The following is a 55,000-nucleotide window of genomic DNA, read 5'->3' as shown; positions in this document are numbered from 1 at the left end:
ACGACTTCACCCCAATCATCTGTCCCACCTTAGGCGGCTGGCTCCAAAAGGTTACCCCACCGACTTCGGGTGTTACAAACTCTCGTGGTGTGACGGGCGGTGTGTACAAGGCCCGGGAACGTATTCACCGCGGCATGCTGATCCGCGATTACTAGCGATTCCAGCTTCATGCAGGCGAGTTGCAGCCTGCAATCCGAACTGAGAATGGTTTTATGGGATTCGCTTAACCTCGCGGTCTCGCAGCCCTTTGTACCATCCATTGTAGCACGTGTGTAGCCCAGGTCATAAGGGGCATGATGATTTGACGTCATCCCCACCTTCCTCCGGTTTGTCACCGGCAGTCACCTTAGAGTGCCCAACTGAATGCTGGCAACTAAGATCAAGGGTTGCGCTCGTTGCGGGACTTAACCCAACATCTCACGACACGAGCTGACGACAACCATGCACCACCTGTCATCCTGTCCCCCGAAGGGGAACGCCCTATCTCTAGGGTTGTCAGGAGATGTCAAGACCTGGTAAGGTTCTTCGCGTTGCTTCGAATTAAACCACATGCTCCACCGCTTGTGCGGGCCCCCGTCAATTCCTTTGAGTTTCAGCCTTGCGGCCGTACTCCCCAGGCGGAGTGCTTAATGCGTTAGCTGCAGCACTAAAGGGCGGAAACCCTCTAACACTTAGCACTCATCGTTTACGGCGTGGACTACCAGGGTATCTAATCCTGTTTGCTCCCCACGCTTTCGCGCCTCAGCGTCAGTTACAGACCAGAAAGTCGCCTTCGCCACTGGTGTTCCTCCACATCTCTACGCATTTCACCGCTACACGTGGAATTCCACTTTCCTCTTCTGCACTCAAGTCCCCCAGTTTCCAATGACCCTCCACGGTTGAGCCGTGGGCTTTCACATCAGACTTAAGAGACCGCCTGCGCGCGCTTTACGCCCAATAATTCCGGACAACGCTTGCCACCTACGTATTACCGCGGCTGCTGGCACGTAGTTAGCCGTGGCTTTCTGGTCAGGTACCGTCAAGGTGCCGGCAGTTACTCCGGCACTTGTTCTTCCCTGACAACAGAGTTTTACGATCCGAAAACCTTCATCACTCACGCGGCGTTGCTCCGTCAGACTTTCGTCCATTGCGGAAGATTCCCTACTGCTGCCTCCCGTAGGAGTCTGGGCCGTGTCTCAGTCCCAGTGTGGCCGATCACCCTCTCAGGTCGGCTACGCATCGTTGCCTTGGTGAGCCGTTACCTCACCAACTAGCTAATGCGCCGCGGGCCCATCTGTAAGTGATAGCCGAAACCATCTTTCAGCATATCCCCATGAGGGGAAATGCATTATCCGGTATTAGCTCCGGTTTCCCGAAGTTATCCCAGTCTTACAGGCAGGTTGCCCACGTGTTACTCACCCGTCCGCCGCTGACTTCAGGGAGCAAGCTCCCATCCGTCCGCTCGACTTGCATGTATTAGGCACGCCGCCAGCGTTCGTCCTGAGCCAGGATCAAACTCTCCATATAAGAGTAAGATTTAGCTCTGATAAAAAAATTAAGATTAACGTTGACGTTTTTGTTCGTTCAGTTTTCAAAGGACGATCTCAGTCACTCTCTCGGAGCAACTATATTAGAATAACATTTCCCACAGCCCTCGTCAACAACTTTTTTAAAACAACTAAGGTTGAAAGCTTTTGCCGAAAACGACTGCTCACCTATATTAACACCGAACCTGCATATGAGTCAACACCGTAATCTATGTTTTTATTCATAGATTTTACTCATTAAAAAAAAGGCCGGCCGCTGTCTGCGGCCGGACCTACAATACCTTTATATATAGAAGATTATTTCTTAATTGTAATAATATCTTCTTCTTTTATATCTACACTGCCGGTTTTATTAATAACAACCGTTTCACCTTCAGCCAAATTAGTAAATACAATCGGCGTCATGATAGATGGTGCATTTTCTTTTACAAAGTTCAGGTCGACCTTTAAGAGAGGCTGCCCTTTTTCCACTCTGTCATTTTCTTTGACAAGTGTTTCAAAGCCTTTGCCTTTCAAGTTGACTGTATCAATGCCGACATGGATCAGTATTTCGCGGCCGGAATCTGACAGGAGACCCAGGGCGTGTTTTGTCGGGAACAAATTGACTATCTTGCCGTCAACCGGAGAAACGATCGTACCTTCACTTGGAACGATTGCGAAACCATCGCCCATCATTTTTCCGGAGAACACTGCATCTGGAACATCTGTAATAGGCTTGATTTCTCCTTTTATAGGAGAAACAAAAATATCTTCTCCTTTATGCTCTGTCTGCAGCGCTTCTGGATTTACTTCCTCGATTTGCTGCTCAACACCCTTTTCAGGAGCTTTTTCCACCGGACGCGGTTTTTTGCCGGTCATAATATCCTTCATTTGGCCTTTAATCGTTTCAGATCTAGGGCCGAAGATTGCTTGAATATTGTTGCCTACTTCAAGGACACCGGAGGCCCCCAGCTTCTTCAAACGGTTTTTATCTACATCTTTAATATCATTTACAGACACACGAAGGCGTGTGATACATGCATCAAGATGAGAGATGTTTCCTTGTCCGCCCATTGCTTCAAGGATTTGGTACGGAAGATCTCCGCCTTTATTTTCACCTTCAGTAACGTCTTCTTCTTCTACATCTTCGCGTCCAGGTGTCTTAAGGTTGAACTTGCGGATCGCAAAGCGGAAGCCGAAGTAGTAGATAACCGCAAAGACAATACCTACCGGGATGACAATCCATGCGTTTGTCTGAGGGTTAATCAGACCGAACAGGATATAATCAATCAAACCGCCAGAGAAGGTCATACCGATTTTTACATTCAAAAGATGCATTGTCATAAAGGACAATCCGGCGAAAATGGCATGGATACCGAAAAGTACAGGAGCTACGAACAGGAATGAGAATTCCAGCGGCTCAGTAATACCAGTCAGGAATGAAGTCAAAGCCGCAGAAGCCATCAGGCCTCCGACAATTGCTTTTCGTTCCGGACGGGCTTCATGATAGATCGCCAGAGCAGCTGCCGGAAGACCGAACATCATGAACGGGAATTTACCAGTCATGAAAGTACCAGCTGTTAGATCCTGGACACGATCCTTGATTTCAGCCATGAAGATCCTTTGGTCACCGCGCACCAATTCGCCTGCATTTGTTGTATATTGTCCAAACTCATACCAGAATGGCGAGTAGAAGATATGGTGCAGGCCAAAAGGAATAAGCGAGCGTTCAATGACACCAAACACAAATGCGGATAATGTCAGGTTGGCATGGACCATGTTTTGAGAAAAAGCGTTAAGTGCAGACTGGATCGGAGGCCAGATGATAATCATCAAAAGCCCAAGGACCACTGCACTCGCTGCTGTCGCAATCGGTACAAAACGCTTTCCTGCAAAGAATCCTAAATAGGAAGGAAGCTCAATTTCAAAGAATTTATTATACATGGATGCAGCGAGAATACCTACAATAATACCGCCGAATACACCCGTCTGGAGAGTCGGTATTCCCAGGACATTGGCATATTCCATACTTCCTTCAAGGTCTTTTGCTTCAATGCCCAATACAGTGCCCATCGTTACATTCATAATCAAGTAACCGATGATGGCAGCAAGGGCAGCTACACCTTCCCCGCCTGCAAGGCCGACTGCAACACCGACCGCAAACAAGAGGGCAAGGTTGCTGAATACAATATTACCGGCGTTTTCCATAACGGAAGCGACCATTTCCACTCCGCCATTTTCCAGGAATGGAGCTAATTCCAGCAGCGCAGGGTTCTGCAGGGCATTACCAAAGGCAAGCAGGATACCTGCAGCCGGAAGGAGCGCTACCGGAAGCATCAATGCCTTGCCGACTTTTTGCAAGACACCAAAAGCTTTTTTAAACATGTGAATTCCTCCTTTTTTTATAAGCTCATAAAGCGTTTCCAATACTGAGCACAATTAAGCAGAAAGCAAAAAAGGCATGAGGAAAAAATAACCGAAAAAAGCTGTACAGGTGTATATTACCCATAAAACTTGTTTTCAATTATCTAATCACTCATGCCTGATCGTATCAGTAACACGTAATTATGATATTTATTTGATTTTCTTTTGAAGCCTCTGCAGGTGCATCGTCAGATACACTGCTTCTGCATCAAAAACTTTTTTTCGCAGCGCTTGCTGCATCACTTTAATGAGCTTCCAGGAAAGATTGTAACACACAGGATACTCTGACTTCAAGAGGTCTGCAATTTTTTCCGGCTCTTCCACTTGTTCGCCGGTATGTACCCTCTCGATTGTAAACCTCAGATGCCGGACAAGCCTCATATAATCTATGCTTTCTTTATCGATTTTTATATCAAGCTGCTCTTCAATCATATTTACCAGATGGGTCACAAGCTGCGAGTGCTGATTGACCTCGGAAAGATTCCGGTTCATGACGGCACTGTGGATATGGAGGGCAATAAATCCAACTTCCCCTTCAGGCAGGTGCACTCCCGCCCTTTCTCCAATCAGCTGGACAACATCCTTGGCTACTTCATACTCGAAAGGATACAGCGCTTTCGTTTCAATCAGGAAGGGATTTCGCATTTCCATGCCAATGGACAGCCTGCTGACAGCGAACATCAAATGGTCGGTCAGCGCCACATGGATATGCTCATTCAATTCCGAGTTAGTCCGCTGCTTGATCAGTTCAAGAGAGGAAATGATAACATCGAGCAGTTCATTGTCCACATGCGGGAGAAGCTTGATATAGTTTTCCTGCTCTTTTTCATTCTTCAGGATAAAGAGCTTTTCTACAGAAGCTTCATCAATGAAATCACCTTTCTTATGGCTGAAGCCAATCCCCTTCCCAATGAGGACAACCTCGCCGTGTTCCTGGTGTTGGCCGATCAGTACATTATTATTTAGTGCCTTTTTCACTTCAAGCGTTTTCATATCCTCTTTCCTCTTTTCAGTCTCCATCAAGTAGTTACATGTTATAAAAGACAAAATCGGAAGTCAATAAAAAGAAAAGCGGAGGCGACTGTTCAGGTGCGACAAGCATAAGACAAGCAGGACGGAAGGTTGTTCTTTAACCTTCTGGCCTGATTGGCTTATGACTCGAGCACCTAGGAGCCGCAGCTGGACAGATAGAAAAGCGGAAGCGGCTTGCCCAGAGCCGACAAGCATAAGACGCGGCAGAATAAAAGGCGTTCTTTGCCTTATTCTGCCGTGGCTTATGACTCGAGGCTCTAGCCGCTGGAGCTGGACAAATAGAAAAGCGGAGGGCGCTTGCCCAGCCCCGACAAGCATAAGACGAACAGAGCGAAAGGTTTGCTCTTTAACCTTTTGATCTGTTTGGCTTAAGACTCGAGGGGCTAGCGCCCGGAGCTGGACAATCGAAATGCGGAAGCGGCTTGCCCAGAGCCGACAACCTATGCGAAAAGAGCCTCTACAAAAGAAAGAGAGCCTCCATAAAAGAGGCTCCCACAAAATTATTTTAAGAAAACAAAGTAAAGGACAAACACTGCAAACAGGAAGTACATGATCGGGTGAATCTCTTTGACTTTTCCTTTTACTATCATGGTGATTGGATAAAAGATAAAGCCGATTGCAATCCCGGTAGCAATGCTGTATGTGAGCGGCATGGCTATGATTGTCAGGAAGGCTGGAACGGCGATTTCGAATCTCTTCCAGTCAATCTGCCCAAGCGATGAAACCATCAGGACACCTACAATGATCAGGGCCGGAGCTGTAACCGGCGCTGTGATTACATCAAGCAGCGGGAAGAAGAACAGTGAAAGCAGGAAGAACGCAGCTGTCACAATTGCTGCGAATCCTGTCCTGGCTCCGGCAGCCACCCCAGCAGATGATTCAATATAAGATGTTGTTGTTGAAGTTCCAAGTATGGCTCCCGCCACAGTGGCACAAGAGTCAGCAAGCAGCCCTTTGCCTGCGCGCGGCAGGATGTTCCCCTTCATAAGACCTGCCTGGTTAGCGACTGCGACGAGTGTTCCTGCTGTATCAAAGAAGTCAACGAACAGGAACGTCAGAACAACGACAAGCATCTCTGTCGTAAAGAATGAACTGTCGCCAAATGCCGTAAAGGCAGCTCCGAACGTAGGTTCGAGGCTTGGTACAGCGCCTACGATATTTTCAGGAGCATTAATCAGTCCAAAAATCATACCGGCTAGTGCAGTCACTGCCATCCCGATGAAGATACCGCCTTTGACGCCTTTAGTCATAAGGATGACCGTAATAACAATGCCGAAGATGGCCAAAAGGACGTTTCCATTTGAAAGATCGCCAAGTCCGAGCAGTACGGCATCATCATTGACAATGATCCCGGCGTTCTGGAACCCGATAAAGGCGATGAACAGCCCGATTCCCGCTCCTACTGCAAACTTCAGTTCAGCAGGAATGGCATTGATTATTTTTTCCCTGATGCCTGAAAGCGTGAGTAGTATGAAAATCAGACCGGAAATGAGCACCCCGCCGAGTGCATGCTGCCAGGAGATCCCCATTGTCAATATGACTGTATAGGCGAAAAAGGCATTCAAGCCCATCCCCGGCGCAAGCCCGATCGGATATTTAGCAATCAGGCCCATTAAAATGGACCCGATGGCAGCAGCAAGGGCTGTCGCCACAAAGACTGCACCCTGATCCATCCTCATGCTGTCCGGAAGGTCTGGAACAGACTGCAATGATAATGTGAGCGGGTTAACGGCCAGGATATAGGCCATTGATAAAAACGTAGTTAATCCGCCAATGATTTCGCGGCGGTAATTCGTGCCAAGCTCTTCAAACTGGAAATACTTTTTCATTACTTTCCCCCCTAGTGTATAAAACCAAATAAAAAACGCCCGCCGGTTTCCGGGAGCGTGACAACAGGTTCCTGCCTATAGGGGGAAATGGAAAATAAGTTCAGTAAATATCCCTATAAACATTTACCTCGTAGTCAAGCTATTTACGGCAGCTCGGTAGAAACTTTCAGGCCATATCCCTGATATTATACGACGTAATACGACATATTCAGTTCTTCTTCATTTTAGCAGGAGCACTATTTTCAGTCAATAAAAAAACGAACATTTTTCAATGTTCGTTTTTAATCGTTCGTATTTATTCCCACTCAATCGTTGCAGGCGGCTTGCTTGTGATATCATAAACAACGCGGTTAATATGATCCACTTCATTGACGATCCTGGTGGATATAAGCTCCAGTACATCCCAAGGGACCCTTGCCCAGTCTGAAGTCATTCCATCAATGGAAGTTACTGCACGGATCCCGATCGTATAATCATAGGTACGGGCATCTCCCATGACCCCTACACTGCGGATATCCGGAAGAACCGTGAAGTACTGCCAGATATCGCGGTCAAGACCTGCCTTTTTGATTTCGTCCCGCAAAATGGCGTCTGATTCACGGACAATTTCCAGCTTTTCGTCTGAAATTTCTCCAAGTACACGGATGCCGAGCCCCGGGCCAGGGAATGGCTGCCTCCAGACGACTTCATCCGGGATGCCAAGCTCAGTGCCCAGCGCCCTGACTTCATCCTTGAATAAAGTATTCAAAGGCTCAATCAGCTTGAACTGCATATCTTCAGGAAGCCCGCCGACATTATGGTGGGACTTGATTGTCTGCGCAGTTGCTGTACCACTTTCAATAATATCGGTATACAGAGTGCCCTGGGCAAGGAACTCAATTCCTTCAAGCTTAGTGGCTTCATCATCAAACACATAAATGAATTCGTTACCGATGATTTTCCTTTTCTGTTCCGGATCGCTGACACCCTTCAGCTTGTTAAGGAAGCGGTCTTTTGCGTCAACTTTAATAACATTCATGTGGAAGCCTTCAGAAAAGGTCTTCATCACACTTTCCGCTTCACCTTTCCGGAGAAGTCCGTGATCGACAAAAATACATGTCAGCTGATCGCCGATCGCTTTATGGATGAGGACAGCGACAACAGAGGAATCTACCCCTCCGCTCAGCGCGCATAAAACCTTCTTGTTGCCGACAGCCTGGCGGATCTTTTCTATCTCTATTTCAATAAAGTTCTCCATTGACCATTCGCCCTTACATCCGCAGACGCCAAAGACAAAGTTCTTCAGTATATCATTTCCATATACAGAGTGACGGACTTCCGGGTGGAATTGAACCGCATAAAGCCCGCGCTCTTCATTGCTCATAGCAGCGATTGGGCAGGAAGGATTGATTCCATCAACAATAAAACCTTCAGGCGCTTCTGTAACAAGGTCGCCGTGACTCATCCAGACTGTCTGTTCATTCGGAAGTCCGGCAAAAAGCTTGGACTCATGTTCAAGTGTCAGGACAGCTTTTCCATACTCTCGGTGCTTTGCGCGCTCAACTTTGCCTCCGAAGTGCATGGTCATCAGCTGCATTCCGTAGCAGATGCCGAAAATAGGCAGGCCCAGCTCAAAAATCCTCTCATCGCAGCGGAAGGCATTTTCGCCGTATACACTGTTCGGGCCGCCAGAGAAGATGATGCCGCTTGGATTCATTTCCTTGATTTCTTCTGCCGTGATGGTATGGGGATGAAGCTCACTGTATACCCCAAACTCGCGGATCCTTCTAGTTATCAGCTGATTGTACTGGCTGCCAAAGTCTAGCACGACAATCATTTCCTGGTTTTGCAGTTCTGTTTTCCCCGTCAAATCTGTCCACCTCGGTTATGTTATTTTTTCTTATCCTGCTCTCCCGGACCTTACTTTAACCAGAATCCGGAACAGCTTTACTTCTCTCAGCTTCATATACCCGGTTATCTTCGGCAGCAGGCTTAAAGGCCGCATGCCTGTCCAGCAATCGCCAAACAACACAAAAAACCGGAACTCTCCTCCGCAAATACGCTGAAGGCAGAATTCCGGTTTTTAAGCATAAATGCCCTAAAACGCTATATAGAATGACCTGCCTTCATAGTCAAGTCATTTAAGGTGACCTGGTAGAGACTTTCGAACCGTATTATCGAGGATATATGAAGGTGCATATTAAATTATGATTCTCGTGAACATTGTATCAACAGGTCATTTTTTTGGTCAAGCTATTGTCTTTTTAATTAAATTTTCCCACAATTCCCTGATCTCTTCCCAGCGCCCTTCTTCAAGGCTGCCTCTGTACAGAACCCTCTCATACTGGGCAGTGATCCTACTCATTTCCTGTGTAGAGAAGAAATGATCGATATAAGCAGCATATTCCCTCAGCGTCTGGTCCTGTTTCCTCTTCAGGCCGTATCGTTCAAGCTGTTTGAGCAGCGTCAGATACGCTGAAGCAAAGCGGTCATCCTTCTTTTTCATCCGTCTGAACTTCCAGATAAAATATGATGGAAGCCATTTGGATCTTTTCAGGTAAGCAGCCGCAACGGCCGCAGCAAGAAGCAGTAAGATCAGAGCCAGCAGCTTCCATGAGCCAGCGAAGAATTCCTTTATTTTCAAACCAAAGTCAGCCAGCGTAAAGGAAGAGGACGTATCGCTGTTTCCCTCTGGTGATTCAGGAGCAGCAGGCTCCTCTTTCGGTTCGGCTGCCGTTTCTTCTGTATCTGTTTCAGGAGTGTCTGTTGTCTGGCTGTCATAGGAATACTGCACATTATTTGAAAAACCTTGTGTCGGCTCAAATGGAACCCAGCCAATTTCAGGGAAGTAAACCTCCACCCATGAATGGGCATTGTTATTCGTCACTTCAAAGACCCTGCTTGTTCCACTTTCCCTTGCCTGATATTCTCCTTCTGTATAGCCTTTCACCCATCTTGCAGGAATGCCGAGGCTCCGCACAAGAACAGCCATTGAGGAAGAGAAATTATCGCAATAGCCTCTTTTTGTATCAAATAAGAATTGATCCACATAGTCATCGCGGGCACCGGGAACGGCCACATCCATCTGATCATAGGAAAAGCCGGACATCCGGAAATAGCGTTCAACCGCTCTTGCTTTATCGAACCAGCTTGATTCATTAACCGTTATCTCCTCTGCCAGCTCTTTAACCCTTGCCGGGAGATTATCAGGCAGCTGAGTATACCTCTCCAGGAAACTGCCGTCCAGATTCTGGCCATCGCCGGTCTCCTGGAGTGCAGTAACACTATATTTCGGCACGTCATAGCTCACACTATATTCCTTCAGGGGCATCGGCTGGACAGCATAAACTTTTTCAATCGCCGGATCAAGCTCAAAGCTCACATCCCCTTTGGGCTGAATGCCCTCAACACCAAGCGGGTATACAATATGCGGAGATGATTGATACAAATATACTGAACTAGTTTCCGGATTGGTTGTCATCCCCTCTCCTGAAAAAGAGGAAATCGGCACTTCATCTTCCTCAGTGAACGGAATGCGCTCTTCCCCTTCTTCGGAAGCAAGCCATCCTTTGCCTGTGTACTCATCCTTCGTTTCAACCTTCCAGTAGTGGCGAGATTTCACTTCAGTCCGGAAAACAACCTGGTTGTCTCCGATGAAGGGCCCGCCAAGCCTGGAATCATCGACTCCATAGCCTACCCGCGCGACTGAACCGCCTGGTCCGTCTCCGCTGTTCTGGCCATATGATTTTATATACGGAACAGGGTCGGGCCAAATAGGCGCTGCCTTGGGGGCAGCAAGGCCGACCGCCACACTCAGGGCAATCATCACGGCAAGCGGTGCCATCCATTTTCTCGAGAAAGTCCTCTTTTTCCTGATTGTCTCGCGCTCCATAAGCCTGTGGAATGTCAGGATCCCCATCACACCGAAACCGGCGATAACAGTACGGACAATGGCGCCGTCTGCCTGGTATGGAGTAAAGGTATCCAGCACCGTAATATAGGTCAGTGTCATAAAAAAGAAAATAAAGATCTGCCTTCTATTAATCAGCCAATATTGAAGCAGGTAAGTCATCAGCCAAATCAGCACAAAGAACAGAAGGCTCCTGAACAAGTCTGTGAGCTCCGGCCAATCGGCTGCCGAAACAAAGCCCAGATTCTCTTTGATTTCCATGAAAAACGGCAGCACCCATACCGGTGAAAAAAAAGCTCCCTCATAATAAAGATAATGCAGGGAATACAGGACATACAGGCACTTAACAAAGCCGCTGACCACCATATTCACGTTAAAATAATACATCACAAGGCTAAGAATAATGAACACAATAAACACAAGGATGTTAGAAGTATCTGTCAGCTGCTCAAGCGGGCGCATCCACTCCCACAGAAGCAGGAATCCGAACATATATAATATGACAGAAGTCATGGTGCGTCTGTTCTCATCTGCCCTCATCTTCTATTCACCTCCGAAAAAGCCTCCGAAAATTGGCCTTCATGGACAAGAACGACTCTGACCCCGCGCGCATTGGCAGAAGCCCTGAGTGCGATTTCCTCCTTGGCTGCAGACTCACGTTCATTTTTCAGCAGAAAAATGGTGACGGCATTTTTGTGGGAAGCATAGAAACTTGCCTTTTCCACCAGCCGCTTCGTCAGCTGGGCCGTGATCAGCATAAGCGAGACATTCTGCTGGGCGAGGAAGTTCTCCGTTTCCAGCACCCGGTCAAAGGAAACCGGGCAGTCATCCTTCACTTTAGCGAGGTGGTAAAAAAGGTGCTGCTGCTGTCCTTCTCCGCCCCTGACAGGGAAAGCCGCCCTTTCCGTGCCCATCGTGATCAGGCCGGTCTGGGCTCCCTTGCGGAGGATGCCTCTGATGACAGAGGCTGTAAAGGATACAACCCCCTCAAACCTGCTGTCAGGTGCGCAATCCATCATAATATATACATCATGCGATTTCCGCTGTTCAAATTCCTTTGTCATGATATCATTCCGCCTGGCGGTCGCTTTCCAGTTGATCCAGGAAAAACGGTCTCCGGGCTGGTATTCCCGGATCCCGACAGCCATGGAAGTATCCCTCTGGACCCGTTCCTTCGACGCAGTCATCCCCTGGTCATAATGGTTGTCGGCCGGCTTATAAATAAGCTCCTCATAAGCGGGGTACACCATGATCCGGCCCTCCAGCTCCACAAGCTTCTCTTTTTCAACCAAACCGATCGGATCGCCCGTTTTCAGGCGGATATTCTCGAAGATATGCTCACCGCGCGGCAGTCCATCCACTTCATACTCAAAAGAAACCTCCCGCTTGAACCAGGGAAATACAAAGGATTTTGCCTTATTTCCTTTTGAGGAAAAAGACAGCGCCTCATTGAGGCAGTCCTCGGCAATGAGAAAAAACAGCGGGAAAGAGTTGTCCCGCTTCAAAGTCACTTTTACCTTAAGCTTTTCTCCAGCATTATAATCCGTCTTTGCAAGGTCCCTGTCAGCCCGGAAGCTGCCGACTGAGTAAAAGGACAAAGCAAGGCCGTACAAGGCAAAAGGAAGGAAGCTGTAAAAAAGGAACCAGCTCACAAACCCGCCCTGGAACATCGCATAAGAAAATGTGATCAGAATGAGGAGAAATAATACAATCAGCTTCCAGACATTTTTGCCCAGATGTATCAGCCGCTTCATCTTACTTCACTAGCCTTTGGACAGGGACCGGCACTCTTGCAATCACACGGTCCACAACTTCCTCGGCTGAAATGCCTTCAAACTTGGCTTCGCTCTTCAGGATGATGCGGTGGGCCAGCACAGCCGGGGCCAGATATTGGATATCATCAGGCAGTACATAATCCCGGCCGTACATGAAAGCGAAGGCCTGGGCCGATTTCATTAGCGCAATCGATCCGCGCGGGCTCGCCCCCAGATACACACTGCTGTGGGTCCTTGTCCTGTTGGCGATATCAACAATATATCTCTTGATGGTTTCATTCACATGCACTTCTTTAATCTGCTGCTGCAGCTCCCTCAGTTCTTCAAGGTCAATGACAGGTTCCAGCTCATCGATCGGCGGCACCTTCTGTGCGCGGTTCAGCACTTCCATTTCTTCGGCCACTTCCGGATAGCCCATTTTCATCTTCAGCAGAAAACGGTCCAGCTGGGCTTCAGGAAGAGGATAGGTCCCTTCATACTCAATCGGGTTCTGGGTTGCCATGACAAAGAAAGGCTTCTCAAGCCTGTGCGTCACGCCGTCAATGGTCACACTGCTCTCTTCCATCCCCTCAAGCAATGCAGACTGGGTTTTAGGCGAGGTCCGGTTGATTTCATCAGCAAGGATGATATGCCCCATGATCGGCCCGGGACGGAACTGAAATTCCATCTCTTTTGGATTATATATAGAAACGCCTGTTACATCTGACGGAAGCAGATCGGGAGTAAACTGGATCCGGCGGAAGTTGGCGCCCACCGATTTTGCCAGCGCCCTTACCATCATTGTTTTACCAACGCCCGGGACATCCTCAAGCAGAACATGCCCTCCTGCCAGAAGTGCCACAAGGCTCAGTTCAGCCACATTGCGCTTTCCAATCATAACCTTCTCGATATTATGCAAAATCCTTTCAGCCGCGGGATTCATTTGATCGCGCATCTATATCCCTCCTGTTTTATATCTATTAAGCAGGCCAAAAGGCGCAGCTTAAATTGAATTTCTTTTGAATTATGATTCTTATAACTTATATTCGACAGATTCTGTTAAAAACCTGTAAAAAATACGGACCTGGTAAAATATTAACGTAAGGCCAGCATATCTATTGTAGGTAATTTTCAAAAATATGTAAAATGGAAAGATTTCCGGACATGGCGGAGACTGTTTCAGGATGAGTGAGGAGTTAAAAGAAATCTGCTCCTTTTAGAGGCTTTTCAACTATCCAGCATGTTCCCGCTCAAGTGAAATCACTAACTTGATAATGTTTGATTTAAACAATTAAATAAAAGCATGCCCGCATAGGCAGGGCATGCTTTCACGCACAATTAATCAAACGTTTGATTAACGGTTTTCCCTTAACTTTTCCATCCGTTCAGCCCAGTCATTGATCTTTTGATCGATCCTGTCTACTTCATCGTCAATTTCCTGATGCTTGCTGTTAATGATCTCTTCCTGCAGTCCTTCCAACACCTTCTCATGCTCTTCTGTCTTTTTGAGAAGCTCCTCTTCCATAGGTGCATCGATCAGTTCATTTTCCTTTAGGTTCGCAATGGCATCCCGGATGCGCCCAGCTTCATTCCTGATTGCATATCCAAGCCCCATGCCCATCTGATCGATGTCCATCTTCTGGAAGGAGACGGCAAATGTATTTTTGGGAGTGGACCACTGAACCCCAATGATATCAATCAGCCCTGGCACCCACTCATTAGAGATGCTGCTGTTCAACTGATCGGCATTATCGGCGCCGATATACTCGCCCTTCCCTGCCTCAGCCACCTTCTTGAGCTGACCTTCTGCTTTTGCATCCACATTAAAACCGATGATGTTCACCTTCCGGCTTTCATTGGTCTCAGCAAACAGCCTGGCTTCCTCCACCGGATTTCCGTCGCAAGTCTCCGCTCCGTCGCTGACAATATAAAGGGTAATATCACCTTCATAATCCATGCTCGCTTCCCTTGCGGCCTTTATGGCGCCTGCAAGCGGGGTCCAGCCTTTTGCCTCCACCCCTTCGACAGCCTTGAAGAAAGACTCTTCGTTATATGACTGCAGCGGATAAACTTCATCAATCGTCGTACAGGAAATCTGCTTGTCCTTGTCCTCCTGTGTGCCTGCATGCCCATACACATAAAGAGAAACATCATTTTCTTCCCCAATGGTCTTGGCAAAGCTTCTGACTGCACTCTTGGCTATCTCCATTTTCTGCTTGCCGTCTACATCAAGCAGCATGCTGGAGCTGGCGTCAAGGAGGAGAAGCGCCTTCCCGTTTTCCCGCTCTTTGCCGGTTTCAGATTCTGATGCCTGCTCCGGCTCAGGCAGGAGCGGTTCATCAAATTGCGGCTCATAATCCATGATCCTGCCAATGGATTGCTGATAGGCACTGTTGCCGAGATAATAAAGCAGTGCCTTGAACATCATATCCGGATCATCCGTTTCCTTTGTGACCTTTTTCATCTGCTCTTCAAAATCTTCCCTGATGCCTGAAAGCGTATTAAAATCAGGCCAAAGCGCGGTTTCCTTTTCATAGCTGAAGTCCTTTGTCAAAAGGCCTGGCTCTGCATTCCGGAACTCTTCCACCGTAGAAGGAATCACAACCGTGCTGATTTCATCTGTGACTTCACTGCCTTCTCCTTTATGATCCTTCCCGGCCTCTTTTTCATCAGCCGGGTCAGCCTCAGCCTGGGCTGGTTCTGCCTTGTCCACTTTCTTTTCCCCAGAGCAGCCGGCCAGGATAAGCAAGACGGCCAGCATGAACACCATGTATTTTTTCAGCATCCTTCATCCTCCTCTGATCACATTTCTTTTTCCACTGTTAAAGAATGTTCCGGCCTTTCCTGCATAACCCTGAAGCCTAAAGCTCCCGAGATAATATATAAAACACTTGGCACAAACATGAAAAAAATCGAAATCGGGAAGCTTAAAACGCCAAATGCGATCATCAGTCCCCCAAATAGCTTGTGGTTCATTCTGTTTACCAGACAGCCGACAATCAATGCCCCTGCCTGAATCATGAAAAATAAGAGCGTAACAATAAAAATAATGCCTGCCGCCTGCTGATCGCCGTCTGAGACAGCTGCCACAAAAGCCACAAAAAAACCTAAAAACGAAAACAAAATGCCAATGATGCCGCCCACCAGCCCTAACACAAATTCCGCTGTCCTTTTCATTCAATCCAACTCCTATGATGATGCATCTAGTAATGGTATATGATTATTGCCTTCCATAATTTTACGTTTTTCACCCAGTTTCGTTCCTGGGTTTTTGGTCCTGTTTTTTGAATTTCTATTGGTGATTTAGGCCTACCAAGACACGATATGCGCTGTATTATTTCTTGCCTTAAGCCAGGTCCCCCCCAGGAATGCTATTTCACCCTAAATTAATCTCAATCTCACCCCTGCTGCCATTAGCAGCATAAACACCGCCACGATTTTGATCCCTGCCAAAACCGCTTTTCCGCTCACCCTTTCCTCCTCATACCTCCCAGCTGTCCCATCTATTACAGCAACACCAAGGCAACAGAGGAAATGCAAGCAAAAAACAGCAGATTATACTTTTGCTCCTGAAAATCAATCAGCCAGTTTTCGGAAACTGTATAGGCATATACGCCAAAAGAAAGGGTAACGGTGAAAAAGAAGAAAAGATTAATTTGGCAAGGGTTCTTTTCTTGATAAAATTCAGCTCCCTTTTAGTTTCGATATCACTTTTGGATAATTTTTCTATTTCTAAAACAACCTTATATACCCTTTTACAGGCTGATTAAACACGAGAAAAGAGCTCTCCTCAGGAGAACTCTATACTGGCATACTATTAAACTTCTCCCGCTTATAAAAGTCCCATAGAAAGCCGCCACAGAAGAAAGAAGACAGCAATCGAAATGCCGCCATATACTGCTTTTTTACTTACCCTTTTCCCCTCATCCTTGAGAGAGGCCCCGCTTATGCCAGCAAGAATAAGTCCGATTGAAGCTAACACAACAAATGTGACAATCTGGTTGAAGTACTTTTGGGTATCTATAATCCAGTTTTCCTGGATTGTGCAGGCATAGATGATAATTCCTCCGAGTACCACTACCGTGTAAATCGTTGCAATTCGGGAAAGTGTTTTTTTGTTCATTGAATTCCCCCCTAAAAGCTCATACTATGCGCCAAAGGAGAAAGAGTACCGCGATGACCGCTCCAGTGCAGAGTGCTTTATTATTCAGCTTCCTGCCTTTCTCCCTTTCACCCGCAGCATCGACTGATGCCAGGAATAGACCAACAACGCCAAGGACACCAAACAGCAATAATTCATAAAAATGCTCTTCTGTGTCGATAGACCCGCCTTCCTGAACAAAATAGGCATATATACAAAAGCTAACTAAGACCAATATGGTATATGACACAGAGATAAAAGTGAAAGTCTTCTTTTTCATGATCCTCTCCCTCCCATCATGAGCTGTTGGAGCTGAAGGCTTAAAAAAGGGAAGCTCCACAAGGAAGCTCCCATTTCTATGATACAGCCAGACCAGGCTTTTCAAATAAAATAAACTGCGAGCCTCCAGACAACTAAGAAGATTGCTAAGGACACTCCTCCATAAACAGCCTTTTTACTGATATTGCTGCCTTTATCCCGTAAAGAAGCTATATCAATGGCGGCCAATATCGCTCCTATCAGGAAAAGAAAACCAAACAGCAGCAGGTCATATTTGTATTTTCCGATATCAATCTGACCATCCTCCTGCACCCTGTAATAGTATACGAGGAAGCTGGCAAAGAGCACCGCCACATAGGTATGTTTAATGATATTGAGTGTTTTTTTCTTCACCCTATCACCTCAGGGGGATTCTACAAAATAGAAGCTGATTCCAGCTATACCTGCCTTACTTAAGGCTGTGGGAACAGGTGGCCCCATCTCTGTTTTAAAAGCTCAAGCAGGTAGTTTACCAGATTAGAAATTCTCTCTTTCACATCCGGAGTCTTCGGAAGCGGAGAAGGAATTTCTTCCCCTTTAGAGTCAGTGAAAAGAATATCTGAAGTGTCTACATGCTTGCCGACACTCCATTTTTGAACGTTTTCGGCGCCTCTGATTTCGGCTGTTTTGTCGCTGTCGATCAGGACTTCTTTGACTTGAGTTCCTGTGAAGTCAACAATGCTGCCGTGGGCGGCCGATTTGATGATAACCTTGGTTTTCTTCAGGCCTTCCCCTTTAAGAGTGGCGTTTTTCTTGATTGTGATGCCTTCTTTAATTTCAGAGGAAGCATCCATTATCACCAATGCATTTTTCTCATTGACAGTAAGCTTTTTCGCTTTGTAGCCAACCAGGTTGTAGATTTTATCGTAATCAGGCTCTTCCGGCTGTTCTGGTTCTTCCACTTCTGCCGGCTTAAGTGACGTCTGGATCAGCACTGGATCATGGTCGCTGGCACGGCCGTGCTCTTCCATGAATGCAGAGTTGATGTGGACGATGTCGACCTGTGTTTTGTCTGCCAGGTTATTGGATACAAGGATATGGTCCAGCACCTGGGCATTGCCCTGGTAAGAGTAAGAATAGCGTTCTTCGGCAGGGACTTTTTCAATCATATTGGTCAGTTCCTGGCCTTTTAGTGCCTGCAGCGGGTTCGAGAATTCAAAATCATTGAAGTCGCCAAGCAGAACGATATTGGCTTCAGGGTCATCAGCGAGTACGTCTTTTACAAAACCGTTCACAATGGCGGCAATCTTCATGCGCTGTACTTCGCTTCCAAGGACAGGCGGCTGATTTTTGCCGAACAGCGGCTGGTCTCCGCCTTTGGAGTTAAAGTGGTTCGCAACGACAATAACCTTTTCTCCATTGAATTCGAACTGGGCTGCAAGCGGCTTACGGCTTGAGTCAAATGCCGGATCAGCCGGTTGGATACGGCCCGGGTTTAATGTAAGCTCGCCGTTTTCAAAATCTACAGAGTCAGTTGCTGTTCCTTTGGTGCCAGGCACCAGGGAGACTCGGTCTGCTTTATATAGGAAGCCGACGCGGATGTTTCCGCCCGGTGCTCCGCCGTCCTGGTTATTGACTGGAGCAATATCTGTATAAGAATACTCAGGTCCGCCGAGCTCTTTGATTTTAGCAATCAGTGTTTCGTAGCTTTGGCTGGCATCTGTGTTGCCGCTGTCAGTCTGGCCGTCATTGTCCTGAACTTCAGTCAGGCCAACGATATCCGGCTGTTTCAGATTTTGGACGATTGCTTCTGCCAGTCTTGTCACTTTTTCATCATCTGTCTTGGTTGAAAAGTTTTCTACATTATAGGAAGCGATTGTAAGCTTGTCATCAACAGGTGTTATATCAGTTGTTTCCCGATCGTTATCACCTTCCACAAATTCCGGGAGGCTATTTTTTTCAACGATTACCTTATAGCCGCTGAAGCCGTAGCTCACAACACCTGTGATGCTGCCGTTGAAGTGGTCGCCCATTTTGGCAACAAAGCTTTCGTCATCAATATCAAGCGTGATTCTTTCCGGGTTAAAATCGTCTTTTGTAATGCGGAGGCCGCCTTCATCTGTGTTTGTCGGGACAGACTCAGGAACGACTGTCAGCTCGCCGTATTTCTGCGGCGCGACGACTTTAGGGTTGTCCACCTGTATCAGCATGCCTTCAAGGCTTTCGAAAAAGTCGATGCCGTCCTCTTCAGGATCGAATTCGGTCAATCCGTCATTATCAATGATTTCTGTCGGAATCTTACGATCTGCACCAATGACAACTGGCTCTGGAAGCTCCTGGCTGCCTGCAGGAGTTACAGCTGTTGCTGCAATTTCCGTAACTGGCAGATCATTCTGCAGTCTGTCGGAATAGCCTTCCATCACATATTCCTTCACCTGGCCGGAAGCTTTCACCACATCGCCAAGCTTTAAGCCGTGTGCTTTTTTATAAACAAGTATACCTTCTGACGTTTTATCATCTTCATCAGGCTGGAGGTCTTGCATGTAAAAGTTATTGGAATCCAGTACTTTCACTACAATTCCTTCTATATCATTTACGTTTTGGCCTTGATATGGAGAATAGTGGCCTGCACCCTGGATGTCATGGATGCGGACATTTTCTTTTTGAATGATATAATTCAGGACTGATGGCTTGCTAGTTTTCAAGCCTTCTTTTACACCAATGGCTTTGATGGTAGTATCTTTTGTAATCTCGATTGGTGCTTCATACAGCGTGCTGTCCTCAGTAGGCTCGGTGCCGTCAGTTGTATAGTAGATGGCGGCTCCTTCAGTGCCTGTTGAGAGTGTGACCTTGCCGCCTTCTTTAATCAGTCCTGGTGCCGGCGAGGCAACGATCGGCTGGACAGTCGTAGAATCAGCGATGATATCTCCTGCATCGCGCGGGATCAGCTGGTAAACATCCCTGTAGGAGCCAAGGACTCCTATAACAGAATCATAGGAAGTATTGATGCTAAGCAGCCCGGCTTCCTCAGGGCGAATCTGGAAGGACACGCCGTTTTCATCAACAGCTGTGTAGTTGCCGCCGCTGAATGACTGGACTTCGATATTTTTCAGAGTCAGCAAAGTGGCTTCTTTCTCTTCTTTCAGGTCAGCAGCCGTTACTTCCTCTGCAGCTGGTACCTCTGCTTTTTCCAAAACCTTCACATCGCTTGCTGCTGTTTCAATCTCAAGGAGAGAATTGTAGTCTGTCAGTTTGCCAGAGGCCTGGACTTTGTCTCCGCGCTCGACATTCAATCCGTTTCCGTAAAGGACGATGCCGCCGGTCTCATCCTGAATATAAGTGGCAGAGCCAAGGACAGCTGTCACTGTTCCTTCTGCAAAAACAGTGCTGTCAAGCGGAAGCGCTCTGACTTCGGAAATCGTCATCTGCTCTGCAATCGTATAGTTGAATTGTGAAACTTCGCTATTGTCCAGGCCATCGGCTGTAGCAAAAGCTTTAATGGCTGCTGGTGCATTAATCGTGATGGGGCTGCTGTAAACAGGACTGCTTGCGTCCGGTTCAGAGCCATCAAGGGTATAGTGGATCACTGCATTTTGTGTAGCTGTAGAGAGTGTTACTTCGGTGCCAGCAGGAACTGCGCCGGCTCCTGGTGAGGCAGTGACAGGTTTGACGGTTGTGGAGTCTTCTTCAATGATTGAAAAACCGGTTGGGCTTTTGAGGCCAGGAACTGAGAAATAAGTTTCCAGTGCGCCTGTGATCTGGACTCTTTTGCCCAGGTTTTCGGGGTGGTCCACAAGATTAAGCGCTGTTCGGATGCTTCCTGACGGAAGCTGGACCGGAAGGATTTTCGCTGGGTCTGTTTCAGAAGCGGAATCAGCAATGCCCAGGTTGGTATTCTTAGTGAATGGCGCTTCCTGTTCATAGTTTGTTCCTGATATTGCCGCTCCTACGATATAGCCTTCCACTGTTGCCGTGCCGCTATTGTTGGCAATGGCATCTGCAACCGAAATAACATCGGCCGCTTTCGCAGTGGAGGATTGAAATGGAGAAACAAGGCTAAAGATTAGTGCAAAAATGAGTACAAGGCTGAACAATTGACGCTGTCGTATTCCCATCTTTTGATCCTCTCCAGTATAAGTTTTTTAGTAGGATGCTTAAGTCCCGGACTGATAGCCCAAAAGGCTGAAGACATCCTGTTCCATCTACTAGTAAAGCACCCCGGAATTAGGGATTCAATAATATTTTGTAAATTTTGTGTAAATGGCGAAAAATGAGATTTTGGCACTATGAGCGGGGTGGGTAGAAGGTTGGGTGCTGCCGGGTGCCAGGTAGGCTCAAAAGACACTTTTGCTATATTTGTCCATTTATGGTGCCAGGTAGCATAAAAAGACACTTCACCCTCTATTGTCCACGGACCTTACCTGGTACCATAAAAAGACACTTTACCGCTTTTTGTCCACGGAGGGTGCCAGGTACGGTTTTTTGCCTTTTTTGTGATCCCTGCTTTGATAATTCCCCTCATAACCAGTAGAATAGAATCATCTATGGGGTTAGCGAGAAAGGCAATGGAGGCACTGCGATGAGAGCACGCTATGAATTGAATGATATGAATTTGACATTGAGCAATGTCACTCTGAGGGATGCGTCTGAAAGCTATGTTCTGCTGAAGGCTGCCGATGAATCCGGCAATGAAGTGACCATCAAGATCTCGCATGATCAGGCGGAGTATCTTGAAATGGAGTTTAAGGATCTTAACAGGCGCCGGCATGGGTATAGACCAGCTGAATCCCGCAGGCAGGATCCTGTTGAAGAACCAAAAGAAGACGCAGCGGAAGAAGATTACAATCTATTCAATATGGATCTGTTTCCGGACGAATAAACAAAGAAACCCTCACAAAAGCCTTAGTGGAGCAAGGTTTTTGTGAGGGTTTCTTATTTTTTGTTATTGGCGGTTATGTGCGGTGCCAGGTACCATAAAAAGACACTTTACCTCTTTTTGTCCACGGATGGTACCTGGCACCGTAAAAAGACACTTTACCTCTTTTGTCCACGGATGGTACCTGGCACCGTAAAAAGACACTTTACCTCTTTTGTCCACGGATGGTACCTGGCACCGTAAAAAGACACTTTACCTCTTTTGTCCACGGATGGTACCTGGTACCTATTATGCGGTACCTATTATGCAAACACCTACTGCAGCCCCTCTATTTCCATTCCCCTTACCGGCAGGGAGTTTTCGCCTGTGTCGAGGTATGTGATGTTTACTTTGTCATTTTCCTGAAGATAGATGCTCATCGGGCTGTTTTCTGATGAGACGATATAGCTTTTACCGCCCTCGAGCAGGAAGTAGACGGTTGTATAATCGCCTGTTTTTTCTTTATAGACGCGTACGACTGTGCCGCTGATCTGTTTTTCCTCGGCCTTGGAGCTGCCGTTGACGCTTCCGCCGCCGCGCTGCAGGGCTGTTTTATAAAGCTTGAGCGCCTGGTTTGGCGTATTGGCATACGCGGAGATTTCCGGATTTGCTGCTGAAACGATAAAGTAATTCTGCAGGAATCCGTTCGCATCCAGCACCGGCGTCAGCCAGCTGGCTTCGCCGTAGAAGTTATACAGGATCGGCATTTCGCCGCTCCATTTTTTCTCAATGAATTTCTTTTCAATGATCTGCAGATTCCCTTCAGAGTCCATGTATGACTCTTCCAGATTGCCTGTATAGAAGATCGCTTCGCCCGTCCTTGAGTTGGTCAAAGAGTAGCCAAGCATGCTGTCCACCCCTTCTTTCGGCGAGGTAAAATCTGTAAAGTAATACATATCACCGTTCTCGTCGAAAATCGGGCTCACGTTCACCTCAGTACCTTCATCAGAAGGCAGCTTCACTTCCGATTTCCCGAACACACTGTTCCAGAAGCCCTGGACATAATTTCCGTAATAGCTGTTCTGCAGACTGACGGTTTCAGGCGAGACCGCACCATCGATGAAATCAGGCGCACCTGCCAGCTTATACGACTTCATTTTACCGTTTTGCGGATCGACCACAACGATTCCCTCTGCATCAAAGCCATTCCTGGCAGAGATAAACTCTCCATAGGTGCGGACATAAAACGGCTTTCCGTTATCATCCACTTCAAGCTGCACATCGCCATTGAATATCCTTTTTGGATAGTTGTTCCGGATATGCCGCTCAATGTTTTTATTAAAATAAGACGAAGGCGTGTAAGTCATCTTTTCCTTCATAAACTTAGGATTGGCATTAGAATCAGTCGCACTGATAGTAAAATACCCCGGCGTTTCGTCGCCCTTCATCCACTTGAATAATCCCGAGAACTCGACTGGCGCAATATAGACATATTCACCGTTCACCTTCTGGATCTGCAGGCTGCCGAGCTCATAATAGCTTGTATCCGGCACCTGGCCAAATGCCTTTTTCATCTTATTGCGGGCAAACTTCGGCGGCACACTTGCCGGTGTCTTTTCTTCATCAAAAGCTTCAATTTCCGTCTTTACATCCATCTTCGCTGATTCATACTTCTCATCTGCATTAAAAACGAACGCAGTCAGCAGGTAAACCCCGGCCAGCAGGGATACCAGGAACACCATGCTCTTAACAAGCCGCTCCTTTCCTGCTGCCAAAAAGGCGCCGACACCTGAAGCCAGAATCAGCACCAGCCACACAGAAGAAAAATTCCGGTCCAGGTTGGTTAAATAATAAAAACCGAATGCAGCAATAATTGAAATGACCGCCGCCACTGTCATGCCAACGGGGCTGAAGCGGCTCTTCTCTTTCTTATCCTTTTTCCCGCTCCTCCCGCCTTGAAGCGGCACAAGCAGAACTGCTATCACCAGACCGATTATAATCGAAAATATAAAAATGCTTCCCATATGCTTCCCCTTTCAGGAGTTATTATTTCTTGATGCACAGTATGTATACGGATGAGGGGCGATGGGGTTTCGTTTTGTTGGGAAAAGGCTCAGCAGCTCATGTCACTTGCGGAGATTCCTAATTAGAGGCAAGCTTTTTTCCTTGAAGTCCTTCTTCCCCTGTACCTCCCTATTCAGCCTGAGCGAATCCTGGATATTTTCCTTATCAATCTCGAGTGGATTTCCATCAGGATCTCTTTCGAAGGTGGACATGGACTTTTCTAATTCTTTCTCATTAGTCTCCATGGCTGCTTTCAAGAGGCCTTTGAGCCTGGGAGCCTTCACTTTGCCTGAGGAGACCAACTCATAAATACGTTTATATGCCGGGGCCATTGTCCGCTCTCTCAGCCCGAAAGTGTACATAATAATACTGTACCTTTCAAACTCTTCCTCCATTTTCCGCAGAAAAGCCAGGTCGAAATAGCCTCTTTCCCTCGTAATCTCCCTTTGATAGCCTCCCACTGTATACACAATGTCCCTGATTTGCGAAGACTCTTCTATAATCACCTTCGTTAATACAAGGATTTCCTCTATGGCAGCTTCCAATAAGGGGTCTTCCCGTACTAGCTCCCCTTTATGCTTGCCCAGCAATTTCACCATCTGCTGATAAGGCTCCATGTTCATGTTCATCCTTGGAACGAGCCCTGTAATGGTGTTATGCACCATGGTATTGTAGGAAACTAAATAGTAAGCAGCTTCCTCAACCTTTTCAGCCTCTGGCTCCTGGCCTGCCGCATCTAAAATCAAATATCCAGTGATATTACCCAATAAATTATTGTAAACCGTCAAAAAGTAATACTCTTTCCCGTCAAAATAGGCATAATCCCACATATCCCACTTTTCGAGAAACTTCTTGTGCTTCTTGATGGTTTGGATGTGCTGTTTTGTTGGTTTGACGTTGATCATTGGGGCACCTCCGGATCGTGTATGATAAAAAGCCCTGATTGACATGTTAGCCAATCAAGACTTTAGAGATTACAAGGTTATAATTTAAAATAAAGTTGTTAATTCTTATCTCAACAAATGCTGTTACCAAAACTATTGATCGCACTAACTAATTACTTTGGTTATCATTGTACTTTTTTTCAATTTCCTTTTTAACACCTTCAAAATTTGAATCTGCTAGACTTCGAAGCTCGAGCCTAATTTCGTCGTTTAGGTCCGATACAGAGCTAAATCGTTCATCAGCCAAATCTGACAGGAGGCTATGTGCTTCTTTAGTAATTTGTTCTTCATCTCTCAAGGCTGTAAGTGTTTTAAGTATATTGAGGTTTTCGTGACGGTTTGCCTGATTCCATTCAATGCCGAAGGTTGGGATGTTCTTTAGTTTTAAATCGTACCTCTGGCTCGAAGCATCTTCTATGGCGCTATTTTTCCATTGATTCCACTTTTCCGCTATCTGTTTAGCTTTATCCAGTTCTTCCTTCAGCTCACTCTGGTTGCGCGCATTGCTGTATATCCCTCTTGCACTTTTGGCTACTTCTTTCAGCTGATTTTGCCCTTCCGCATCTAAATCAAATCCAATCACATTGACTATCGGCTGGATGTCAGAATCCCCAAGGCTCTTGGCCTGTTCCACAGGATTGCCGTCACAGGTTTCAACTCCATCGCTGACCAGATAGATAATGTTGGTATTCGTATCTCCTTTATAGGACAGCAAATCATTTTTTGCTTCCTCTATTGCAGCGGCAAGCGGGGTCCATCCAGCAGGCTTGACAGTCTGCAAAGTGCTATTGAGTTTTTCGCCGTTATAGTAACCCATTTCATAGATGAGTTCATTGCTCTTACAGGAAAGCTCTTTGTCCTGGTCAGAACCTGTACCTTTATGTCCATAAACCCTTAAGGCAACATTTGCTCCTTCAGGGAGGTCTTCGGCAAACTCTCCAATAGACTCCTTAGCGATATCCATCATGGTTTTGCCATCGATTTGGTTTGCCATGCTTCCGCTGGCATCCAGGAGAATCTCTACATTCAGGTTTTCTTTAAACTGGTAGCGCTCGTCCTTAATATCCGGACTGCCAAACGATTCCATCTCCAGTTCATCCAACACTTCTGCCGGATTAGGGTAGTCTTCGTGGAATAAGTCAAGCAACTTTCTCCAATACAATTCAATTTCTTCGCCGGACGGTTCCTCACCAAACTCCGGAAGCTCCTTTAACTGTTTTAACAGTTCTTTTTGCTGTTCAGGAGTTAACTCATCATAATCCTGCCCGGAAAACATACCTGCACCTGCATTGGCAAGCTCAACAGTAGTTTGTGTTGGTTCTGGCAATGAAGCTAACATCTCCTCAATAGAGGGTTCATCTTTGCTGTCTTTGCTGTCTTTGCTGTCTTTGTTGTCTTTGTTGTCTTCAGCTTCTTTCATGGCAGAGGTTTCTTTTTGATCATCTTGTTTTGTGTCCGTCTGTTTATCGCTGCATGCTGTCAGCAAAGCGAGCATGACTATAGAAATAACAAAAATGTTTCGATAATTTTTTCCCATAGTGTAAAAACACTCCTTAAAAATTAAAATTAAGCAAAATTGAACCATTCCTATTCTACTAAAATTTGGATAGTATACAGTTCATACGGGAGTAATAATTGTATGCCTTTCTAGCTTATCAAAGGGAGTAACAGGCATACCCCTCAGCCATCTTCTCTGTAATATGACCCTTGTAGCATGGGGATTACCTTTTCATACTTATGTTAACATCAAATTCTTTTGTTACATTTTACACAGTTCATAAAGGTATTTATAGCCTAAGACTTATTTGTCCTTCCCTAGATTCTTGGGCTTTTCGTGGACCGCTGGATTATCGACTGCTGTATTCATTGATGAAAATGGCCCTCTGGAAAGGCATAGATTTCTTCTAATGATATTGGCAGCTTTTAACTTTCTAAACTAATTGCTTCAGCTGTTGATTCAAGAGAAGTGTCATAAAGAAAATAATATTTCTTAAAAATTCGGGCATTTATTTATCTCTTCCTTCATAAACCACGTTTAGGTATATTCTTCAAGGCTACTCAGCATGGTGATCCAGCCATCGGCTAAGCCTCCCCCTCCATGTAAGCACAGCCATGCTTGCACTTGCCTGCATTCTAGAATCATAGATTTTCAGATTGTTTATTGCTTCACTTTACAGCCCTACTCATTGTTTGGCCTCTACCGCTTTTCTAGAGTTCTGACTTAATAACAACGGCTTCTTTTAATGCTCTCAAAGTGCTTTCTTTTTGCAGTCCATCAGGCTTTTCTAACAGTAAAGTAAATAGAAGAAGGTCCTGAAGGGTTGGATAGTAGCTTATCGCGTAGTATTTTTGCCCGTTATAATGAAATTTTGAAGGAAGGTAGTCAATCCTGTTGCTGGAGGGGTCATATTCTTTTGGCTACTTTTTTGATATCATCTGACAGTTTTTCACAGTCGAGCATCGGCATATCCCCTTTCACTATATTTCCGCTTCAAATTCCGACTATTTTTATAAGAAAGCCATTAAATAAAACCCGGGATTTAATATTCCGGGTCTTATATTTTTGCGCTTATATCGTTAGTTCTCAAATCTTATTTTTCTTAAGGTGATTCTTCCTCATAAAAGGAAGGATTGCTCCTATAAATAGGGGTATAAGAGGGAACTTTCCATTTAAAACTAGCCAATCTAATAAGAATGCGGGAATGTATATAAAATAGATAAACAACATGATCAATAGATAGATCCAATTCCACTTTCTTTCTTTTTTTGAAACGATTTTCCCCATCCCTTTCTTAACTACGAATCATCTAGACTGCCTTCCACTCATTATATAGATTGGTCACAATGATAGTCTGCAGCGGAAGCAGCAGCATAAGGAGAAGAATTTTTACAATAAGTAGTGTGAAATATACATCTGTATAAAAAGTCAAAAGGGTTATCAAAACATTTTCAAAAAACAATTGAGTAAGAGAAAGGAGGATAATTAAGAAAAACGCCTTGAAGAAATTCTTTTTCATAAAGCTTACTGATTTCTTGATAGCAACTTTAAAACTTTTCACGCTATCAGTAAAAAAGTATGGTACAAAGTAAAATAGAAGCAGTACTGCCAGGCCAGGCAAAACAAAGAAAAGACCCCCAATAAAAATCAGCAGTGCGTAAAGACAGGCAAAAATATAAATAGGGATTGCCTTTTCAAGAGAGAAGGAAAGGGCCTTTTTTAATGGGTTATCCTCCCCTTCATCCTCCAGCAGGGTATATTTGATGAATGGAATTTGGGCTATAGTTAAAAATATAAGCATAAATACACCATTGGCTACATCACCTATTAAGTTAGGGTAATCCGTGTATAAGGTTTGTTCGTATATATAGTTGACAATAAATGCATGCGCCAGAAGCAGTGGCACATATGTCAGCAATGATAAAAGAATGATTTTATAAAATTCTTGAGCATACAGGCTGAATGAATTAGAGAAGATTTTTTTCATTGGCCTCTCCTGATTTATGATTTCTAATTAGCGGTGCTGAAATCTTTTCAAAATCTTTTTTGCCCTGGACAGACCTGTTTACTCTTAGGGATTCTTTTATGTTATTCCGGTCGATTTCCAGAGAAGCACCGTCCGGGTCCCTCTCATAGGTAGACATAGATTTTTCAAGTTCCTTTTCATTTGTCTCAATGGCAGCCTTTAGTATACTTTTCAGCTTTGAGATTGAGATCTTTCCTGAGTCCAGAAGACGATATAGCTTTTGATAATCAGGCTGCATTTCACGCTCCCGAATTCCATATGTGTACATGATTTCGCTGTACCGTCCAAATTCATTCTCCATTACTCTTAAGAATTCCTTATCGAAATATCCTCTTTCTCTAGTTACTTCTCTTTGATAGCCACCCAAGGTATAGACAATCTCTCTAACATAAGTTGCTTCCTGAATATTTTTCTGGGTATAGTCGATTATTTGGTCTATTGCTCCACTTAGACCTGGCTCCTGTTGAACGATCTCTGCTTTATGATTACTTAATAATTCCACCATATCCTGGTAAGGCTGCATATTCTTATTCATCCGCGGTGCCAGGCCATTTATGGTGTTATGCACCAATGTATTGTAACTAATAAGGTAATAGGCAGGCTCCTTAGCCTGGCTGTAGGATATTTCCTCTCCCTTGTCATTCAAAATCAAGTAACCGGTGATGCCACCGGTTATTGAATTATAAGCAGTCAGAAAATAGTATTCACTGCCGTCATAGTAGGCAAAATCCCACATGTCCCACTTCTCCAGAAACTTTTTATGTTCCTTTATATTTTTCAAATGTTCTTTCGATGGCTTTACATCAATCATTTCTGCACCTCATTATCCAAACACTGACTTAAAGAAACCTGTTACCTTTTCTTTTGCCTTATTAAATTTCTTTTTAACGTCTTTAACAATCTTCTCTCTGTTCCTATACATTTTGTGACCAAGGCTAGCCAGACTCAATACCCCTCCGACGACCACCATTCCCGCAGCTATCGGCTGCGCTCCTGGGATCAGCGCTACTGCAGGGGCTAGACCTGTAATAATTTCTCCAGAATTACCAACCAGGTCAAAGGCTGCTGCCGTTTTCTCTTCAGATGTACCGGCACTGTTGAATTTCTTAACATTATTCACTGTATCATTGACAGCAAAAGGCAGTGTAACAGCAGAAACAATAGCGTTTCCAGGCGTAAAGGTTTTACCCGCCCGATATAAATCATCGAATTTTTCTGCTGCCTCTATAATATCTCCAGCTTTTTTGAGGTTGTTTATATTTCTAAACTCTTCAAACGTCTTGTACTTTTGATAAAGATCTTTTGAGTTTTTATAAACAGACTGGGCATCGTAGATGGCATCTAAAGTAGGGTCTCCCTTTGTTAATGTCTTAAATCCATTAACCGCGAGACCTTTTTTGTAATCCAGATAATCCTTAAGCTCCAGATCATTCCCTCTCACAACTTTATCTGCCAGATTAATAGTTCCTCCTACTATATCCTTAGCAGAATATTTAAGGACATCGTAAGGCTTTGGAGAGTTAATGGACAGGAATGGATCTTCGGCAGTATTGCTGCTGTTGTTTGACGGTGGATTTTTTGTCTGATTCAGCTGGTCAAGAGTTTCCAATCCGGGGTTTTTATAGTCTTGGCTGTAAGGCGGACCAGGCGTGGGATTATTGGTATTACCGCCAGGCACTGTTGAAGGGTTGTTGGGATTGCTTCCTGGATTGTTTCCTGGATTGTTTCCATTCGGGTTGCTGGAAGGCCCATTTGGGTTATTATTGCCTGGACCTGAATTCCACTCTGGCTTAGTTTCCCAAGGTTTGGTGTTCCATTCAGGCTGATTGTTCCATTCAGGTGCTGTCTCCCATGCAGGTTTGGTCCAGTCGGGCTTTGTTTGCCATTCAGGTGCTGTTTCCCACCCTGGATTTGTCCACTCAGGAGGACTCTCCCAGCCAGGACTGTTCCAGGTCGGATTGTTATTCCAGCCGGGATTTGAGTTCCACGTTTCCCAGGCATATGCATTTATAGCTAGAAATCCGGGGTTCATGAAAAATAATACTGCCAATGCCATAAGGGAAACAATTATCCTTTTAATACTCTTCATTCTTTACCCTCCAATCTTTTTAAAATGGCGACAGATTAAGACTCCAACTCATAGCTTCTGCAAAATCAAAACTCGGGCCCTGCCCTCTTTGTTTGATGTAACGCTGATTTTCAGAAAAATACTCGTCGAATTTCACTGCCTTATATCGTGTAGAGGTTTCTACCTCGATCCTGTTTTTATCGTTTAGGAAGAGGGTTGTTTCTTCAACCTTTCCGTTATTTCCTGAAATATTTGCGCCGACTTCAAAAGGAATTAGACTCTCCGCGTTATTCAATTCTGCCAAAACTTTTTCCTGAAGCAGGCCATTGCCTGGCAGTTCTTGTTTGAGGATATTATTAATCGCAATATGGTTCTTCTCATACTTCTTGTAGTCTTCTGGCAAAGCTTTGATTTCATCGTCAACCTTTTTCCGCAGCTCTTCAAGATCCAAATCAGGATTCTCCAAAAGGCGTCTAACAACCTCTTCATCGTATTCAGTTATCGCTGTATCAAGTGCTTCCAAAATAATCCCTGATGCTACAAGACTCGCCTGTTCCGCATTATTGGAGGCATGCTGCTTCTCAATTAGCACATTCGCAAAGTTTGCAACCATCATAAACATCAGAGCAAAAATTCCAAAAAAACTGATCATAAATAAAGTAGTATTGCCCTTTTCATTTTTCAAGTGTTCCACTTAATCCATCACCCTGCCATTGATCGACCTGGCAAATGATATATTCGGCAGTGATCCTGTATATTTTTCAGGAATAAAAATCAGTCTTAAATCCACATTCAGTGTAAGTGTAAAGTTCTTGCCATTTCGAATGGTTTCATTAACTCCCTCGAAATTCAGGTTTCCACCGGCACTATTAATTACACCTCTTGCAGCAATATTAGCTACTTCTATATCTTCTGAGGTTGAATAAACCTTTGCAGCCTCATTCACAGCTGACTGAGCCACCATGACGGCGTATCCTGCAACCAGAAATTGAACAAAAATCATCAATATCAACAAAACAAGGGGCACCATTGCGAGGAATTCAATGGTGGCCGAGCCCCGTTCATTTTTTAGCTTTTTCACAATGCGCCCCCCTCTTGCTGTTTAATTAGATACATTTTTTTCATATAATTCATCTATTTTCTGCCTAATACTTTCCATATCAGATTGTTTTGCATCAATTAATACGTTTGCCAAATCATCTATTACTTCCCTTTGGCTTTTATAATAGTCATCTCTGAAGTCAGTTAATTGCGAAAGCTGCTCATCAGTTATTTTGCCCTTTTGCTTTATTTGACTTAAAGATGTAGTGATTTTTGCTTTCTCAATATTATGATTTTTCACCCAGTCGTTCTTGATGGAACGAATATCCAGTTTCTGAGAATTGAAGTCTTCCAGGGAATTCATTCGTTCTTCGTAGTACCAGGTCCGCCATTTTAAAGATTCCTCTACAGCCTTATTCAGCTCATTTTGCAGCTGCTGCTGGCTGGTAACATTCTGATACGTGCCTCCTGCAGCTTTTGCTACTTCTTCCAGCTGCTGCTGATCCTTCCCCTTCACATCAAATCCAATGATATTGACAACAGGGGCTACACCGGAATCTTTCAGGTCTTTTGCTGCCTCTATCGGATTACCGTCGCATGTCTCAATCCCATCACTGACCACATAAACCATATTCTTATTATCCTGCCCTTCAAACTGGGCCAAATCCTTTTGGGCTTCTATCAGGGATTGTGCAAGCGGCGTCCAGCCGGCTGGATTGAATTTATCCAGAGCACTGTTCAGTTCACCTTCATTATAAGGCTGGGGCGAATACACCAGCTCATTAGATGAGCATGACATTTTTTTATCTGAATCTGACCCTGTTCCTTTATGCCCGTATACTCTTAAACTGATATTTGCTTCTTCAGGGAGGGAGGAAGCAAATTCTTTTATAGACTCTTTGGCTAATTCCATCCGGGTCTTGGAACCTAGTTTATTAGCCATACTTCCGCTGGCATCCAGAACAATCTCAACATTGAAACTGGCTGGTGATTCCTGGGATCCGCCCTCTGATTCAGGTCCTTCCACCTCAGATGCTGATTCCATGATAGCCCTTGGATCCTGATATTCCATTTTGTACAGAGAATACAGGTACCCAAATACCTCTTTAACCTCTTCATCAGATGCACCTTCTGGCACTGCTGGAACTGCATTCAAAGCAGCCTCTGCATCTGCAGTGTCTATGCTTAAATCCTCACTGGAAAAGGATCCCTCAGGATAAGAGAAGATTTCCTCCAATGATACGGGCAAAGGAGGACTTTCAAGCTTTGACTGGTTGTCAGCATTGCCAACAGCCTGATCAGCATCAGCCTTCTCTTTCTGGACTTCTTGTTTTTGAACCTGAGTATCATCTTCTCCTCCGCTTGCGGAGCACCCGGAAATGATACTCCCAATGAGAAGAGGTGCAAATAGAATTCTAGTTAATTTACGCATAGATGTCCTCCAAGCTTACTAAAACAAAATTAGTTCCCAATTGACTCGATCATATCTGAGATTTTCCCAACTATAGCACCTGCGAGACCGCTTCCCTGTCCACTCATCGCTCCGGCAACCGCAAACATTAATGCTACAACAACTGCTGCCAGCCCAACCCATTCAATTGTTGAAACACCTGCTTCATTTTGAACCTTGCTTTTTGCATTCGCATATAGCCCAATCACACAATTGTTCACTTTTGTTAACAGCGTTTTCATTATAAATTCCTCCTAATTTTTAGTTATCTATTAAATCCTTAATACACATTTATCCGGAACGAATAGTTTTCGGCATCACCCCTTCCAAGTTTCGGCATTAAGGATACTAAGTGGTGAAGAACTGTAACAAACTATTTTCACCGTAAATCATATTCAGCAGCACCAGCCCGATAATAAGCAGCATGATTAATGGAGCAATGATAAATGATGTGATCATTGTAACTTTAGGCGATGCTTTTGCTGCCTTTTCTTTCACCTGCTCCAAGCTGATTTTCCTTATATCCTCTGCCTGGCTTTTTAATGTCGAGGCCATTGGAACTCCTAATCTAGTGGCTTGAATTAATGACTTTATAAAGCTTTGGAACTCTTCGTTGTCATTTCTTTCGAGCAGGCCTCCATAGGCTTTTTCCCTGGGAACCCCTAATTCGATTTCCTGCAGGAATATGGAGAACTCCTCTTTTATTGGCCCTGAAAAATATTTAATGACTTCCTTTAAGGCACTATCCAGATTGGAGCCCGCCTGCAGACTGACACTAACGGTATCCAAAAAATCTGGAAGGTCACCCCTTAGCTGCTGCTGGCGTTTTTTTGCCTTGGAACGGACCAGGAGTATAGGAACGAAGAATCCGAAAATAGGAAGTGTCACAAACGCAATATTGGACAATGGAAGCCCTAATAATACCGTGAACAATCCAGCAATGAATCCAATAATCACACAAACAATTTTAAAACCTTGAAAGCGGCCAACTGTCATCTCAAATGGATTGCCTGCTTTCCTAAGAAGAGTTTGAATTTCAGCAGATTCGCTTAATAAGTTTACTCTCTCCCCAATTGTAGAAAAATCGTCTGCATATCTCGCTAAAAAAGTGATGACTTTTTCGGACCCACTCGTCCTCTTTGTAACGTCGAACGCAGAGGAAGCGGCTATTTCATCAATATGAAGCTTTAAAATCTCCTTTCTTTTGGCAAACTGATAAAGGTTAATTAATCCGAGAACTAGCGTCAGCCAACAAAGTATAACAGTAATCAAAATAATTGAATCCATAGCTACACCTTTATATTGGTAACAGCTCTTACCAGAATAAGAGCTACTGCCATCCCGATTATAAAGATTGTCATTAAAATAGCTCCTGGAACTGTGAATATAAGATCAATAAATCCATCCATAATATTATTCAGCATGAATAATAGAAAGATAGGCATCGCAGGCAGTATATATGAGACAAAACGCTGCTCTGCTGTTGCTGTTTTAATGGTTTGCCGCAAAATTTTCCGCTCCTCAAGTGTCTGCGCCATTTCATAAAGTACTTTCGTTAAGTTTCCGCCTGATCTTTTTTGGATCATTAATGCGGAAATAAAAAGCTTATATTCTCTCGTTTTAATCCTTTTTTCCATCTCGGCAAGAGCACGTTCAAAATCCAGCCCAAGCCTGATATTTTGCGTTAACACTTTAAATTCCTCTCTTGCGGGGGAATTTATTTCTGAAGCAACCACTTCCAGCCCCTGAGTAATGGTCATTCCTGATTTTGTAGCATTTCCAAGCAGTCTGCATACCTCTGATAACTGATTATTTAATTGCTCCGTATACTTATTTTTTCTGATGAAGAATATAAACCAGTATGCTGCAATCACTACCATGGAAGATATTCCCACACTTATGATTAACGGTATGTTGAAAAAGCCAAATAATAAAATCGACATCAGGAATCCGATAAATATGAGGATTGCATAAAACTCTGAAGGCAAAATAGGGATATTAGCCTGGACCAGCTTCTTTTTCAAATCCAGTGCATAATCTGTTTGATCAAACCGGTCCCCAACTTTTGCTATAAAACTGCTTCGCTGCTTTTCTGTTTTAAACAGTTCTTCGTATTTCTTTTGAATTTCCTTCTTCTCTTTCCTGTACCCAAGGTAGTTGTACATCCCCCAAATAAACAGCAGCACAGCTGCCCCGAATAAGACGGCACTTTCCATCAGGCTCACCTCCTATGCGGTAAATAGTGTATCTGGAATGTCAATTCCAAAGACCTTAATCCTTTCCAGGCACTTTGGCAGATGTCCCGTAGGGGTAAAATAGCCGTCCACCTGACCATTGCCCTTTAGGCCATTCCTTTTAAAAGTGAAAATTTCATTTATGATTATTTCCCCATCCTCATTACGATAAATCTCGCAGATAGAGGTGATCTTTCTTGTGCCGTCCGTCAGCCTGGAGCTTTGGACAATAATATCAAGGGCACCTACGATATACTCACGGATGATGCTTGAAGGAAGATCCATTCCTGCCATAATAACCATCCCCTCTACACGCCTAAGGGCATCAAATGGGGTATTGGCATGAACCGTAGTAATGGAGCCTTCATGTCCGGTATTCATAGCCTGCAGCATATCAAAAGCTTCAGCTCCACGAACCTCACCGACAATAATTCGATCCGGCCTCATCCTCAGGGAGTTTTTCACTAGGTGACGAATAGTTATTTCTCCTTCGCCTTCCATGTTTTCCGGTCTTGCTTCCATTCCTACAACATTTGGCTTATCCAAACGAAGTTCAGCTGAATCCTCGATAGTGATGACCCTTTCCTTAGCTGGTATGGAATTCCCAAGCACATTCAGCAGTGTCGTCTTCCCGCTTCCTGTTCCGCCTGAAATCAGTACATTTAACTTAGATTTTACGATGGCATCCAAGAAGACTGACATGTCATCATTTAAAGTTTCGAAGTTTAAGAGATCTGACATTTTGAAAGGGTCTTTCCGGAATTTACGTATAGAAACAAGCGGCCCATTCAAGCTGATTGGAGGAATGACAGCATTTACACGGCTCCCATCCGGAAGCCTGGCATCGACCATTGGAGAGCTGTCATCAATTCTTCTGCCCAGTGGAGCAACGATCCGGTCAATAACATGGCGGACATGACTGTCATCCCGGAACGAAATATGTGCAGGCTGCAGCTTGCCGAGCTTCTCAATATATATTTCTTTCGGTCCGTTAATAAGTATCTCTGTAATGGTGGCATCATTCAGAAGCGGCTCCAGGGGACCATATCCTATAGATTCATCAATAATTCTCGTGAGCAGCAGTTCCTTGTCATGCCTAGGAAGGATAATTTTTTCCTCACTCATATATTGGCTGATGAGCTGTTCAATTCTCAGCCTCATTTCGCCCTGCGGCAAATTCGTGAGGACCTCGAGATTAGCCTCCTTTAATATCCTTGTCTTATAATGGTCTACCAGTTCAGAGATATAATGATTTTCCAATAGTGCTCTGGAAGATGATCGGCTTGCCTTTTTTTCTGTTTTTTTCTCAAATAGTGACACAGGTCATCAACCCTTTTACTCTAAAATTTGGCTTACCCACTTTTTAATGGATTTTGTGAACGGGATAAGTTTCTTTTCTATGGCTTCTTTCCTGAATGGCTCGCTTTTATTAATATGGGCCTGAACCCCTTTGATATCCCGAGGAATTTTGTGGGCTATTGGATATTGGATGACACTTTTCAGATCTGCGGGTTTAATTTCATTCTCACGTCCAACCTCATTAAGAAGAAGTTCCATTCTGCCTTCTGTTTCAATTCCGAGCCTCAAAAATAACCCTTCTACCTGCTTTAGCATGCTTATTGATGGTGTATCCAGATTAAGAGTATAGTAAATTTTGTCAGACTCCTCTAAAGCAGAATAAGTATGCTCATTCATGGCTGTAGGCAAATCCACAAGCACAAAATCATAACTTCTCCGGCAAGTCCGCAATAAACGGGAAACAAAGCCTTCCGGCAGATTTTCCGCAACTTCGGCATCGCGCGGGCTCAGCAGAATTTCCAATTTGGAATATCTTTCCTTTTCTGATACATTTCGGATATGGCTTTCATTTAGTTCCTCGATTACAGGGAGCAGATCAGCCAATGACCTGTTTGATTCAATAGATAAGTAAGTTTCGACTCCGCCGAACTGGAGATTCAAATCAATTAAGATGACCTGGGCAGTAGATTCCAGCTTTAAAGTTTGAGCAAATGCGCTGGATATAATTGTTCTGCCGCTTCCTCCTTTTCCGCTGTAAAAAGAGAAGATCCTTCCCCTCCCCCTCTTAAACGACTGGCTTGTTGAAGCAGTTTCCGATAGCTGCTGCTTTCTTTGAACAGCCATCTGTATGATGCTGTCCAACCTTCCATACAGCATTGTATTTTCATCCGGCAGGACAAAATAGTCCACGACACCTGCTCTAGTAACATTTCTTAATAAGTCAAAGTCCTGCGAGAAAGCAATGAATACGATCGGAAGCATTGGGCTTGCCGCATGGATATAATCAATGGTATCTACAGTAGCTTCTCCCTCAGACTCAATCAAAAACACCAGGTCAGGCGCTAAGCGGTCCAGTTCAGTCCTGACCTCATTGTGGTTTATCGTCTCTACCTGTTTGAAATCAGTGAAAAGACCTCTGATACTTGTGAGTGATTGTTCTTCATCGCTTACAAGCAGAATCTTAATTTCGTCACCCATGTTCGTCCTCCATTATATTATCTGGTTGATTGGCCTTTAACTTCCAGCACCATTTGTTTTCTGCTGCTCTTCCTGTTTTTTCTTTTCTGCTGCAGCTTTTTGCTCTGCTGCTTTCTTATCTGCAGCTGCCTTCTTATCTGCAGCTGCCTTCTGCTCTGCTGACTTCTGTTCTGAAGCCTGGGCTTCGTCTGCCTCAGCGGCTTCCTCTTCTGCCGGCTCCTCTTTGCCTACATTGGCTTTTAGAATCCTCATACTATCTGCATAATTTTGCATGTGTATGACTTGTGGAGCGTCTTTATCTGCAATCTCCACAACAATTCCCTTAAACTTTTTATTGCTTTTAAGCACCGCTGCTACTGGAACGTCCTTCATAAATGTCTCTGTTACGGGCTTGTCATTAAATTTATGCGATACGATAATGTCAACCCTATCTAAAGCTTCCACCTGCTGATCGAAATTTACTTTATCTGACTGCGGAATCATCACAAGCCTATTATTCTCGTCCCTGACATTGGATACAGGCTTAATCATCGTTTTAGTAATAACATCCTCTCCAGCTACCGGTACAACTAGTACCTTATTAATTAAATCCTCAACATTGGTTACATGGGAATTGTTCACATACCGATTAGGGATTTCAACAGTTTTTACCTGCTCCCTCTCAATAAGGGTCCGTGAAGGTATATCACTGGCAGCTACATAAACCTCTGTCATTCCTCCTAGCTCCGCATTCAGCTCGCTGACTTTCTTTAATACGAAAAATCCCGCTGCTGCTGCTAATAAAACTGATACAAGAATAAATATGATAGCTCTCCTCTTCGACTCCAACATCCTGCGGCTTCTCTCCTATAGGTAATTTTTATTTTTATAAGAAAATATTTCCTGTAAATTCCCTACTATTTACCTCGTTTAAGCCTTTCTAAACCAGGTGAATTTCAAAAATTTTCTTTTTATGTACTATATATTAATCACGCGTTCACATTTCCGTCAAACTCGCTTCCGATTTTGTCGAAATTTGTCTGGAAGTATCTTCCTAGCACCTCTTTAAGTCGAGATTTTTTTCTGAGACAAAAGTTGGGCAGGCGAGCAGGTGAAGAGTTATATACCCATCTGAAAATTGTAATATTTTAGGTTGTTTTTTTTACAATTGTTAAAGTTTGTGAGTCTTTTGGATTATTTTTTAGGGAAATGTATCTAGAAACCATTTTGGCGACGAGATACCAGTTTAATTTTCTATACAAAAAGTTTATTTGGAGTAATCTTTCACTATATGTAATTGTTTGACTCTTTAAGAATATTTCCAGGTCAGCCAAAAGTCTGTGTTTCTCCAGTTATTGATTTGGCGTTTTAAAGACGCTGGCTTCTTAACTTAGTTAGAAAGGAGCACCTTCTCCAGGCAAAAAAAAGGCTCCCAATATTAGGGAACCTTTTCTTATTTCGAGTTTCTTCTATTAATATAGAATTAATCTCGAAGTAAAAATATATGATTTAAGATTACCAAGCTTATTTCACCCGCAGGCGCTGCCCCGGATGGATGGTATAGGCATTATCCAGGTTGTTCCAGGATTTAATCTGCTGAATGGTGTTTCCGTATTTTCTGCTTAAGGCATACACGGTATCCCCGTACTTAACTAAATGGTAGACTGGCTTATTCTTCTTGCGCAGATTGAAGGAACGTGCGATTCCATTCACATGTCCGCGAGCAATGCTCTCCAGATATGCGCTGCTCCTGAGCTTAGCCGTATCTGCCGGATTGTCAATAAAGCCGTTTTCTGTCAGAAGTGCCGGCATGTTCGATTCGCGGAGCATATGGAAATTGGCTTGTTTTTTTCCGCGGTCGGGAAAGCTTGTCTGCCTGATCACCTCTTGATGGATGATATTCTGATATGTTGCTGTCGTCCCCCCGGTTCCTGGATAGATATAATCCTCATATCCGGTGCCGCCGCCGGCATTTACATGGACTGAAAGCAGAAAGTCAGCTCCCCAGCTATTGGCGGCTTCTGTACGCTGCTGCAGCGTTATGGTCTGATCGCCGGTTCGGCTCATCCTGACAACCACCCCCTCATACTCATTAAGCAGGATAGACTGTATTCTTTTCCCAAGCTGGAGTGTGATATTTTTTTCCAGAAGCCCTGATCCTGTTGCTCCTGCATCAGTCCCCCCATGTCCCGGGTCAATAAAAATTTTCACCATCGTTTTCACCACCTCCTTATTATTTATGATAAAAAGCTTTAATTGGCTTGTACATATGGAGTGATGCTGCTGCTTTTTTTCATCCTTTGTTCCATAGCCTCTCAAAACCACTAATGCAAACCGATCATCATGAGTATACTTGTATATACCGATAGATGAAGTGTTGCAACAATAAAAAGGCTCGCCTCTAAGACGAGCTCATTTACCTACTCATTTTGAAAAAAGCCTTCCAGTTCATCCATTCTATCCCCATCCAGCATATGAAGGGGAGGATCCTCCGGAAGGCATTGCTTTTCAGCTCTTCCTTTGAACGGTTCACCGCGATCCGGTAGATCCCCGTTCTATAAGAGGAATGCTGCTTGAATGAATCTAAATGATGATAGCAGTTCACAAACACATCCTGGGCAATGTCTTCTGCGAGATTGATGTCCTTCACATAAGTAAAAGCGATTTTTTTCACCATGTCCCCGTAAGCGTCCATAAGATCTGCCAGTATATCTTCCTTGGCCTCTGCATCTTGCTGTGCCGATAAATGAAGCTCATAATTCAACCTATTAGCACCTCCCCCTTTGGAAAAATTCAACCGTTAGACGACAGGAATGGAAAAGGTTTCAAAAAGTTATATTTTCAGTTTGAACAAGAGGATTTCACTATGGCCCGTTATTTGTTATCCTAGTACATATGCCAATGAAGGCAGCTTAGGAGTGTAAAAATATGAATAAAAAAGACATCGCCCAAATTCGGAAGCAGTTCAAAATTAATAATGATCTGCTTAAAATCTCCGATATTTTTAATGTGTATATCATGAAGGATTCCAGTGACATTTTTCATTATCAGAGCCAGCCTTTTGAAATGCTGGATCAGGAGCAGCAGGAGCTGTTTCTGCACAATTTTAAAAAAATGCTCGCCGGCCAGCTCGATGAAAAGCTCTTTGAATTGAAGTTCCAGCGCGATGCGGACAACAGCAGCCAGCTGATCCTCCATCAAGGGCTGCTGAGCAGCGATGTAGAAGGCTGGGCAGAGCAGATGCTTAAGATTGTGGAAAAGCTGCTTGCAGTCCGGCAATATGAAAAAGATATCGTCATCACATTCATCCGCGGGGAATATTACAAGCCGACGAAGCGCCGCAACGATGAAGCAGAGGAAAGCGGACGGGATACCGTCTATTCCCACCCATTCATTCTCTGCAGCATCAATAACACCCAGGAGCCGAAGAAGGAACTGCTTTTTGATTATGTTGAAAAAGAGTTCAGATACCACTTTGTCATGGATCCTATCATCAACCTCAATGCCCCGCTCTCCGGGTTCTTATTTCCATGTTTCACCGACAACGCGGCAGATGTCAACCACATTCTCTATTCTGCAGGCAAGGTCCACGAGCCGGATCACCTGTTCATAGAAGATGTGCTTAATGGCGAAGAAACCATGACAGCCCAGGATGATAAAATTGTCTTTGAGGAAATCATTAAGGACGTTACAGGAGATCAGCTGAGCACCTCTGCGCTCTCGACGGTCTATGAGGAAATCAACCGCATGATCGTGGAAAATGAAGAGGAAGAGCCGCCAAAGCTCGACTCCAAAGACGTAGAACGTGTTCTCAAAATGAGCGGCTTTGAAGATATCGATACCGAAAAGGTTGAATCTTCCTATCAAAAGATCATTGACGACGACAAATACGAAATCAAAGCCAGCAGCGTCCTGCCGAAATTCACATCAAAATCCATAAAAATCAGCACCAAAGTCGCCAACATCTCCATCAGCCCCCCAGACCTGCGCTACGTGAAGCAGATTGTGGTGGATGGCAAACGCTATCTGATGATTGAGGTGGAGGAAGAGACTGTGATTGAAGGGTTTACGATGATTCCGGAGGCTTTTGGCGGTGGCGATACAGAAGAATAGGAGTAAATAAAACCCGGTTCCTTTTGAGGAGGAACCGGGTTTTGTTTTTAAAACTGTTAATGCAAGTCAATAAGCCTTGCTGCTGAGAAAGCATTAACACCGCTTCCAGGAACAGAAGGCGGGACTCTGCCTGAGACTGAACTTTGCAGGAAAACCTCTACACAGTCATCTGCCTCCAGCTTTAGTATAGCAGTGACTCCGACGGCATTGATGAATTGAACGCCAGCGCCCCAGAAATCGTTGTCTGCTGCCTCAAAAGGCTGGCCATTCACTTGTATTTCCACTCTCGCCCTATAGTTCTGATTAAAGTTCTCCGGTTCAAATCCAACCGTTGCTGTGATCAAATATACTCCATCCTTGCGCGGTTCAAAAATAGATGGCCCTGGCTCGTATTCCCGGCCGAGGTCGAACTCTTCCTCATCAAAATACACTTTCACCGATTGGTTCGCTTCAACAGGCTGGGCTGTTGTATTGATTGCCCGGAAAGCCGACTCCCTTTTGCCTTTGTAAGGAACGCACCCTTGGTTGTCATTGGAGCCGCTTTTTTCTTGATTTTGACCCATACCTCACTCACCTCCAAGCATCACATGATTAGGCTTATCAAAAGCCTTCCAATTATCATATGCGCATGGCCGGTGAGTGGCAGGGGGGTTGTCCATTGTGAGGCTTAAATTGGTTGGATGACACTGTAAATTTGGGGAAATAGAGATTAACTAAGCAGTGGTTTCAGTGGATTTTAGCAGGTGTTTTCCAAGGAGGAGATAACATCATCCATCATCTTATTGAATATCATCAGCCAAAATAAACTTTTACACTCCCTTCTTTTTTTGCTGTTTCCAGACAGTTTGATAAAAACTCCGAAATTTGTTTTTTATCCAGGGAATCTCCAATGTTATATGATTCATTGTAACTGCTGAATGCCTTTTCCGTTTGTTGTACAGAGATAGCAGCACTCCCGCCTGATCCGCTCACTCCAGCATAGAATTTGTCTGCATCAAGCAAGTGGTACAGTATAACGGCATTATGGTTACCCATGTTAAAACGTGCATAAGCAACTTCATTCCCAGCAGCATCAAACGCAAAAATATCATGTCCCATAAAAAACCTCCTTAGATTAATAATCAACTTACACAGAAATAGATACATAGCAGAGAGTGCTCATAGAGCATAATAAGGATCATAATAAGGTTATATTGGACATCACTCCTTTCAAGCTAAGTAACAACAATGCTTGATTAAAAAATACAGAATAAAGTGGAAACGTAACTAATGATATTGGGAGATTTCAAAAATGCTATGGCGGGTTATCTAACAGTGGTATTCCTGATTGGGGAGTGAGCTTTCAATAGAGGAGCAGGGATAACTCTATGATAATTCCATTCAAAAACAATTGTCAATTATAACCAAAAGAAAATATGAAACTTCCAATAGTCAACAAGGAATTTAGAAGCTTCCCAGAAGTTCAGTGAACTTTTAAGAAACTTCCTTTAGAACCCGTATCAGCAATCCTACTTCATTTTCAATCAAGGGCTTGAGGGGTTTGGTATACTTTGCCGTCCGTAAGCTTACTCTGCTTAATTCTCCTGGGTTCTGACCAAATAGCATATCCCAGCCAAATAAGAGCCACTCCCATTGGTAATGCCAATATCCTATCGAAGGGGTGCGGGATTACGGCTGCAGCAAAAGTGATCACAGCAGCAAAGGATAGTAAAGCACCTGCCATGCGCGGGAATATCCCCGCACGGAAGGTGGCCATTCCAAATAAGAGTCCGCCGAGGGCATACAGAAGCGCAGCTATTGGGGCTAGTATGGGAAAAATCCCAAGATTCACTGTGCTTGCAGTTCCGCCAAATATCCCTACTATTCCCTCTACAAACTCAGGAGCATCATTAATAAGCAGCGGCAAAACGAAAGCCTCATTAAAGCTGAAGTTCATGGAAATCAACCAGAATAGATTGAATAAAATACAACCAAACAGCCCAAGCCACCCTGCTTCTTTCGCTTGTCTCGTATAGATTCCTGTAATCCCTATCAGACTGAAGAGAGACATAATGCTGGTAGTACAAGCGATGACTGCCCATTGGCTTGTGCCAACAGATGAGATATGATCCTCTGGGTGGATAAACTGAATACCTGTATATAACATCCCTGCCATGATGGCAAAAAGACCTGCCCACCGCATCAAACTTTTCCCCGTAATTTCTCGCTTTTTCTTATTTTCATGAATCATGTGGTTCCCTCCCATTTTTTATCTTCACTCCTAGCGTAACTGCAAAATTCTGAATAATTCTAGTTATTGCAGCTATAAACGGCATATAATAAGTTAGGCATGCATTTCAGGATAAAAATTGAGGTGGCGACTTGGAACATTATGAAGTAATTGAAGGATCTTTATTGTATATTGAAGACAATCTGCATCAGCCATTATCATTGGAGTCTGTTTCAAATTCCTTTAATATGTCAAAATATTATTTTCATAGACTTTTTTCTGCCATGATGGGCTGCTCTTTAAACCAATACATCTTATCAAGAAGATTGAATGCATCTGTTCAATACATCCAAAATGAAAAATTATCATTAACAGATATTGCGCATCAGCTAAACTTTGGAACCTCATCATCCTTCACCCGTGCATTTAAAAGCCATTATGGCATCACCCCAAGCTCTCTTAGAAAATACGGCAGTGCCATAACACTAAAAGAGATTCCTCCAGTAATTAAAAGAGCTATTAAAAACATCAATGGAGATATCGTTGCTGACTTTACACTGACAGATTTTAAATCTGCGCAAATAAGCGGGGTAGCATTCGAAGTCGATTTAGCAGAAAGTGATTATAAAGAAGTGATTCGGTCTTATTCACGAATGATCGTGAACAGCATTGATGACACCATCAGCAGCCCATGTTATATCATCTATTCCAATTGCCAGCCAGACTCAACCAAGTTCAAGGCTCTAGTGGGGATCCCACAGTACCTAAAAATCAATCAGCCAAATTATTTCACAGTAGATGTTCCGCCATTCTTTTGCGCTCAGTTTAGATATTCTGGTGACCTGCTGGATATCGGGGATGTCTTCATTACTGACTTTGCCCGATTTTTAAAGATTTCGAAGCAGGAAACAGAAGAATCCGACATTGAACTTATTCAAATGTTTGAGAATATTCACCACCTTGATTCTTCCTATCATATATCCGTACCAATCAAAAAACTCACCAGCGATTACGTCGATTAATACCTGACTGCATATGTTAAAAACTTGTTGTTCTTATAAAAAGGATACCATCACAACTGCAGGGAAACTTTCCAAATCTTGCTGTAAATAGTTTTTTTAAAAACAAAAGATGCCTTCCTGTTATTAGAAAGCATCCGCATACGTGTTTTTTTAGCAAACAACAGATCCAGCGAACCTGGCTGAATTTAAATAAAAAAAGGCTTTTCATAAGTTTGGATAAACTAATGAAAAGCCTTTTTTTATGATGTTAGCTTTTGTTGGAAAATCTTTTCAAGACCCTTAAATTTCAAGGGCTTGAGGGCATGATTACATCATGCCGCCCATTCCGCCCATGCCGCCCATATCAGGCATTGCAGGGCCGGCATTTTCTTCCGGCTTGTCAGCAACTACAGCTTCTGTAGTCAGGAACATAGCCGCAACAGATCCAGCGTTTTGAAGGGCATAACGAGTTACTTTAGTTGGGTCAACGATACCGGCTTCGATCATGTTTACCCATTCGCCAGTAGCAGCGTTAAAGCCAGTGCCTACGTCTTCGCGCTTCAGGCGGTCAACGATGACAGAGCCTTCAAGGCCAGCGTTGTGAGCGATAGTGCGTACAGGCTCTTCCATTGCGCGGAGCACGATGTTGATGCCAGTCGCTTCGTCGCCTTCAGCTTGAAGGGAAGCTACTTTATTGTATACATTCAGAAGGGCAACGCCGCCTCCGGAAACGATTCCTTCTTCTACTGCAGCACGAGTAGAGTTCAGGGCGTCTTCGATGCGAAGTTTACGCTCTTTCAGTTCAGTTTCAGTTGCAGCTCCAACCTTGACAACTGCTACACCGCCAGCCAATTTAGCCAGGCGCTCCTGCAGCTTTTCACGGTCGAATTCGGAAGTTGTTTCTTCCAGCTGGACGCGGATTTGGTTCACGCGGCCTGCGATTTGAGCGCTGTCTCCAGAACCTTCAACGATTGTTGTGTTTTCTTTGGAAACAACTACTTTAGAAGCGCGTCCTAGAGAGTCGATTGTTGCAGACTTAAGGTCGCGTCCAAGCTCTTCAGTGATTACTTCACCGCCAGTAAGGACAGCAATGTCTTCAAGCATAGCTTTGCGGCGGTCGCCGAAGCCAGGAGCTTTAACAGCAACAGCATTGAATGTGCCGCGGAGTTTGTTCACTACAAGTGTAGCAAGCGCTTCGCCTTCCACATCTTCAGCTACAAGCAATAATGGCTTGCCTTGCTGTACAACCTGCTCAAGGACAGGAAGGATTTCCTGAATGCTTGTGATCTTTTTGTCAGTGATCAGGATGTATGGATTTTCAAGAACAGCTTCCATTTTGTCAGAATCAGTTACCATATAAGGAGATGCGTATCCGCGGTCGAATTGCATACCTTCGACAACATCCAATTCAGTTGTGAAGCCTTTTGATTCTTCGATTGTGATAACGCCGTCGTTTCCAACGCGCTCCATTGCTTCTGCGATCAATTGGCCGACTTCATTGTCAGCAGCAGAAATGGCAGCAACTTGTGCAATGGACTCTTTGCCTTCGATTGGCTTTGAAATGGCTTGAAGCTCTTCTACAGCAGCTTTAACCGCTTTTTCGATACCTTTGCGGATACCCATTGGGTTGGCTCCTGCTGTTACGTTCTTAAGGCCTTCGCGGATCATAGCCTGTGCAAGGACAGTTGCAGTTGTTGTACCGTCACCGGCAACATCATTAGTCTTGCTTGCTACTTCAGCTACAAGCTTTGCACCCATGTTTTCGAATGCGTCTTCAAGCTCGATTTCTTTTGCGATGGTAACACCGTCATTTGTGATAAGAGGTGAACCGAATTTCTTCTCAAGAACCACGTTTCGCCCTTTAGGTCCAAGAGTAACTTTTACCGCATTTGCAAGGGAATCCACTCCGCGCAGCATCGCGCGGCGGGCTTCTTCACTAAACTTAATCTCTTTAGCCATTGTAAAAAAACCTCCTCAAGTTTTATGGTGTGTATAGTGTCCGGCGTACGGGGGCTGTTAGCCTACAATTGCCAGGATATCGTTTTCGCGCAGAATTAAGTATTCTTTGCCTTCGTACTTCACTTCTGTACCGGCATATTTTGAGAAGATAATCGTGTCGCCAGCAGCAACTTCCAGCTCAACACGCTCGCCGTTTTCAAGAACGCGCCCTGTACCTACAGCAACAACCTTGCCTTCCTGAGGCTTCTCTTTAGCTGTGTCTGGCAGTACGATGCCGCTTGCAGTCTTTTCTTCCGTTTCAACAAGCTCGATAATAATACGATCACCTAGTGGCTTTAACAAGTGAAACAACCTCCTCAAATCTTTTATGTAGTAATTTATTAGCACTCTCATCTAATGAGTGCTAACACAATTATTATATTAATGAATCTTCACTTTATTTGCAAGTGGGATGCACAAAAATTTTTGTTAAAAATGTACTGCTGCTTCCATATATAAGGATGCGTTAAACTTTACTGTTGATTTTGGTTCATCCAGCTTCCGGCACAGCTGAAAGGTATGTAAAAGCTGCTTTTCACACGAATGAGCACAAAATCAACATGGGACACTAACAAAGCCATGTAAAAATGGCCAACCCTTTAAGTATATGAAGCAGCAGGTGTTCATATTCCATTTTTTCATTACGGCACCATCTTATTTGTGATAAATGCCCATTATTAGTAGAATGGTATGTATGGCATGTTTTTAGATAAAGGAGAATAAACTTTTGAAGAATGAATATTGGATCATCCTGATTGTTTATATAGGCATGCAGTTTTCAAGCTTCCTTGGCGTTCCGCTTTTTATTTTTGCCGGGACGACCTTTGCCGGCAGCCATGAGGAAGTAGAGGCGCTGTCTGTCGCCTACTGGCTTGTTTTCAGCTTTACAGTTGCCCTGATATTGGTGCTCTTCCTGCTGCGGAAGGAATTCAAATCAAAGGAGACGCTTGACCGCAATGCTTCGTCCCCTCTAGCTTCCATCGCCTGGGCAGTTGCCGGTGTGTTCCTGGCCTTGTTTTCACAGTCGCTTGCAGCTAATATCGAAAATCTGATCGGCATTGAAATGGGCTCTGAAAACACCCAGCAGATCATCAGTATCATCGAGACTCTGCCGCTTGTCGTGATTGTCAGCAGCATCATCGGCCCGATCCTGGAGGAAATCGTCTTCCGGAAGGTCATTTTCGGCGCCCTTTACAAAAGGATGAACTTCTTCCTAGCGGCCCTGATCAGCTCGGTGATTTTTGCGTTTGCGCATTTTGAGCCTGAGCATGTGCTCCTGTATTCTGCAATGGGCTTCACATTTGCGTTCCTGTATGTGCGGACCAAGCGGATCCTTGTCCCGATTTTTGCGCATGTGTCGATGAATACATTGGTAGTCATCATTCAAATGAATCAGGATAAAATACAAAAGTGGATTAATGAAATGGAACAAATTCAAAGCTTTATTGGGGGACTTTAAATGAGGCAGTCACCATTGTTTTCCGGGTTCATCTATATATTCCTGGGCGTGCTGTTCACTTACTTCGCAATCCAGAATATCAGTGAAACCGGCGAATGGGGATTTTTTACGTATCTGCTCGTGCTTCTGGCAACTTTTGACTTTGGATCAGGCCTTCGGATGATTGCCTTTCACTATAAGATCAAACAAATTAAAAATAACCAAAAAAAATGAGCCTGGAATGAGGCTCATTTTTATTTGGCTTCCATTTCTTTTGCCTGCGTCTCTTCGGCCTCCAGCACTTTCTTATACGAAAACCTGGAGATGAAAATGCTCAATTCATACAAAAGCAGAAGCGGCACTGTTACCATCATATGCGACAGCAGCTCAGGCGGCGTAATGAACGCCGCAATGACAAGGAGCACAAAATACGCATATTTCCGGATGCTCGACAGGAACATCGGTGTGACAATGCCAAGCCTGGTCAGGAACATGATGACAACAGGAAGCTGAAAAAGGATCCCGAATGGAATCGTCAGCTGGAACAGGAACTGAAAATACTCATTGATCCCAATCACCTGATTGATATCAAGCCTGTCCGCAATCCGGGTCATAAAGTCCACAACAAACGGAAAAAGAACAAAATATGAAAATGACACTCCGCTGATGAACAGTATCACAGATACAGGAATATAGCTCAGTGTGACCTTCCGTTCCTTTTCATATAGTCCCGGACTGATGAACGCCCAGAATTGATAAAGGATAACCGGAGACGTCAGGACAAAGGCTATGATAAAGGCAAACTGCATATAGATCTTCACGGGATCTGTCAGGCGGAATGCATTCATCGTCAGGTCCTTCGCTTCGTCGGCACCCTGCAGGTACACGATCAGGGGTTCGGCAAGGAAAAAGCCTAAAATCATCGCGCAGAACAAGAAAACGACTGTCATGACAAGCCGTTTTCTTAATTCGCCTATATGTTCGTAAATTGTCATATCTTTATGACTCATACATAAAACATCCTTATGTTACTTAACTTCTTTTTTCTTCTCATCATCTTCGTCATTCATAAGCCCTTTGGTAGCGGATTTGAATTCACGAAGGGTATTGCCGGCAGCTTTTCCAAGCTCAGGCAGTTTCTTCGGTCCGAAAATCAGCAAAGCGACAAAAACAATAAGCAAGAGGCTTCCCATTCCTAAATTCATCATTGCGCCTCACCTCCCTTTATCTATCATATTGATGATACCACTAACGCCTGTATAATTCTATCCGTAATGCTAACTTTGCTTTAATTGTCACATTCCGGAATCTTACTCTTCTGCTTCTGCTCCCTGCATGACTTCCATCGGATAATGCTTCAGGAAATAGACAAGCGACTGCAGTTCCACAGCCAGGTCGATATGATGTACTCTGATGGCAGAAGGAACTGTAAGCCTTGCTGGTGTAAAATTGAGTATTCCCTTGATGCTTCCCTTTACAAGCCTGTCCGTTATAGCCTGGGCAACAGGCGCCGGAACTGTCAGAATGGCGACTTTAATAGCATGCTCTTCAGATATTCTTTCCAGATCATCCATATGGAAAACAGGCACCCCGCCAATATCTGTCCCTACTTTTCCAGCATCGACATCAAATGCCGCTTCAATCTTTGTATTATTATTTTTCAGGAAGTTATAGTTTAAAAAGGCAGTCCCCAGATTGCCGACCCCGATGAGGGCAACCTTTGTCACTTCATCCTGGTCCAGCGTCTTTCGGAAAAAAGACAGCAGATAGTTAACATTATAGCCATAGCCTTTTTTCCCAAGCGCACCAAAGTAAGAAAAATCTCTTCTGATAGTAGCAGAATCCACCTTCACAGCTTCACTGAGCTCCGCCGAGGACACTCTCTGTTTCCCTGAAGAGTGGAGATTTTTTAAGAATCGATAATACAGCGGCAGTCTTTTTGCCGTTGCCTGCGGTATTTTTATGGCTTCATTTGACATAGCTTTTCCCCCACCCTGCTGATTTCTATTGTATTTGTCTGCTATTCTTTTTTGAAGTCCCCATTTTTTCCGCCCGTCTTTTCAACAAGATAGGTCTGGCCGATGATCATTCCCTTATCAAGCGCCTTGCACATATCATAGACCGTCAGCGCACAGGCACTTGCTGATGTCAGCGCTTCCATTTCAACTCCAGTGGATCCTTTGGTCCTCACCTGGGCAGAAATATTCAGCCGGTAATCTTCTTCTGTTTTTTCCCATCCAAAAGAAATATCGATGCCGGTCAGCGGAATGGGATGGCACATAGGAATGATTTCCCACGTCTTTTTGGCGGCCATGATGCCAGCTACCTGGGCCACTGCCAAAACATCGCCTTTTTTCATGCTGTTGCCGGTTATTTTTTCGTATATTTCACTATTAACCGTTATACTTGAGTGGGCGGATGCAGTCCGGACACTTTCGGGCTTGCTGCTGACATCCACCATGCGGGCTCTGCCCTCTTCATTAAAATGTGTGAACTCTGACATTCATAAACACCTCTCTACAGAATCATACACTATTTTAAATGGGTATGTAAGCAATATTGTTTGATGTTTCACAAATTTCATCTTATTGCTGTGAGGGATTGAATGCGATACACTAACCTTTAGAATACAGAGGTGAGAACAATGATTTTACTTCAAGTTAATCAGCTGTCAAAGTACTTTGGCGCTGACTTGATTTTATCGAATATAAAGCTTGAGGTGCAAACGCGCGACCGGATCGCCCTGGTAGGCAGGAACGGGGCTGGCAAATCGACGCTGCTGAAAATAATAGCGGGGCATATGTCCCATGACTCTGGCGAAATCATCAAGCCGAAGGATGTTTCCATAGGCTATCTTGCACAGAATACAGGGCTTGAATCAGCCCTTTCCATATGGGATGAAATGCTTTCAGTCTTCAAGGGCCTCCGGGAGATGGAAGCCGAGCTACGCCGGCTGGAACAAAGTATGGCAGATCCCGGCATATTTAATGATCCTGCCTCCTACGAGAAGATCCTTAAAGAATATGATCTGCTGCAGGTGCAGTTCAAGGAACAGGGAGGGTATCAGTATGAGGCCGATATCCGCTCTATCCTGCACGGGCTGAATTTTCATTCCTTTAGTTATGATACAAGCATATCAGTCCTCAGCGGCGGGCAAAAAACAAGGCTGGCACTGGCCAAATTGCTGCTGACCAAGCCTGATATCCTGATCCTGGACGAGCCAACCAACCATCTGGACATTGAAACCCTATCGTGGCTGGAGCAATATCTGCAGGGCTATGAGGGAGCCATACTCATCGTTTCCCATGACCGGTACTTCCTTGATAAGGTCGTCACACAAGTATATGAAATAACCCGTCAGCAGATCTCCAAATTCCCTGGCAACTACAGCTACTATTTGGAGAAAAAAGCCGAGAACTATGAAAGGGATATGCGCCAGTTTGAGAAGCAGCAGGAAGAAGTGGCCAAGCTGCAGGACTTTATACAGCGAAACCTGGCACGCGCCTCTACAACCAAGCGGGCGCAGAGCCGGAGGAAGAAGCTTGAAAGGATGGAGCTGCTGGACAGGCCGCTCGGCGATGAAAAATCAGCCGCTTTCAGCTTCGATATTTCAAAGCAGACCGGCAATGATGTATTGAAGGTCAATTCCCTTGAGGTCGGATATGATGGGAATAAGGTTTCTGAAAATATCTCTTTCCGGATGTCCCGTGGAGACAGTGCCGCACTCGTTGGGCCAAATGGCGTCGGGAAGTCCACCCTGCTGAAGACCATCATTCAAAAACTGCCGGCAATCGGCGGCAAAATCGATTATGGATCAAACGTAGAGATTGGCTACTATGACCAGGAGCAGGCTGAGCTGAAGTCCAACAAACGCGTCCTGAATGAATTATGGGATGAATATCCGCTCCACAATGAAAAAGAAATCCGCACCGTACTCGGCAATTTCCTTTTCTCAGGCGACGATGTCCTGAAGCCTGTTTCCGCTTTGAGCGGAGGCGAAAAAGCCAGGCTCGCCCTGGCGAAGCTGATGATGCAGAAAGCCAACGTCCTGATCCTTGACGAACCGACAAACCATCTGGATCTCGACAGCAAGGAAATACTTGAAAATGCCCTGATAGATTATCCGGGCACCATCTTATTTGTATCTCATGACCGCTATTTTATCAACCGGATTGCGTCCAAAGTATTAGAGCTGGAAAACAGCGGAGCAACCGAATTCCTCGGGGATTATGACTATTATGTCGATAAAAAGCAGGAGCAGGCTGAGCTTCTGGCCTTGGAGACAATCAAAATAGAGACTGCTGCACCTCTAAAAACAGATAAGCAGTCATATATGCAGGATAAAGAAACAAAGAAGCTTGAAAGGCAGAAAATGCGAAGGCTTGAAGAGATCGAAACACGGATCGAACAGCTGGAATCATCCATTGAAGATTATGAACAGCAGCTTTGCGAGCCAGAAATCTATCAGGACCATGAAAAAGTTTTAGCCATCACTAAGAACAACAGTGAGGCTAAAGAAGAACTCGAACTGCTCATGGAAGAATGGGCTGAGCTTGCTGAATAGGCTTTCATTTTAATCAACAGAACCAGGCGTCCACAGCCTGGTTCTTTATTTATGTTATTCACAATTTTATTCACAGACAGAGTGTATATTTAACTGTATTCCACAGGCTTTTCCACATTATCCACAATTAAAGATGTTTTTATCCACATTATACACAGTTTTAACATATTTCCGATTAGTTATCCACAGGTTGTGGCAGTTGGCGATAGATTCAGAAAGTTGAATCTGTTGATAAAGTGATATGGAGGTTTTTAATTTAAAAAAAGCCGGCTTAGCCCCTGTTGGGTACTAAGTCGGCTTTAGCGTGTTTTTAGTTATGAAGAGAGAGGTCCAATCCTGGATTGGCGTTAAGTGCAAGATCTGACCGGATCCCTTTCTCATACAAAATGGTGCCTGCAGCCGCAATCATAGCTGCATTATCGGTACACAGCGATAGCGGAGGGATCACCAGCTCGGCCTCCTGACTGCTGAATTCCTTTTCCAGGGCAGCGCGCAGCCCTTTGTTGGCAGCCACTCCGCCGGCAAGCAGCAATTGCTTCACCCCGTACTCTTTAACGGCTTTCACCGTTTTGGTTACAAGCACATCAATGACACTTTCCTGAAAGCTTGCAGCCAAGTCTTCAGGCGAGAGTTTGATGCCTTTCTGTTCCGCATTGTGTACGGTATTGATCACAGACGATTTAAGACCGCTGAAGCTGAAATCATAAGACCCTTCCTCCAGCCAGGCCCTTGGGAACTGGATGGACGGGCTTCCCTCATGGGCAAGGCGGTCAATATGCGGACCGCCGGGATAAGGCATTCCAAGGATGCGTGCAACTTTATCGTAAGCTTCCCCTGCCGCGTCATCACGCGTTTCCCCGATTACCTCAAAATGCCCATGCTCTTTCATATATACCAACTCTGTATGCCCGCCTGACACCACAAGCGATAAAAGCGGGAACTTCATTTCTGTTATCAGGCGGTTGGCATAAATATGGCCAGCAATATGATGGACGCCGATCAGCGGCTTATTATGTGCAAAAGCGAGGGCTTTGGCAGCGTTCACCCCGATGAGCAGTGCTCCCACAAGACCTGGCCCTTCTGTTACAGCAATCGCATCTATTTCCTTTATGGAAACCCCGGCCTGCTGCAATGCTTCTTCCAGCACAAGTGTGACCTGCTCCACGTGATGGCGGGAAGCAATTTCGGGTACAACGCCCCCAAAGCGCTTATGGCTTTCTATTTGCGATGCCACTATATTTGACACAATTTCTGTTCCATTTTTTATGATTGCAACAGCTGTTTCATCACAGCTTGTCTCAATTCCCAGGATTAAAGTATCTTTACTCATCTAATTTCACCCACATTACAATCGCATCTTCCTGATTGTCTGTATAATAGTTTTTTCTTATGCCGCCATTTTGAAATCCGAGCTTTCGGTACAATGACTGTGCAGCGATATTCGTAACCCTCGCTTCAAGTGTCATGGTGACGGCCCCCAGCTCTTTGGCTGCTTCCATCATCTTCTTCATCAAAGCCTCGCCAAGCTTCTTTCCCCTATACTCCGGAAGGACGGCTATATTCGTCACATGTGCCTCATCAACAACGATCCAAGCGCCGCAGTAGCCTATTACAGCATCATCTTCCTCCATTACAAGATAGACCGCAAACTGATTATTGGCCAGTTCATTGGTAAAAGCATCCCTGCTCCATGGAAGAGTAAATGATTTATGCTCAATGACCATAACCTGGTCTATATCTTCCTCTGTCATAAAACGAAAAGAATACCCCATAATCCTATCGACCGGCTTCCGGATTATTATTGCTTTCCAGCCATTTCGCTTCCGCCTCTGCCAAACGGATATAGTTTGGGACAAATTTGTGGATATCCACACTTTCTTTGTCTTTCCCTAACAGCGCAAGTTCAGAAGGACGGGGATTATAGTCTGTAATGCCTGCAAATCTTGCCTGGCCTCCAAGCGTATGTGCAATTACTTCTTTGTGGACAGGAACATCATTGCCTGTAAACAGGATAGATTCATCGTATTGCTTCAGCCTATCTGCCCAATCAGCCGATAATAACAGCTGATCCTTAACAACGCTCACAAGGCTGCCCTTTTCATATCGGTAAAGGCCGGTATATACCTGGCCTCTTCTGGCATCTGTCAAAGGAGATACAAGTCCATCGAAATAACGGCCTGCAGACGCTGC

48 protein-coding genes, 1 rRNA gene and 2 riboswitches (2 of these 51 only partly in view) are annotated in these 55,000 nt (G+C 44.6%); of the genes, 6 read left to right on the top strand and 43 right to left on the bottom strand.

The genetic code is table 11. The features are described 5' to 3' along the window. From AC4E8B_RS02010 to AC4E8B_RS01945, 14 genes are all read right to left on the bottom strand, one after another. Window positions 1–1,506 (bottom strand): 16S ribosomal RNA (locus AC4E8B_RS02010) (it extends 44 nt beyond the left edge of the window). A gap of 317 nt (window positions 1,507–1,823) precedes the next feature. Next, a complete protein-coding gene (gene ptsG / locus AC4E8B_RS02005; protein ID WP_490216705.1) occupies window positions 1,824–3,890 on the bottom strand; it encodes a glucose-specific PTS transporter subunit IIBC in 2,067 nt (688 codons plus the stop codon). Window positions 3,891–4,079: 189 nt separating this feature from the next. Continuing rightward, a complete protein-coding gene (gene glcT, locus AC4E8B_RS02000; RefSeq protein WP_490216704.1) occupies window positions 4,080–4,922 on the bottom strand; it encodes a glucose PTS transporter transcription antiterminator GlcT in 843 nt (280 codons plus the stop codon). Window positions 4,923–5,461: 539 nt separating this feature from the next. After that, window positions 5,462–6,790, bottom strand: coding sequence for an NCS2 family permease (locus AC4E8B_RS01995; RefSeq protein ID WP_490216702.1), 1,329 nt, complete (start codon window positions 6,788–6,790; stop codon window positions 5,462–5,464). 111 nt (window positions 6,791–6,901) lie between these two features. After that, window positions 6,902–7,003: riboswitch (purine riboswitch) on the bottom strand. 82 nt (window positions 7,004–7,085) lie between these two features. After that, window positions 7,086–8,606, bottom strand: coding sequence for a glutamine-hydrolyzing GMP synthase (gene guaA, locus AC4E8B_RS01990; RefSeq protein ID WP_490219454.1), 1,521 nt, complete (start codon window positions 8,604–8,606; stop codon window positions 7,086–7,088). A 272-nt stretch (window positions 8,607–8,878) separates the two neighbouring features. Then, a riboswitch (purine riboswitch) is annotated at window positions 8,879–8,980 on the bottom strand. A 37-nt stretch (window positions 8,981–9,017) separates the two neighbouring features. Next, window positions 9,018–11,219, bottom strand: a complete 2,202-nt coding sequence (locus AC4E8B_RS01985) for a transglutaminaseTgpA domain-containing protein (protein WP_490216701.1) — start codon at window positions 11,217–11,219, stop codon at window positions 9,018–9,020. After that, window positions 11,216–12,433: a DUF58 domain-containing protein gene (locus AC4E8B_RS01980; protein WP_490216699.1), complete on the bottom strand. Its 1,218-nt coding sequence runs from the start codon at window positions 12,431–12,433 to the stop codon at window positions 11,216–11,218. The genes AC4E8B_RS01985 and AC4E8B_RS01980 overlap by 4 nt, the downstream gene beginning before the upstream one ends. A 1-nt stretch (window position 12,434) precedes the next feature. After that, window positions 12,435–13,388: an AAA family ATPase gene (locus tag AC4E8B_RS01975; RefSeq protein WP_224906647.1), complete on the bottom strand. Its 954-nt coding sequence runs from the start codon at window positions 13,386–13,388 to the stop codon at window positions 12,435–12,437. A gap of 399 nt (window positions 13,389–13,787) precedes the next feature. Further along, on the bottom strand, window positions 13,788–15,218 hold the full coding sequence (locus AC4E8B_RS01970; RefSeq protein WP_490216697.1) for a vWA domain-containing protein: 1,431 nt from the start codon (window positions 15,216–15,218) through the stop codon (window positions 13,788–13,790). 17 nt (window positions 15,219–15,235) lie between these two features. Further along, the gene (locus AC4E8B_RS01965; RefSeq protein ID WP_490216696.1) at window positions 15,236–15,610 is read right to left on the bottom strand and encodes a DUF4064 domain-containing protein; all 375 of its coding nucleotides are present in this window, start codon (window positions 15,608–15,610) and stop codon (window positions 15,236–15,238) included. 655 nt (window positions 15,611–16,265) lie between these two features. Then, a complete protein-coding gene (locus tag AC4E8B_RS01960) occupies window positions 16,266–16,556 on the bottom strand; it encodes a hypothetical protein (protein WP_490216694.1) in 291 nt (96 codons plus the stop codon). Between the two features lie 19 nt (window positions 16,557–16,575). Next, window positions 16,576–16,854: a hypothetical protein gene (locus tag AC4E8B_RS01955; protein ID WP_490216692.1), complete on the bottom strand. Its 279-nt coding sequence runs from the start codon at window positions 16,852–16,854 to the stop codon at window positions 16,576–16,578. Window positions 16,855–16,955: 101 nt separating this feature from the next. Next, on the bottom strand, window positions 16,956–17,246 hold the full coding sequence (locus AC4E8B_RS01950; RefSeq protein ID WP_101552925.1) for a hypothetical protein: 291 nt from the start codon (window positions 17,244–17,246) through the stop codon (window positions 16,956–16,958). Between the two features lie 59 nt (window positions 17,247–17,305). Further along, window positions 17,306–20,947, bottom strand: coding sequence for a chitobiase/beta-hexosaminidase C-terminal domain-containing protein (locus AC4E8B_RS01945; RefSeq protein ID WP_490216690.1), 3,642 nt, complete (start codon window positions 20,945–20,947; stop codon window positions 17,306–17,308). Between the two features lie 464 nt (window positions 20,948–21,411). Here AC4E8B_RS01945 and AC4E8B_RS01940 point away from each other — a divergent pair, with 464 nt between their 5' ends. Next, a complete protein-coding gene (locus tag AC4E8B_RS01940; protein WP_490216688.1) occupies window positions 21,412–21,711 on the top strand; it encodes a hypothetical protein in 300 nt (99 codons plus the stop codon). A 311-nt stretch (window positions 21,712–22,022) separates the two neighbouring features. Here the strand turns inward: AC4E8B_RS01940 and AC4E8B_RS01935 are convergent, their stop codons facing one another. The 17 genes from AC4E8B_RS01935 to AC4E8B_RS01855 form a co-directional block, all read right to left on the bottom strand. Next, a complete protein-coding gene (locus AC4E8B_RS01935) occupies window positions 22,023–23,711 on the bottom strand; it encodes a hypothetical protein (protein WP_490216686.1) in 1,689 nt (562 codons plus the stop codon). A 102-nt stretch (window positions 23,712–23,813) separates the two neighbouring features. Further along, on the bottom strand, window positions 23,814–24,656 hold the full coding sequence (locus AC4E8B_RS01930) for a hypothetical protein (RefSeq protein WP_490216685.1): 843 nt from the start codon (window positions 24,654–24,656) through the stop codon (window positions 23,814–23,816). Window positions 24,657–24,804: 148 nt separating this feature from the next. Next, on the bottom strand, window positions 24,805–26,232 hold the full coding sequence (locus AC4E8B_RS01925) for a VWA domain-containing protein (RefSeq protein WP_490216684.1): 1,428 nt from the start codon (window positions 26,230–26,232) through the stop codon (window positions 24,805–24,807). 1,270 nt (window positions 26,233–27,502) lie between these two features. Further along, a complete protein-coding gene (locus AC4E8B_RS01920; RefSeq protein WP_490216682.1) occupies window positions 27,503–28,180 on the bottom strand; it encodes a hypothetical protein in 678 nt (225 codons plus the stop codon). Next, window positions 28,161–29,030, bottom strand: coding sequence for a hypothetical protein (locus AC4E8B_RS01915; RefSeq protein WP_490216681.1), 870 nt, complete (start codon window positions 29,028–29,030; stop codon window positions 28,161–28,163). Before AC4E8B_RS01915 ends, AC4E8B_RS01920 begins: the two co-directional genes overlap by 20 nt. A gap of 12 nt (window positions 29,031–29,042) precedes the next feature. Next, entirely contained in the window at window positions 29,043–30,308 is a 1,266-nt protein-coding gene (locus AC4E8B_RS01910; RefSeq protein ID WP_490216679.1) for a hypothetical protein, read from the bottom strand. A gap of 19 nt (window positions 30,309–30,327) precedes the next feature. Next, complete coding sequence (locus AC4E8B_RS01905; protein WP_490216678.1) at window positions 30,328–30,981, bottom strand: hypothetical protein; 654 nt, start codon at window positions 30,979–30,981, stop codon at window positions 30,328–30,330. Then, complete coding sequence (locus AC4E8B_RS01900; protein WP_490216677.1) at window positions 30,982–31,368, bottom strand: TadE family protein; 387 nt, start codon at window positions 31,366–31,368, stop codon at window positions 30,982–30,984. Between the two features lie 21 nt (window positions 31,369–31,389). Further along, a complete protein-coding gene (locus AC4E8B_RS01895) occupies window positions 31,390–32,760 on the bottom strand; it encodes a vWA domain-containing protein (RefSeq protein ID WP_490216675.1) in 1,371 nt (456 codons plus the stop codon). A 29-nt stretch (window positions 32,761–32,789) separates the two neighbouring features. Beyond that, window positions 32,790–33,020, bottom strand: coding sequence for a hypothetical protein (locus AC4E8B_RS01890; protein WP_490216673.1), 231 nt, complete (start codon window positions 33,018–33,020; stop codon window positions 32,790–32,792). Between the two features lie 106 nt (window positions 33,021–33,126). Beyond that, window positions 33,127–34,065, bottom strand: a complete 939-nt coding sequence (locus AC4E8B_RS01885; protein WP_490216672.1) for a type II secretion system F family protein — start codon at window positions 34,063–34,065, stop codon at window positions 33,127–33,129. Window positions 34,066–34,067: 2 nt separating this feature from the next. Then, window positions 34,068–34,994, bottom strand: a complete 927-nt coding sequence (locus AC4E8B_RS01880; protein ID WP_490216670.1) for a type II secretion system F family protein — start codon at window positions 34,992–34,994, stop codon at window positions 34,068–34,070. Between the two features lie 12 nt (window positions 34,995–35,006). Then, complete coding sequence (locus AC4E8B_RS01875; RefSeq protein ID WP_490216668.1) at window positions 35,007–36,332, bottom strand: TadA family conjugal transfer-associated ATPase; 1,326 nt, start codon at window positions 36,330–36,332, stop codon at window positions 35,007–35,009. 15 nt (window positions 36,333–36,347) lie between these two features. Then, the gene (locus AC4E8B_RS01870; protein WP_490216666.1) at window positions 36,348–37,508 is read right to left on the bottom strand and encodes a CpaE/TadZ family protein; all 1,161 of its coding nucleotides are present in this window, start codon (window positions 37,506–37,508) and stop codon (window positions 36,348–36,350) included. 36 nt (window positions 37,509–37,544) lie between these two features. Beyond that, a complete protein-coding gene (gene cpaB, locus AC4E8B_RS01865; RefSeq protein ID WP_490216664.1) occupies window positions 37,545–38,339 on the bottom strand; it encodes a Flp pilus assembly protein CpaB in 795 nt (264 codons plus the stop codon). 672 nt (window positions 38,340–39,011) lie between these two features. Then, entirely contained in the window at window positions 39,012–39,701 is a 690-nt protein-coding gene (locus tag AC4E8B_RS01860; protein ID WP_490216663.1) for an N-acetylmuramoyl-L-alanine amidase family protein, read from the bottom strand. 202 nt (window positions 39,702–39,903) lie between these two features. Then, a complete protein-coding gene (locus tag AC4E8B_RS01855; protein WP_490216661.1) occupies window positions 39,904–40,251 on the bottom strand; it encodes a sigma factor in 348 nt (115 codons plus the stop codon). Between the two features lie 164 nt (window positions 40,252–40,415). Here AC4E8B_RS01855 and AC4E8B_RS01850 point away from each other — a divergent pair, with 164 nt between their 5' ends. Beyond that, window positions 40,416–41,600: a DUF4317 domain-containing protein gene (locus tag AC4E8B_RS01850; RefSeq protein ID WP_490216659.1), complete on the top strand. Its 1,185-nt coding sequence runs from the start codon at window positions 40,416–40,418 to the stop codon at window positions 41,598–41,600. A 56-nt stretch (window positions 41,601–41,656) separates the two neighbouring features. On the opposite strand, the gene AC4E8B_RS01845 is transcribed toward AC4E8B_RS01850, so the two are convergent. The 3 genes from AC4E8B_RS01845 to AC4E8B_RS01835 form a co-directional block, all read right to left on the bottom strand. Then, a complete protein-coding gene (locus tag AC4E8B_RS01845; protein ID WP_490216658.1) occupies window positions 41,657–42,163 on the bottom strand; it encodes a complement C1q domain-containing protein in 507 nt (168 codons plus the stop codon). A gap of 229 nt (window positions 42,164–42,392) precedes the next feature. Then, window positions 42,393–42,698 (bottom strand): hypothetical protein, encoded by a 306-nt coding sequence (locus tag AC4E8B_RS01840; RefSeq protein WP_490216656.1) that lies wholly within the window; start codon window positions 42,696–42,698, stop codon window positions 42,393–42,395. 421 nt (window positions 42,699–43,119) lie between these two features. Beyond that, window positions 43,120–43,830, bottom strand: a complete 711-nt coding sequence (locus AC4E8B_RS01835; RefSeq protein ID WP_490216655.1) for a hypothetical protein — start codon at window positions 43,828–43,830, stop codon at window positions 43,120–43,122. Between the two features lie 131 nt (window positions 43,831–43,961). Here AC4E8B_RS01835 and AC4E8B_RS01830 point away from each other — a divergent pair, with 131 nt between their 5' ends. After that, the gene (locus AC4E8B_RS01830; protein ID WP_490216653.1) at window positions 43,962–44,831 is read left to right on the top strand and encodes a helix-turn-helix transcriptional regulator; all 870 of its coding nucleotides are present in this window, start codon (window positions 43,962–43,964) and stop codon (window positions 44,829–44,831) included. A 306-nt stretch (window positions 44,832–45,137) separates the two neighbouring features. On the opposite strand, the gene groL is transcribed toward AC4E8B_RS01830, so the two are convergent. Then, window positions 45,138–46,769 carry a chaperonin GroEL gene (gene groL, locus AC4E8B_RS01825; RefSeq protein ID WP_490216651.1) on the bottom strand — a complete coding sequence of 544 codons (1,632 nt, stop codon included), beginning with the start codon at window positions 46,767–46,769 and terminating at the stop codon, window positions 45,138–45,140. A 57-nt stretch (window positions 46,770–46,826) separates the two neighbouring features. Next, the gene (groES, locus tag AC4E8B_RS01820; protein WP_101552863.1) at window positions 46,827–47,111 is read right to left on the bottom strand and encodes a co-chaperone GroES; all 285 of its coding nucleotides are present in this window, start codon (window positions 47,109–47,111) and stop codon (window positions 46,827–46,829) included. A gap of 424 nt (window positions 47,112–47,535) precedes the next feature. On the opposite strand from groES, the gene AC4E8B_RS01815 reads away from it, so the two are divergent. Both AC4E8B_RS01815 and AC4E8B_RS01810 read left to right on the top strand, forming a co-directional pair. After that, window positions 47,536–48,267 carry a CPBP family intramembrane glutamic endopeptidase gene (locus tag AC4E8B_RS01815; RefSeq protein ID WP_490216649.1) on the top strand — a complete coding sequence of 244 codons (732 nt, stop codon included), beginning with the start codon at window positions 47,536–47,538 and terminating at the stop codon, window positions 48,265–48,267. Further along, window positions 48,268–48,480 (top strand): YdiK family protein, encoded by a 213-nt coding sequence (locus tag AC4E8B_RS01810; RefSeq protein ID WP_490216647.1) that lies wholly within the window; start codon window positions 48,268–48,270, stop codon window positions 48,478–48,480. A gap of 20 nt (window positions 48,481–48,500) precedes the next feature. Here AC4E8B_RS01810 and tatC read toward each other — a convergent pair whose 3' ends face one another. The 4 genes from tatC to moaC form a co-directional block, all read right to left on the bottom strand. Further along, window positions 48,501–49,256: a twin-arginine translocase subunit TatC gene (gene tatC, locus AC4E8B_RS01805; RefSeq protein WP_490216646.1), complete on the bottom strand. Its 756-nt coding sequence runs from the start codon at window positions 49,254–49,256 to the stop codon at window positions 48,501–48,503. Between the two features lie 18 nt (window positions 49,257–49,274). Next, entirely contained in the window at window positions 49,275–49,454 is a 180-nt protein-coding gene (locus AC4E8B_RS01800) for a twin-arginine translocase TatA/TatE family subunit (RefSeq protein ID WP_490216645.1), read from the bottom strand. Between the two features lie 102 nt (window positions 49,455–49,556). Beyond that, the gene (locus tag AC4E8B_RS01795; RefSeq protein WP_490216644.1) at window positions 49,557–50,225 is read right to left on the bottom strand and encodes a redox-sensing transcriptional repressor Rex; all 669 of its coding nucleotides are present in this window, start codon (window positions 50,223–50,225) and stop codon (window positions 49,557–49,559) included. Window positions 50,226–50,266: 41 nt separating this feature from the next. Further along, on the bottom strand, window positions 50,267–50,749 hold the full coding sequence (moaC, locus tag AC4E8B_RS01790) for a cyclic pyranopterin monophosphate synthase MoaC (protein WP_490216643.1): 483 nt from the start codon (window positions 50,747–50,749) through the stop codon (window positions 50,267–50,269). A 141-nt stretch (window positions 50,750–50,890) separates the two neighbouring features. Here moaC and AC4E8B_RS01785 point away from each other — a divergent pair, with 141 nt between their 5' ends. Further along, complete coding sequence (locus AC4E8B_RS01785) at window positions 50,891–52,810, top strand: ABC-F family ATP-binding cassette domain-containing protein (protein ID WP_490216642.1); 1,920 nt, start codon at window positions 50,891–50,893, stop codon at window positions 52,808–52,810. A 310-nt stretch (window positions 52,811–53,120) separates the two neighbouring features. On the opposite strand, the gene tsaD is transcribed toward AC4E8B_RS01785, so the two are convergent. The 3 genes in view from tsaD to tsaB are tightly spaced (at most 4 nt apart) and all read right to left on the bottom strand, a layout consistent with a single transcriptional unit that may run on beyond the window. Continuing rightward, window positions 53,121–54,140, bottom strand: a complete 1,020-nt coding sequence (tsaD, locus tag AC4E8B_RS01780) for a tRNA (adenosine(37)-N6)-threonylcarbamoyltransferase complex transferase subunit TsaD (RefSeq protein ID WP_490216640.1) — start codon at window positions 54,138–54,140, stop codon at window positions 53,121–53,123. Continuing rightward, a complete protein-coding gene (gene rimI / locus AC4E8B_RS01775; RefSeq protein WP_490216638.1) occupies window positions 54,133–54,582 on the bottom strand; it encodes a ribosomal protein S18-alanine N-acetyltransferase in 450 nt (149 codons plus the stop codon). The genes tsaD and rimI overlap by 8 nt, the downstream gene beginning before the upstream one ends. A gap of 4 nt (window positions 54,583–54,586) precedes the next feature. Continuing rightward, on the bottom strand, window positions 54,587–55,000 hold the 3' portion of the coding sequence (gene tsaB, locus AC4E8B_RS01770) for a tRNA (adenosine(37)-N6)-threonylcarbamoyltransferase complex dimerization subunit type 1 TsaB (protein ID WP_490216637.1). It continues 297 nt past the right edge of the window; the window shows 414 of its 711 coding nt (coding positions 298–711); its start codon lies beyond the right edge, outside the window — the gene reads right to left on this strand; the stop codon is at window positions 54,587–54,589.

The sequence above is a fragment of the Bacillus sp. SRL543 genome (genome assembly GCF_984799205.1).
The sequence above is the reverse complement of the archived record's forward strand: the minus strand, read 5'-3'. Positions and strand labels throughout refer to the sequence as shown.

What these genes read in the sequence shown, in the direction of transcription:
- ptsG (WP_490216705.1), bottom strand. Translation starts at nt 3,890, where the DNA reads ATGTTTAAAAAAGCTTTTGGTGTCTTGCAAAAAGTCGGCAAGGCATTG.
- glcT (WP_490216704.1), bottom strand. Translation starts at nt 4,922, where the DNA reads ATGAAAACGCTTGAAGTGAAAAAGGCACTAAATAATAATGTACTGATC.
- AC4E8B_RS01995 (WP_490216702.1), bottom strand. Translation starts at nt 6,790, where the DNA reads ATGAAAAAGTATTTCCAGTTTGAAGAGCTTGGCACGAATTACCGCCGC.
- guaA (WP_490219454.1), bottom strand. Translation starts at nt 8,606, where the DNA reads ATGATTGTCGTGCTAGACTTTGGCAGCCAGTACAATCAGCTGATAACT.
- AC4E8B_RS01985 (WP_490216701.1), bottom strand. Translation starts at nt 11,219, where the DNA reads ATGAGGGCAGATGAGAACAGACGCACCATGACTTCTGTCATATTATAT.
- AC4E8B_RS01980 (WP_490216699.1), bottom strand. Translation starts at nt 12,433, where the DNA reads ATGAAGCGGCTGATACATCTGGGCAAAAATGTCTGGAAGCTGATTGTA.
- AC4E8B_RS01975 (WP_224906647.1), bottom strand. Translation starts at nt 13,388, where the DNA reads ATGCGCGATCAAATGAATCCCGCGGCTGAAAGGATTTTGCATAATATC.
- AC4E8B_RS01970 (WP_490216697.1), bottom strand. Translation starts at nt 15,218, where the DNA reads ATGCTGAAAAAATACATGGTGTTCATGCTGGCCGTCTTGCTTATCCTG.
- AC4E8B_RS01965 (WP_490216696.1), bottom strand. Translation starts at nt 15,610, where the DNA reads ATGAAAAGGACAGCGGAATTTGTGTTAGGGCTGGTGGGCGGCATCATT.
- AC4E8B_RS01960 (WP_490216694.1), bottom strand. Translation starts at nt 16,556, where the DNA reads ATGAACAAAAAAACACTTTCCCGAATTGCAACGATTTACACGGTAGTG.
- AC4E8B_RS01955 (WP_490216692.1), bottom strand. Translation starts at nt 16,854, where the DNA reads ATGAAAAAGAAGACTTTCACTTTTATCTCTGTGTCATATACCATATTG.
- AC4E8B_RS01945 (WP_490216690.1), bottom strand. Translation starts at nt 20,947, where the DNA reads ATGGGAATACGACAGCGTCAATTGTTCAGCCTTGTACTCATTTTTGCA.
- AC4E8B_RS01940 (WP_490216688.1), top strand. Translation starts at nt 21,412, where the DNA reads ATGAGAGCACGCTATGAATTGAATGATATGAATTTGACATTGAGCAAT.
- AC4E8B_RS01935 (WP_490216686.1), bottom strand. Translation starts at nt 23,711, where the DNA reads ATGGGAAGCATTTTTATATTTTCGATTATAATCGGTCTGGTGATAGCA.
- AC4E8B_RS01930 (WP_490216685.1), bottom strand. Translation starts at nt 24,656, where the DNA reads ATGATCAACGTCAAACCAACAAAACAGCACATCCAAACCATCAAGAAG.
- AC4E8B_RS01925 (WP_490216684.1), bottom strand. Translation starts at nt 26,232, where the DNA reads ATGGGAAAAAATTATCGAAACATTTTTGTTATTTCTATAGTCATGCTC.
- AC4E8B_RS01920 (WP_490216682.1), bottom strand. Translation starts at nt 28,180, where the DNA reads ATGAAAAAAATCTTCTCTAATTCATTCAGCCTGTATGCTCAAGAATTT.
- AC4E8B_RS01915 (WP_490216681.1), bottom strand. Translation starts at nt 29,030, where the DNA reads ATGATTGATGTAAAGCCATCGAAAGAACATTTGAAAAATATAAAGGAA.
- AC4E8B_RS01910 (WP_490216679.1), bottom strand. Translation starts at nt 30,308, where the DNA reads ATGAAGAGTATTAAAAGGATAATTGTTTCCCTTATGGCATTGGCAGTA.
- AC4E8B_RS01895 (WP_490216675.1), bottom strand. Translation starts at nt 32,760, where the DNA reads ATGCGTAAATTAACTAGAATTCTATTTGCACCTCTTCTCATTGGGAGT.
- AC4E8B_RS01890 (WP_490216673.1), bottom strand. Translation starts at nt 33,020, where the DNA reads ATGAAAACGCTGTTAACAAAAGTGAACAATTGTGTGATTGGGCTATAT.
- AC4E8B_RS01885 (WP_490216672.1), bottom strand. Translation starts at nt 34,065, where the DNA reads ATGGATTCAATTATTTTGATTACTGTTATACTTTGTTGGCTGACGCTA.
- AC4E8B_RS01880 (WP_490216670.1), bottom strand. Translation starts at nt 34,994, where the DNA reads ATGGAAAGTGCCGTCTTATTCGGGGCAGCTGTGCTGCTGTTTATTTGG.
- AC4E8B_RS01870 (WP_490216666.1), bottom strand. Translation starts at nt 37,508, where the DNA reads ATGGGTGACGAAATTAAGATTCTGCTTGTAAGCGATGAAGAACAATCA.
- cpaB (WP_490216664.1), bottom strand. Translation starts at nt 38,339, where the DNA reads ATGTTGGAGTCGAAGAGGAGAGCTATCATATTTATTCTTGTATCAGTT.
- AC4E8B_RS01860 (WP_490216663.1), bottom strand. Translation starts at nt 39,701, where the DNA reads ATGGTGAAAATTTTTATTGACCCGGGACATGGGGGGACTGATGCAGGA.
- AC4E8B_RS01850 (WP_490216659.1), top strand. Translation starts at nt 40,416, where the DNA reads ATGAATAAAAAAGACATCGCCCAAATTCGGAAGCAGTTCAAAATTAAT.
- AC4E8B_RS01845 (WP_490216658.1), bottom strand. Translation starts at nt 42,163, where the DNA reads ATGGGTCAAAATCAAGAAAAAAGCGGCTCCAATGACAACCAAGGGTGC.
- AC4E8B_RS01840 (WP_490216656.1), bottom strand. Translation starts at nt 42,698, where the DNA reads ATGGGACATGATATTTTTGCGTTTGATGCTGCTGGGAATGAAGTTGCT.
- AC4E8B_RS01835 (WP_490216655.1), bottom strand. Translation starts at nt 43,830, where the DNA reads ATGATTCATGAAAATAAGAAAAAGCGAGAAATTACGGGGAAAAGTTTG.
- groL (WP_490216651.1), bottom strand. Translation starts at nt 46,769, where the DNA reads ATGGCTAAAGAGATTAAGTTTAGTGAAGAAGCCCGCCGCGCGATGCTG.
- AC4E8B_RS01810 (WP_490216647.1), top strand. Translation starts at nt 48,268, where the DNA reads ATGAGGCAGTCACCATTGTTTTCCGGGTTCATCTATATATTCCTGGGC.
- tatC (WP_490216646.1), bottom strand. Translation starts at nt 49,256, where the DNA reads ATGAGTCATAAAGATATGACAATTTACGAACATATAGGCGAATTAAGA.
- AC4E8B_RS01800 (WP_490216645.1), bottom strand. Translation starts at nt 49,454, where the DNA reads ATGATGAATTTAGGAATGGGAAGCCTCTTGCTTATTGTTTTTGTCGCT.
- AC4E8B_RS01795 (WP_490216644.1), bottom strand. Translation starts at nt 50,225, where the DNA reads ATGTCAAATGAAGCCATAAAAATACCGCAGGCAACGGCAAAAAGACTG.
- moaC (WP_490216643.1), bottom strand. Translation starts at nt 50,749, where the DNA reads ATGTCAGAGTTCACACATTTTAATGAAGAGGGCAGAGCCCGCATGGTG.
- AC4E8B_RS01785 (WP_490216642.1), top strand. Translation starts at nt 50,891, where the DNA reads ATGATTTTACTTCAAGTTAATCAGCTGTCAAAGTACTTTGGCGCTGAC.
- tsaD (WP_490216640.1), bottom strand. Translation starts at nt 54,140, where the DNA reads ATGAGTAAAGATACTTTAATCCTGGGAATTGAGACAAGCTGTGATGAA.
- rimI (WP_490216638.1), bottom strand. Translation starts at nt 54,582, where the DNA reads ATGGGGTATTCTTTTCGTTTTATGACAGAGGAAGATATAGACCAGGTT.